Annotated in this window: 53 protein-coding genes (2 of these 53 running past the window's edge); 19 read left to right on the forward strand and 34 right to left on the reverse strand. The window is 52.2% G+C overall.

Annotated elements, in window-relative coordinates; translation table 11 throughout:
- Positions 1-122 carry the 5' portion of a type B 50S ribosomal protein L36 gene (ykgO, locus tag ACSF8X_RS14755; protein ID WP_047877565.1) on the reverse strand. It extends 22 nt beyond the left edge of the window, so 122 of the gene's 144 nt are visible here — the first part of the coding sequence; the start codon lies at positions 120-122; its stop codon lies beyond the left edge, outside the window.
- Positions 123-133: 11 nt separating this feature from the next.
- The gene (locus tag ACSF8X_RS14760) at positions 134-391 is read right to left on the reverse strand and encodes a type B 50S ribosomal protein L31 (protein WP_500850305.1); all 258 of its coding nucleotides are present in this window, start codon (positions 389-391) and stop codon (positions 134-136) included.
- A 130-nt stretch (positions 392-521) separates the two neighbouring features.
- Here ACSF8X_RS14760 and tsaA point away from each other — a divergent pair, with 130 nt between their 5' ends.
- From tsaA to ACSF8X_RS14790, 6 genes are all read left to right on the forward strand, one after another.
- Positions 522-1,211: a tRNA (N6-threonylcarbamoyladenosine(37)-N6)-methyltransferase TrmO gene (gene tsaA / locus ACSF8X_RS14765; protein ID WP_500850306.1), complete on the forward strand. Its 690-nt coding sequence runs from the start codon at positions 522-524 to the stop codon at positions 1,209-1,211.
- 140 nt (positions 1,212-1,351) lie between these two features.
- A complete protein-coding gene (locus tag ACSF8X_RS14770) occupies positions 1,352-3,067 on the forward strand; it encodes a proline--tRNA ligase (protein WP_047877563.1) in 1,716 nt (571 codons plus the stop codon).
- A gap of 118 nt (positions 3,068-3,185) precedes the next feature.
- A complete protein-coding gene (locus tag ACSF8X_RS14775) occupies positions 3,186-4,310 on the forward strand; it encodes a patatin-like phospholipase family protein (RefSeq protein ID WP_047877562.1) in 1,125 nt (374 codons plus the stop codon).
- Between the two features lie 195 nt (positions 4,311-4,505).
- A complete protein-coding gene (locus ACSF8X_RS14780) occupies positions 4,506-5,363 on the forward strand; it encodes a GGDEF domain-containing protein (protein ID WP_047877561.1) in 858 nt (285 codons plus the stop codon).
- Positions 5,364-5,508: 145 nt separating this feature from the next.
- A complete protein-coding gene (locus ACSF8X_RS14785; protein WP_047877560.1) occupies positions 5,509-5,715 on the forward strand; it encodes a YaeP family protein in 207 nt (68 codons plus the stop codon).
- Entirely contained in the window at positions 5,715-5,903 is a 189-nt protein-coding gene (locus tag ACSF8X_RS14790; RefSeq protein ID WP_500850307.1) for a DUF4250 domain-containing protein, read from the forward strand. The genes ACSF8X_RS14785 and ACSF8X_RS14790 overlap by 1 nt, the downstream gene beginning before the upstream one ends.
- 68 nt (positions 5,904-5,971) lie before the next feature.
- On the opposite strand, the gene ACSF8X_RS14795 is transcribed toward ACSF8X_RS14790, so the two are convergent.
- From ACSF8X_RS14795 to rpsB, 20 genes are all read right to left on the reverse strand, one after another.
- Positions 5,972-7,183, reverse strand: a complete 1,212-nt coding sequence (locus tag ACSF8X_RS14795; protein WP_500850308.1) for an aromatic amino acid transporter — start codon at positions 7,181-7,183, stop codon at positions 5,972-5,974.
- Positions 7,184-7,383: 200 nt separating this feature from the next.
- Positions 7,384-7,692, reverse strand: coding sequence for a c-type cytochrome (locus ACSF8X_RS14800; RefSeq protein ID WP_500850310.1), 309 nt, complete (start codon positions 7,690-7,692; stop codon positions 7,384-7,386).
- Positions 7,693-7,763: 71 nt separating this feature from the next.
- The gene (tilS, locus tag ACSF8X_RS14805; RefSeq protein WP_500850311.1) at positions 7,764-9,104 is read right to left on the reverse strand and encodes a tRNA lysidine(34) synthetase TilS; all 1,341 of its coding nucleotides are present in this window, start codon (positions 9,102-9,104) and stop codon (positions 7,764-7,766) included.
- Positions 9,105-9,237: 133 nt separating this feature from the next.
- On the reverse strand, positions 9,238-10,197 hold the full coding sequence (gene accA / locus ACSF8X_RS14810; protein ID WP_047877556.1) for an acetyl-CoA carboxylase carboxyl transferase subunit alpha: 960 nt from the start codon (positions 10,195-10,197) through the stop codon (positions 9,238-9,240).
- A 53-nt stretch (positions 10,198-10,250) separates the two neighbouring features.
- The gene (dnaE, locus tag ACSF8X_RS14815; RefSeq protein ID WP_500850312.1) at positions 10,251-13,730 is read right to left on the reverse strand and encodes a DNA polymerase III subunit alpha; all 3,480 of its coding nucleotides are present in this window, start codon (positions 13,728-13,730) and stop codon (positions 10,251-10,253) included.
- Between the two features lie 131 nt (positions 13,731-13,861).
- A complete protein-coding gene (gene rnhB / locus ACSF8X_RS14820) occupies positions 13,862-14,467 on the reverse strand; it encodes a ribonuclease HII (protein WP_047877554.1) in 606 nt (201 codons plus the stop codon).
- Position 14,468: 1 nt separating this feature from the next.
- Positions 14,469-15,608 (reverse strand): lipid-A-disaccharide synthase, encoded by a 1,140-nt coding sequence (lpxB, locus tag ACSF8X_RS14825; RefSeq protein WP_500850313.1) that lies wholly within the window; start codon positions 15,606-15,608, stop codon positions 14,469-14,471.
- A 1-nt stretch (position 15,609) separates the two neighbouring features.
- The gene (gene lpxA, locus ACSF8X_RS14830; RefSeq protein ID WP_047877552.1) at positions 15,610-16,398 is read right to left on the reverse strand and encodes an acyl-ACP--UDP-N-acetylglucosamine O-acyltransferase; all 789 of its coding nucleotides are present in this window, start codon (positions 16,396-16,398) and stop codon (positions 15,610-15,612) included.
- The gene (gene fabZ / locus ACSF8X_RS14835; protein ID WP_047875842.1) at positions 16,398-16,850 is read right to left on the reverse strand and encodes a 3-hydroxyacyl-ACP dehydratase FabZ; all 453 of its coding nucleotides are present in this window, start codon (positions 16,848-16,850) and stop codon (positions 16,398-16,400) included. Before fabZ ends, lpxA begins: the two co-directional genes overlap by 1 nt.
- 109 nt (positions 16,851-16,959) lie before the next feature.
- Positions 16,960-17,979: a UDP-3-O-(3-hydroxymyristoyl)glucosamine N-acyltransferase gene (lpxD, locus tag ACSF8X_RS14840; RefSeq protein ID WP_047877551.1), complete on the reverse strand. Its 1,020-nt coding sequence runs from the start codon at positions 17,977-17,979 to the stop codon at positions 16,960-16,962.
- 256 nt (positions 17,980-18,235) lie between these two features.
- Positions 18,236-18,745 carry an OmpH family outer membrane protein gene (locus tag ACSF8X_RS14845; RefSeq protein ID WP_047877550.1) on the reverse strand — a complete coding sequence of 170 codons (510 nt, stop codon included), beginning with the start codon at positions 18,743-18,745 and terminating at the stop codon, positions 18,236-18,238.
- Positions 18,746-18,764: 19 nt separating this feature from the next.
- A complete protein-coding gene (gene bamA, locus ACSF8X_RS14850) occupies positions 18,765-21,167 on the reverse strand; it encodes an outer membrane protein assembly factor BamA (RefSeq protein WP_047877549.1) in 2,403 nt (800 codons plus the stop codon).
- Between the two features lie 35 nt (positions 21,168-21,202).
- Entirely contained in the window at positions 21,203-22,558 is a 1,356-nt protein-coding gene (gene rseP, locus ACSF8X_RS14855) for a sigma E protease regulator RseP (RefSeq protein WP_500850314.1), read from the reverse strand.
- Positions 22,555-23,751 carry a 1-deoxy-D-xylulose-5-phosphate reductoisomerase gene (gene ispC / locus ACSF8X_RS14860; protein ID WP_500850315.1) on the reverse strand — a complete coding sequence of 399 codons (1,197 nt, stop codon included), beginning with the start codon at positions 23,749-23,751 and terminating at the stop codon, positions 22,555-22,557. Before ispC ends, rseP begins: the two co-directional genes overlap by 4 nt.
- A 95-nt stretch (positions 23,752-23,846) precedes the next feature.
- Positions 23,847-24,695, reverse strand: coding sequence for a phosphatidate cytidylyltransferase (locus ACSF8X_RS14865; protein ID WP_500850316.1), 849 nt, complete (start codon positions 24,693-24,695; stop codon positions 23,847-23,849).
- Between the two features lie 132 nt (positions 24,696-24,827).
- On the reverse strand, positions 24,828-25,595 hold the full coding sequence (gene uppS, locus ACSF8X_RS14870) for an undecaprenyl pyrophosphate synthase (RefSeq protein WP_500850317.1): 768 nt from the start codon (positions 25,593-25,595) through the stop codon (positions 24,828-24,830).
- A 77-nt stretch (positions 25,596-25,672) separates the two neighbouring features.
- The gene (gene frr, locus ACSF8X_RS14875; RefSeq protein WP_047877544.1) at positions 25,673-26,230 is read right to left on the reverse strand and encodes a ribosome recycling factor; all 558 of its coding nucleotides are present in this window, start codon (positions 26,228-26,230) and stop codon (positions 25,673-25,675) included.
- A gap of 82 nt (positions 26,231-26,312) precedes the next feature.
- On the reverse strand, positions 26,313-27,041 hold the full coding sequence (gene pyrH / locus ACSF8X_RS14880) for a UMP kinase (RefSeq protein WP_047877543.1): 729 nt from the start codon (positions 27,039-27,041) through the stop codon (positions 26,313-26,315).
- 94 nt (positions 27,042-27,135) lie between these two features.
- Positions 27,136-27,981 carry a translation elongation factor Ts gene (tsf, locus tag ACSF8X_RS14885; protein ID WP_047877542.1) on the reverse strand — a complete coding sequence of 282 codons (846 nt, stop codon included), beginning with the start codon at positions 27,979-27,981 and terminating at the stop codon, positions 27,136-27,138.
- 115 nt (positions 27,982-28,096) lie between these two features.
- Entirely contained in the window at positions 28,097-28,825 is a 729-nt protein-coding gene (gene rpsB, locus ACSF8X_RS14890; RefSeq protein ID WP_047877541.1) for a 30S ribosomal protein S2, read from the reverse strand.
- A gap of 315 nt (positions 28,826-29,140) precedes the next feature.
- Between rpsB and map the strand changes: the two genes are divergently transcribed.
- Together map and glnD are read left to right on the forward strand one after the other, a co-directional pair.
- Positions 29,141-30,016 carry a type I methionyl aminopeptidase gene (map, locus tag ACSF8X_RS14895; protein ID WP_500850318.1) on the forward strand — a complete coding sequence of 292 codons (876 nt, stop codon included), beginning with the start codon at positions 29,141-29,143 and terminating at the stop codon, positions 30,014-30,016.
- 142 nt (positions 30,017-30,158) lie between these two features.
- Positions 30,159-32,780: a bifunctional uridylyltransferase/uridylyl-removing protein GlnD gene (gene glnD, locus ACSF8X_RS14900; protein WP_500850319.1), complete on the forward strand. Its 2,622-nt coding sequence runs from the start codon at positions 30,159-30,161 to the stop codon at positions 32,778-32,780.
- 134 nt (positions 32,781-32,914) lie between these two features.
- Here the strand turns inward: glnD and ACSF8X_RS14905 are convergent, their stop codons facing one another.
- The 3 genes from ACSF8X_RS14905 to ACSF8X_RS14915 all read right to left on the reverse strand — a co-directional run bounded on the left by ACSF8X_RS14905 (position 32,915) and on the right by ACSF8X_RS14915 (position 34,560).
- Positions 32,915-33,376 (reverse strand): flavodoxin, encoded by a 462-nt coding sequence (locus ACSF8X_RS14905; RefSeq protein WP_047877538.1) that lies wholly within the window; start codon positions 33,374-33,376, stop codon positions 32,915-32,917.
- Between the two features lie 116 nt (positions 33,377-33,492).
- The gene (truC, locus tag ACSF8X_RS14910; protein ID WP_500850320.1) at positions 33,493-34,236 is read right to left on the reverse strand and encodes a tRNA pseudouridine(65) synthase TruC; all 744 of its coding nucleotides are present in this window, start codon (positions 34,234-34,236) and stop codon (positions 33,493-33,495) included.
- A gap of 6 nt (positions 34,237-34,242) precedes the next feature.
- Positions 34,243-34,560 (reverse strand): YqcC family protein, encoded by a 318-nt coding sequence (locus ACSF8X_RS14915; protein WP_500850321.1) that lies wholly within the window; start codon positions 34,558-34,560, stop codon positions 34,243-34,245.
- A 202-nt stretch (positions 34,561-34,762) separates the two neighbouring features.
- On the opposite strand from ACSF8X_RS14915, the gene ACSF8X_RS14920 reads away from it, so the two are divergent.
- The 4 genes from ACSF8X_RS14920 (at position 34,763) to ACSF8X_RS14935 (ending at position 39,437) form a co-directional block, all read left to right on the forward strand.
- On the forward strand, positions 34,763-35,806 hold the full coding sequence (locus tag ACSF8X_RS14920; RefSeq protein ID WP_047877535.1) for a DUF3549 family protein: 1,044 nt from the start codon (positions 34,763-34,765) through the stop codon (positions 35,804-35,806).
- Between the two features lie 35 nt (positions 35,807-35,841).
- On the forward strand, positions 35,842-36,171 hold the full coding sequence (locus ACSF8X_RS14925; protein WP_047877534.1) for a DUF3301 domain-containing protein: 330 nt from the start codon (positions 35,842-35,844) through the stop codon (positions 36,169-36,171).
- A 2,664-nt stretch (positions 36,172-38,835) separates the two neighbouring features.
- Positions 38,836-39,066, forward strand: a complete 231-nt coding sequence (locus tag ACSF8X_RS14930) for a DUF2789 domain-containing protein (protein WP_047881070.1) — start codon at positions 38,836-38,838, stop codon at positions 39,064-39,066.
- Between the two features lie 95 nt (positions 39,067-39,161).
- A complete protein-coding gene (locus tag ACSF8X_RS14935) occupies positions 39,162-39,437 on the forward strand; it encodes a hypothetical protein (RefSeq protein ID WP_500850322.1) in 276 nt (91 codons plus the stop codon).
- A 48-nt stretch (positions 39,438-39,485) separates the two neighbouring features.
- Here the strand turns inward: ACSF8X_RS14935 and ACSF8X_RS14940 are convergent, their stop codons facing one another.
- Positions 39,486-40,262 (reverse strand): Zn-ribbon-containing protein, encoded by a 777-nt coding sequence (locus tag ACSF8X_RS14940; RefSeq protein WP_047881068.1) that lies wholly within the window; start codon positions 40,260-40,262, stop codon positions 39,486-39,488.
- Between the two features lie 3 nt (positions 40,263-40,265).
- Positions 40,266-40,832 carry a SecY-interacting protein gene (syd, locus tag ACSF8X_RS14945; protein ID WP_500850323.1) on the reverse strand — a complete coding sequence of 189 codons (567 nt, stop codon included), beginning with the start codon at positions 40,830-40,832 and terminating at the stop codon, positions 40,266-40,268.
- A 63-nt stretch (positions 40,833-40,895) separates the two neighbouring features.
- On the opposite strand from syd, the gene queF reads away from it, so the two are divergent.
- From queF to xni, 5 genes are all read left to right on the forward strand, one after another.
- Complete coding sequence (queF, locus tag ACSF8X_RS14950; RefSeq protein ID WP_047881066.1) at positions 40,896-41,741, forward strand: NADPH-dependent 7-cyano-7-deazaguanine reductase QueF; 846 nt, start codon at positions 40,896-40,898, stop codon at positions 41,739-41,741.
- Positions 41,742-41,843: 102 nt separating this feature from the next.
- Positions 41,844-44,120 (forward strand): GGDEF domain-containing protein, encoded by a 2,277-nt coding sequence (locus ACSF8X_RS14955; RefSeq protein WP_500850324.1) that lies wholly within the window; start codon positions 41,844-41,846, stop codon positions 44,118-44,120.
- 133 nt (positions 44,121-44,253) lie between these two features.
- Entirely contained in the window at positions 44,254-45,810 is a 1,557-nt protein-coding gene (locus ACSF8X_RS14960; RefSeq protein ID WP_047881065.1) for a GGDEF domain-containing protein, read from the forward strand.
- A gap of 254 nt (positions 45,811-46,064) precedes the next feature.
- On the forward strand, positions 46,065-47,441 hold the full coding sequence (gene ppnN / locus ACSF8X_RS14965) for a nucleotide 5'-monophosphate nucleosidase PpnN (RefSeq protein WP_500850325.1): 1,377 nt from the start codon (positions 46,065-46,067) through the stop codon (positions 47,439-47,441).
- 126 nt (positions 47,442-47,567) lie between these two features.
- Entirely contained in the window at positions 47,568-48,347 is a 780-nt protein-coding gene (gene xni / locus ACSF8X_RS14970; protein WP_500850326.1) for a flap endonuclease Xni, read from the forward strand.
- A gap of 126 nt (positions 48,348-48,473) precedes the next feature.
- Here xni and ACSF8X_RS14975 read toward each other — a convergent pair whose 3' ends face one another.
- The 5 genes from ACSF8X_RS14975 to ACSF8X_RS14995 all read right to left on the reverse strand — a co-directional run bounded on the left by ACSF8X_RS14975 (position 48,474) and on the right by ACSF8X_RS14995 (position 54,463).
- Complete coding sequence (locus tag ACSF8X_RS14975; RefSeq protein WP_500850327.1) at positions 48,474-50,885, reverse strand: hypothetical protein; 2,412 nt, start codon at positions 50,883-50,885, stop codon at positions 48,474-48,476.
- A gap of 445 nt (positions 50,886-51,330) precedes the next feature.
- Positions 51,331-52,413, reverse strand: a complete 1,083-nt coding sequence (gene rlmM, locus ACSF8X_RS14980) for a 23S rRNA (cytidine(2498)-2'-O)-methyltransferase RlmM (protein WP_500850328.1) — start codon at positions 52,411-52,413, stop codon at positions 51,331-51,333.
- Between the two features lie 9 nt (positions 52,414-52,422).
- A complete protein-coding gene (locus ACSF8X_RS14985; protein ID WP_500850329.1) occupies positions 52,423-52,836 on the reverse strand; it encodes a DUF423 domain-containing protein in 414 nt (137 codons plus the stop codon).
- Positions 52,829-53,497 carry an alpha/beta family hydrolase gene (locus ACSF8X_RS14990; RefSeq protein WP_500850330.1) on the reverse strand — a complete coding sequence of 223 codons (669 nt, stop codon included), beginning with the start codon at positions 53,495-53,497 and terminating at the stop codon, positions 52,829-52,831. The genes ACSF8X_RS14985 and ACSF8X_RS14990 overlap by 8 nt, the downstream gene beginning before the upstream one ends.
- Positions 53,498-53,527: 30 nt before the next feature.
- On the reverse strand, positions 53,528-54,463 hold the full coding sequence (locus ACSF8X_RS14995) for a transcriptional regulator GcvA (protein WP_047881058.1): 936 nt from the start codon (positions 54,461-54,463) through the stop codon (positions 53,528-53,530).
- 376 nt (positions 54,464-54,839) lie between these two features.
- Here ACSF8X_RS14995 and csdA point away from each other — a divergent pair, with 376 nt between their 5' ends.
- Positions 54,840-56,060 (forward strand): cysteine desulfurase CsdA, encoded by a 1,221-nt coding sequence (gene csdA / locus ACSF8X_RS15000; RefSeq protein WP_500850331.1) that lies wholly within the window; start codon positions 54,840-54,842, stop codon positions 56,058-56,060.
- Positions 56,061-56,068: 8 nt separating this feature from the next.
- The gene (gene csdE / locus ACSF8X_RS15005) at positions 56,069-56,497 is read left to right on the forward strand and encodes a cysteine desulfurase sulfur acceptor subunit CsdE (protein ID WP_047881056.1); all 429 of its coding nucleotides are present in this window, start codon (positions 56,069-56,071) and stop codon (positions 56,495-56,497) included.
- Positions 56,498-56,564: 67 nt separating this feature from the next.
- Here the strand turns inward: csdE and tcdA are convergent, their stop codons facing one another.
- A complete protein-coding gene (tcdA, locus tag ACSF8X_RS15010) occupies positions 56,565-57,374 on the reverse strand; it encodes a tRNA cyclic N6-threonylcarbamoyladenosine(37) synthase TcdA (protein WP_047881072.1) in 810 nt (269 codons plus the stop codon).
- Between the two features lie 87 nt (positions 57,375-57,461).
- Positions 57,462-57,671, reverse strand: the final stretch of a protein-coding gene (gene mltA / locus ACSF8X_RS15015) for a murein transglycosylase A (protein ID WP_084722466.1). Its footprint extends 867 nt past the window's final position; 210 of the gene's 1,077 nt are visible here — the last part of the coding sequence; its start codon lies off the right edge, out of view; the stop codon is at positions 57,462-57,464.

Here is a 57,671-nt window from a genome sequence, read left to right on the forward strand (position 1 = left end):
CCCTGTACGGCCTTGAAGCGCGGATTCGATTTGCAAATGACGTATAGGCGACCACGGCGTTTGACAATCTGGCAGTCGCGGTGCCTCATTTTTGCACTTTTCAATGAACTCAATACCTGCATCTTTTCCTTCCTTATTTTGATTGGCCGAACTGGCCGAAACGACGGGTGAAATTAGCCATCCGGCCTTCGCTTCTGACTATCCTCTGCTTACCGGTATAAAACGGATGGGAGGCCGACGAGACATCCAAGGTGAAATAGGGGTATTCCTTGCCGTCCTCCCAGACAATGGTCCGATCGGTAGACAAGGTCGACCCCACCACGAAGTATTGGTCGGCACTGGTATCATGAAACACCACCTTGCGATATGGCGGGTGAATACCGGGTTTCATACTACTCTCCTTCTGGCGATTAACTCACAAATTGTTATGTTATAACATATTATTTGGTAGTTATTCTCAACAAAGATCAAGTACTATTTTTATGGTATGGTCTGCGCAACACTGTTTTGGGCCTGATGCAATGCAATACCAGATTGAGCCAATCGGGGTGATACGCTCCCCCTACAAAGAAAAATTTGCCGTTCCTCGCCAGCCGGGGCTCGTGCCGAGCGCACGCTCGGAAATCATCCTGCAGGGAGAGGCCAATGCCCTAGAGGCCGTCAGGGGCATTGAGCAATTCAGTCACCTTTGGCTGTTATTTCTTTTTGACCAGAACCTCGAGGCAGGATGGCGCCCAACCGTGCGGCCACCACGGCTGGGCGGCAACGAGCGTATCGGTGTCTTTGCCAGCAGGGCGACGTTCCGCCCCAACGGCATCGGGATGTCAGCGGTAGAATTGATCGGCGTCCGCCAGCAAGGCAGTGATGTCATCATCGAGCTAGGTGGGGTGGATCTGGTTGACGGGACACCAATCATCGATATCAAGCCCTATATCCCTTATTCCGACAGCCTGCCACAGGCCGTGGGCGGTTTCGCCAGCGAGCAGCCAGCCACGCTGGCAGTGCATTTCAGCGAACTGGCCGAAAAACAGCTCAACGGCAAGGAGCTTGCTCGCCAGCGGGCTGTCATCGAAGAAGTGCTGGCCCAAGATCCCCGTCCGGCCTATAAAAAAGGCAAGGTCGACACCAAGGAATATGCCGTCCACCTGTTCGACTATAATGTTCGCTTCAGGGTCGATGATGACGGGATCACCGTCCTTGCCCTGCACTAAGTCGCACAAAATATCTGCCACCTCCAGCTTGTTCCCTTTGGAGAAAGGGGATTTGACTGGTAAACTACGCAGTTACTGCCTAGGTGGCGGCGGGTTAATCCCATTTCCCTTATTTCTCTATCAACCAACGGATACCATCAATGCGTACCAGTAATTATCTTCTTTCTACTCTGAAGGAGACTCCAAACGACGCAGAAGTAGTGAGCCACCAGCTCATGCTACGTGCAGGTATGATCCGTAAGCTGGCTTCAGGTCTTTACACCTGGCTGCCTACTGGTCTACGTGTATTGCGTAAAGTCGAAAACATCGTTCGTCAAGAGATCGACAATGCAGGCGCAATCGAAACTCTGATGCCCGTTGTACAGCCGTTTGAACTATGGGAAGAGACTGGTCGCTCTGAAAAGATGGGCCCGGAACTGCTTCGCTTTACTGACCGCCATGTTCGTCCGTTTGTACTTAGCCCAACAGCAGAAGAAGTTATCACTGCATTGGTGCGCAACGAAGTAAGCTCGTACAAGCAGCTACCTATCAACCTGTACCAGATCCAGACTAAATTCCGTGATGAGCGCCGCCCACGTTTCGGCGTAATGCGCGCACGCGAATTCTGCATGATGGATGCATACAGCTTTGACATCGACAAAGCAGGTCTAGAGAAATCTTACCAAGCGATGCACGATGCCTACTGTAAAGCGTTCGATCGCATGGGCCTTGAATACCGTCCTGTACTGGCTGATTCAGGCGCTATCGGTGGTAACGGCTCTCAGGAGTTCCACGTACTGGCTGAAAGCGGCGAAGACCTAATCGCATTCTCTACAGAATCTGATTACGCAGCGAACATCGAAAAAGCGGAAGCGGTAGCTCCTGCTGTTGAGCGTGCAGCGCCAACCCAAGAGATGACGCTGGTTGATACGCCAAACGCGAAGACTATCGCGGAATTGGTTGAGCAGCACGGCCTGCCAATCGAAAAAACTGTCAAAACACTATTCGTTAAAGCCTCTGATGAAATCGACGCACCTATCGTTGCGCTAATCATCCGTGGTGACCACGAGCTGAACGAAATCAAAGCTGAGAACCTAGCAGAAGTTGCTTCTCCACTAGAGATGGCAACCGAAGAAGAGATGCGCGAACTAATCGGTGCAGGCGCAGGCTCTCTAGGCCCAGTAGGCCTTGAACTACCGTTCATCGTTGACCGTACTGTCGCGGTAATGAGCGACTTCGGCGCTGGCGCGAACATCGACGGCAAACACTACTTCGGTATCAACTGGGGTCGTGACGTTGAACTAGGCCAAGTTGCTGACCTGCGTAACGTTGTAGAAGGCGACCCAAGCCCATGCGGCCAAGGTACCCTGATGCTTAAGCGCGGTATCGAAGTAGGCCACATCTTCCAGCTAGGTACGACCTACTCTGAGAAGATGAACTGCGGCGTTCTGGACTCAAACGGTAAGAATGTGATCCTAGAAATGGGCTGCTACGGTATCGGTGTATCACGTGTTGTTGCATCTGCTATCGAACAGAACCACGACAAATACGGTATCATCTGGCCAGACGCACTTGCACCATTCCAGGTTGCAATCGTACCGATGAACATGCACAAGTCTGAGCGTGTTCAGGAAGCGGCAGAGAAGCTATACGCGGAACTGACTGCAATGGGTATCGACGTCCTATTTGATGACCGTAAAGAGCGCCCAGGTGTGATGTTCTCTGATATGGAATTGATCGGTATCCCTCACACTATCGTGATTGGCGACCGCAGCATGGACGAAGGTAACTTCGAGTACAAGAACCGCCGTTCTGGTGAGAAGACCGCCGTTGCCATGGCTGACATCGTTGAGCATATCAAAGCACAACTTGCTTAATTAGCTAACGAACTGATTGTAAAAAGCCTCCTTCGTGGAGGCTTTTTTTATGGTGCTTTTTTCATATATAGTTAAGTTAAAAGAAGACTATATGCAAAGCATAACGCGGGAAAGGCGAATGAGGACGACCTCGCCAAAAATCAGTTTACTGTTAACCGGTGGTGGTGCACGCGCGGCTTATCAAGTGGGCGTGCTCAAGGCCATCGCCGAATGGTACCCTCGGGTTCATCATAGCCCTTTCACTATTTACAGCGGTACCTCTGCAGGAGCCATCAATGCCATGGCATTGGCCTGCTATGCCTCAAGTTTTCGCCTCGGCGTCAAAAAACTAGAATGGATTTGGTCGCGGCTCCATAGCCGGCGTATCTTTGCCACCAGCCCTACCGGCATGCTGGGTTTTCTTGGCCATCAATGGTTCGCCAGGTTGCAAGCCCACCACCATGCCCGCCCACCATTTGGCCTGCTCAACAACCGTCCTCTGCGCCACCTGCTCAATCAAGTCAACAACTACAACCGAATCGAAAAACAGATTTCCGCCGGCAACCTCCACGGAATCGCGATCACCGCCTCCAGTTATAAAAGTGGCGATTCGGTCAGTTTCTTCCAAGGTCAAAACAGCATCGAACCTTGGGACAGGGCACGCTCAAAAGGCCGCCGCACTTTGTTAAATACGGATCACCTACTTGCCTCGGCAGCCATCCCTATCGTATTCCCGGCAACGAGGATCGGCCAAGCCTACTATGGCGATGGGTCTATCCACCAATTAGCCCCCCTACGGCCATCATTGAAAATGGGGGCCGACAAAATCCTGATTATCGATCTCATCAACCAAAAGCTCGAACAACCCGATCACACCCGGGCTCCCGGCCTTGCCGCGCTCGGCGGGCACTTAATGGATACCATTTTCAGCGACACCCTTGCCGCCGATCTGGAAAACCTGTCGCGAACCAACACCCTGCTGGGAAACTTCAGCCCAAGCGAACAAAAGCAACATAAAATGCGGATTATCGACCATATCCTCCTTTGTCCCAGCAAATCATTTGAGCCCCTGGCAAGAGCCCATTATGGCCAGCTTCCCCCCATGACCCGCACCCTGATGCGCCTTATCGGGATCAGCCCGAAGGACGATGCCGCCATTACCAGTTACCTACTATTCGAACCCGGCTATATTCAGGCCCTGATCGACATGGGCTATGAAGACACTCTGGAACATGAAGCCATTTTACGCCACTTTCTGAACTAAAAGAGAAGCCCGCAAGGCACTGCCGAGGGGATATCATCTCCTGCCTGATAAACACCAATGAGATCCCCCCTCTCCCTCTAACTCCTTAATTTTGAGGTAATTTGTCATATATATTTGAAACAAATACAGTCAGGCTATTGAAAAAGCGTAATAATTCCCTATAGTTATCTTCCTTTATGATTTTTTGATACGGGTATGGGTCCACTTCACTGGAATTCAATCACTGCAGGCTCCAGCACCAAACCAAGGGCCAAACCTCTTGGAGCTGATCAGCGCCTGTTAATCCTACAAAAGCTTCAGGGCAAGCTTGATTTGCCGATCCTGTTCGAAATATTTGCCCGAGAAATCGAAAAGCAAATTGATATCACCCGCTTGATTTGGGAATTTGATGGTACATCAACCCAAATCCGTGGCGGTGACGCCAGCGAACACCGCCAAACATTCCTATTGCGATTCAACGGCAATGAATTAGGCAAGCTGCAATACCACACACCTTATGCGCTCGATCAAGACGAAATAAGCCTGCTGCATACCTATCATCGCCTGTTTGCCGGACCACTCACCAATGGTATCGAATACCGCAAAGTGAAAAACATGGCACTGCAAGATTGTCTGTCAGGCCTCGGAAACCGAAGCTGTTTTGAACAGGACCTGACCCACGCTATCGCAGTCAGCGAGCGCAAAACTGTCGGCCTGGTGCTGGTCATGTTCGACCTCGATAACTTCAAACAAGTCAACGACCGCTACGGCCACCCAGACGGTGACCGGGTCATCCGCCAATTCGGCAATCTGCTAAAGCAGACAATCCGTGCATCCGATCGCTGCTACCGTATTGGCGGTGATGAGTTTGCCGCCCTGCTCCAACCTGCCACCAGCGATTCAGCCATGCAGGTCTTTTCCCGAATCCTGCAACTAACACAACAGGACACAATTCTACAAACCTTGAAGATTGGTTGCTCCTGCGGGTTTGCCGAATACCAAAAAGGCGATACCGCCAGTGCCTTACTTGAGCGTGCCGACCGTCACCTCTATCAAGATAAGCGCACGCGCTAACAGGCCGCTGGTTCAAACACGGCTGACTCTGGTATAGTTTTGCCTATCGCCCTAGCACTGTGACAGTGGGTTTTCGCAAGCCTTTCCCAATCAATAATATCCCGATTGTGCAGGCAGGCGAAAACCATGCAAATAAGGAAAGACCATGAAAGTTTATGATTGCTGCGAGCTGGTCAGAATGACCTATGCCCAAATCGGTGGTGGCGAGCTTGGCTATATTCCCAATGCGATTCACTGTGCGGTAAACGCGCTAAACGCCATCGCAGCTGATGAAAATCTGCCGAAAGACACCCGTGAGCGTGCCGCTTTCGCAGCAGCCAATTTGCTAATGAGTGACCACGAGGACGCCTAATGAACTTGAGTAATTTCGAGAACATGGATCCGATCATGCTGATGAGCATCGTCAACATGAAGATCCGCGATGAATTCGGTGATCTGGATGCGTTGGTAAAATACTACGACATCGACAAAGACGCTCTTGTTGCCAAGTTGGCCACGGCGGGCTTTGACTACCTGCCGGATGCCAAGCAGTTCCGCTGAGCCTCTTGCCCGTACTGGGCACAAAAAAACGGAAGCCGCAGCTTCCGTTTTTTATTCCCTGCGGCTGGTTAGCCCCTAAAGACGGGTAGCACATTGACCATTGCCAACAGGTGGAACGCTGCGGTCAGAACCCCGAATGCAATCACCACATTGATGGTCAGACTCCCTCCCGGTACCACAAAACCCTCTTGTGCCGGTACACGCTGACGCAGTGCTTTTGCCAACATCGCCGGGATAATACATGCCCAGATGGTGGCGGCTGCACCCGCCAAGCCAATGGCGGTAACAAAACCAAATGGGGCAATCAGGGAGAACACTAAAGGTGGCAGGAAAGTCACCGCCCACGTTTTTAGTCGACCGCTACGGGTATCCTCGAAACCGAAGAAATCAGCCAAGTAGTCAAATACACCCAAGCCCACACCGATGAATGAAGATACGACGGCAGCAATCGAGAAGATATTCAACGCCTGCTTGATGCTGGTCGAATCAATACCGTTGGTCAGTGCCGACAACAGCGCATCGATACCCCCTCCCGCTGTCACCACGGGGCCAAAAGCCTCACGCGGCAAGTTGCCGAAAATACAGATCACCCATACCAGATAGAATGTCAGTGCAATCGCAGTACCAGCAAGGATCGCCTTCTTCGCACGGTGCTCATCCTGGTAATAGTCGCGCATCGTACTCACTGAATGGTGGTAGCCGAATGAGGTCAGTGCCACTGGCAACAAGGCCAGCGCATACGCGGAGTACGAGCTCTCTGTCTCGCTGACTGAGAACAGCGTAGGTACGCTGATTTGCGACGCCAAACCTGAGATCCCAAGGGCAAAACTGATCATCATAAACAAAATGAGCACAATGGAAATACGGTCTACCGCGCGGGTTGAGTGCAACACGAATGCCGAACACAATGCCACAAACAGGACGGAAGCCAGTTCACTACTCACCCCCAGCATACCACTGAAAATATCGCCCGATGTTGAGATGTAGGCATAAAGTAGAATACCGCCCACGAAATATAACGACAAGTTATTGATAAAATTTACTTTTTTACTCAGCACGTCTTTCGCAACCGTGTTGAAAGACGACTTGAAGTCATAATGCTTCAACGCTTCTAGCAGCAACCAACCAGACAGGGTCATCATGATCATGGTGACGGAAATAGCAATCACGCTCCATAGCGTCCACGCCCCCGCACCTGCGCTGGGCAATCCCAACATCCCGGCCCCGACGCAAACACTGGCGATAATACATGCTCCCCCAAGCGTGGATGGTTTACTCATAACGACTCCTAGACAACGTTTATGTATCAGCGTGCTAGTACAATAATATGCTCTGCAAAATTAAGCAACCACAGGGAATGACTTTGCTCAAAATATCACCATGCAGTGTGATGTTTTCTTACATGGTGATAGTTCAACAAAAAAAACGCCGGTTGATATTCCCTTAAGGTATCAACCGGCGCTGTGTCGAAGGAGTGAGATTATTTCATTTGAGCAAAATATGCCGCTACGTTAGCGATATCTTCGTCGTTAAGCATCGCAGCCTGAGGCTGCATCACCATCGCCATGGCACCACTGCGTTCCTTGTTTTTATAGGCTTTCATCGCGTTAACCAAATATTGCTCATTCTGGCCTTTCAGGTTCGGATACCCAGGGATCACAGCAATACCATCTGCACCATGACAAGCCGCACAAACGGCAGCCTTGGCTTTGCCCACAGCAGGATCACCAGCCAAAGCTGGTACGGAAATCACGGCAGCTAACATTGAGATGACTATGGCTTTCTTCATACATTCCTCGTTATTATTTTTCCAGTTCCGTGTTGTAATAATAAGTGACAATATTATTGTGACTTCTTTTGCTATTGATTGCATTTTTTTGATGGCAGATACCAAACGAGTTCGCATTCACCATCTACGCAATCCCGATTGACACCCAATCCGGCAACAGCCACTAACTGGTCGCCATAAAAGACCAAGGGCATCCGCCGCCGATTCCAACTCGGTACACCAGCTTCTTGAAATAGCTTTTTGAGTTTACGACGGCCAGCCCGGCCGGCCGGCCACATGTCCAACCCTGCTGGTTCGAACCGGATCGTCACTTTTTCATCAGATCTAGGGCGACGGATCCGGGCCGACCAACGTGCTTGGGGATTAACAATCTCCCCGATGCTCGTCCACGCCAATTCCCCTAACCCCGAAGGCAGATCGCACCTTTCTCCCCTGGGCCATTCAAGTACGCATCCGGCCAGTGACGGCCATTGCTCAACCAAGTACAAGGCATTTTGGAATCGACGGACGGAGAGCGATGCCCAGCATAACTGCGGATTGGCGTCTTCCCTCGCCGTCACAACGCTGTGCCAAATTTGTTCGAGTTGAGCCTGTGATGGCATTTGAGCCCCGAGCACGGAGAGCCACTGCCTGATGAGTGCTTTCCCCTGCCGCTCGCTGCCAAGCTCCGCAATCTCCAGCCCGCGATCAGGCCTCATGGCTAGGGCTAAGCGATCAGCCAATAATTCCTGAAGCAATGCTTCCTGCTCACCGCACAGCTGGGCACTGCGCGCCACCGCCTTGCGTATCCCCGGCCAGCGCTCCGTCAACAATGGCGTAATACGGTGGCGCAAAAAATTACGGTCGTAGCGCTCGTCACGATTGCTCTCATCCTCAACCCAAGACAGGCCATATGTACAACCGTAAGATTCAATCACCGAGCGGGGGATACCCAATAGTGGACGACAGTGTGTCCCCTTAGCGAATGGGGTGTAAGCCGGCATTGCCGATAAGCCCGCCGGACCACTGCCGCGTTTCATCGCCAAGATGAACGTCTCTAGCTGATCATCGGCATGCTGGGCGGTCAGCAAAACCTCACCGGTACAGATATGCTTTGCCAGCGCCTGATAACGAGCATCGCGGGCCGACTGCTCAATACTCACCCCTGCACCGACGGCAACCTGTACATGCTCGACCACACAGGGTATCCCCGCCTCCTCCGACCATGTCCGGCATTGCTCGGCCCAGTGGTCGGCATTCGAACTCAGGCCATGATGGACATAAACAGCAACACAGCTCCCGCTATTTTGCAGCAAGAAGCGCCTCATCAGATCCAACAAAACCCGAGAATCCAATCCCCCGCTCAGGGCCAATACATAACGCTGGCCGATGGGAAACCGGGCCAACGCTTCATTCAAAACGTCCAATAACATCTTGCCAATCCGCTTTTTCAAGTCCGGCCAGTATATCAGAAGAGCCCGTACCATCGCGTAGCAAGGTACAAGGCAAAAAAAACGGGCCAGCATCTAGTGCTGACCCGTCATATTACAATTAACCGCTCGGTACTTAGCAGTAACCGTAGCTCATCAGACGCTCGTAGCGGCGATCAAGCAACGTCTCGGTGTCCAATGCGTCAAGCTCAGCCAATGTGGCCAACAACTGCTGCTTTAGTGACTGGGCCATCGCTTCCACATTACGGTGCGCGCCGCCAAGCGGCTCTTCAATAATATTGTCGATCAGCTCCAGCTCCTTCAAGCGGCCAGCGGTCATCCCCATCGCTTCTGCGGCTTGCGGCGCCTTGTCTGAGTCACGCCACAAAATAGACGCACACCCTTCCGGAGAGATCACCGAATAAGTTGAGTACTGCAGCATATTGACACAGTCACCGACACCAATCGCCAGCGCACCGCCAGAACCGCCTTCGCCGACCACGTTACAGATCACCGGCACTTTCAGGCCTGCCATCACCTTGAGGTTGGTCGCAATCGCTTCTGACTGACCACGCTCCTCGGCACCGACACCCGGATACGCACCCGCAGTATCGATAAAGGTAATGATTGGCATCTTGAACCGCTCGGCCATCTTCATCAGACGAAGTGCCTTGCGGTAGCCTTCTGGTTTTGGCATACCGAAGTTACGCAATACCTTCTCTTTGGTCTCGCGGCCCTTCTGGTGGCCAATCACCATCACCGGGCGGCCGTCCAAACGGGCAATACCGCCAACCAATGCTTTATCGTCGGCAAACGCACGGTCACCCGCCAGCTCATCGAACTCGCTGAAGATATGCTCAACATAATCCAGCGTATAAGGGCGCTGTGGATGGCGCGCCAACTGGGCCACTTGCCATGCGCCAAGATCACCGAAGACTTTCTTGGTCAGCTCAAGGCTTTTCTTTTCCAGTGACTCAATTTCTTTGTCCAAATCCACCGATGCCGATGCATCGCGCTGCGACACGTCACGCAGTGCTTCGATTTTGGCTTCCAGCTCTGCAATCGGCTGTTCAAACTCAAGGAAGTTCAGGCTCATACCACTTCAATCCTTTCCCATATCCGTCACCTAACGGCGCATAACGGGTTATATTAATTAAACTCAAGCTCAACTTGCTTCTCACCCAGCAACATTTTCAGATCTGCTATCAATTGATCTGCCGGGGTAACGCGCCATTCTGTTCCCAACGTCAGTTTGGCGCGCGCATTTGAGCGCTGATAGTAAATATTGACCGGCACAGTACCAGCCCGGTGCGGTTCCAGCGCTTGGCTGAAACGCTCAAAAAACTTTTCATCAATTTGCCGTTCAGTGAGCGAGATCGCAACCCCTCTTAGGTGCTTTTCACGCGCATCTGAGATATCAAGCACTTCACGGGCTGACATTTTAAGGCCGCCATTGAAATCATCAAAGCTGACCTGTCCCGAAACCACTAATATACGGTCTTTTTCAATCAGCTCAAGGTATCGGTCAAGCGCCTCGGAATAAAGCATGACCTCCATCCGACCGCTGCGGTCATCCAGAGTCAGCAGACCAATCCGGGTTCCGCGCTTGGTGGTCATGACCCGTGCGGCGATCACCAGCCCGGCCACGCTCACCACTTTGTCACGCCCCGTCGGATGGGCATCCTTCAGTCGCCAAGTCGTGTAATGCTTCAGCTCTGACAGATAGGCATTGACCGGGTGCCCAGTCAAATACAGCCCCAAAGTATCTCGTTCACCCTCTAGCCAGACACTCTCCGGCCACTCAGGGATGTTGGCATAGGCATGCTCAACCTCTTCCGGTGCCTCGGTCAACACCCCGAACATATCCGTCTGGCCAAATGCCTCGGCCTGATGGTGTTGACTGGCAGCCTTGATGGCATCGTCTAACGAGGCCATCAGGGTAGCACGGTTCGGACCCAGGCGATCCATGGCACCAGATTTGATCAGCCGTTCAAGCACTCGCTTGTTGACCTTCTTAGTATCAATCCGGGCACAGAAGTCGAACAGATCCTTGAAGTGACCACCTTTTTCACGGGCGGCAATAATATTTTCAATCGGGCCCTCGCCCACCCCCTTGATCGCCCCGATACCGTAGACGATAGCCCCGTTGTCATCAACGTTGAAACGGTAAAGGCCCTTGTTAACATCCGGCGGCAGCAATGTGAGCTTCATCCGCAGACACTCGTCAACAAGGCCGACGATCTTGTCGGTGTTGTCCATATCAGCGGTCATTACCGCAGCCATGAATTCTGCCGGGTAATGCGCCTTGAGCCACAAGGTCTGGTATGACACCAGCGCGTAGGCTGCCGAGTGGGATTTGTTGAAGCCGTAACCTGCGAATTTCTCCACCAAGTCGAAGATCTTCATCGCCAACTCACCGTCGACGCCGTTCTTGATCGCCCCCTCCTCAAAGGTGGCCCGTTGCTTGGCCATCTCTTCCGGCTTTTTCTTACCCATCGCACGACGAAGCATATCGGCCCCGCCTAGCGTATAGCCAGAAAGCACCTGAGCGATCTGCATGACCTGTTCCTGATACAGGATGATACCGTAAGTCGGGTCAAGAATTTCCTTCAGTGACTCATGCTGCCACGTCGCATCCGGGTAAGAGATCTCCTCCCGCCCGTGCTTACGGTCGATAAAGTTATCTACCATCCCCGATTGGAGCGGACCCGGACGGAACAGGGCCACCAGGGCGATCATATCTTCGAAGCAGTCAGGCTGCAGGCGCTTGATCAGATCCTTCATCCCGCGAGATTCCAGCTGGAATACCGCTGTTGTTTCCGAACGCTGCAACATATTGAACGACTTGCTATCGGCCATCGGGATCGCGGCAATATTGACCGGCTCTTCACCCTGCGCCTCCAGGCGCGGGTTAATCATCCCCAGCGCCCAGTCGATAATTGTCAGGGTTCGCAGACCCAAGAAGTCAAACTTAACCAGACCGGCGGTTTCCACGTCGTTCTTGTCAAACTGGGTTACCGGGTTGCCCCCTTCCGCATCGCAGTAAAGCGGAGCAAAGTCGGTGATCGTGGTCGGCGAGATCACCACGCCCCCGGCGTGCTTACCGGCGTTACGCGTCACACCCTCGAGAATGCGGCACATATCAATCAGATCTTTGACTTCCTCGTCGGCGTCATAAATCTGCGGAAGCTGCGGCTCGGCATCAAACGCCTTGGCCAAGGTCATGCCCGGCTCGGCCGGAACTAGCTTGGATATACGGTCAACAAAGCCGTACGGGTGACCAAGTACCCGGCCCACATCTCGGATAACTGCCTTGGCCGCCATGGTACCGAAGGTGATGATCTGAGATACCGCATCCCGGCCGTACATCTCGGCCACGTGGTCGATAACCTGATCGCGCTTATCCATACAAAAGTCGATATCGAAATCGGGCATGGAAACACGTTCCGGGTTAAGGAAACGTTCGAACAGGAGGTCAAATTCCAACGGGTCAAGGTCGGTGATGTCCAGTGCATAGGCCACTAGCGAACCGGCACCCGAGCCACGGCCGGGACCTACCGGTACCCCGTTATCCTTCGACCACTGGATAAACTCCATTACGATCAAGAAGTAACCAGGGAAGCCCATCTGGTTGATCACCTTGAGCTCGATCTCCAGACGTTCATCATACTCAGGGCGGCGCTTAGCACGCTCCTCTTCATCGGGGAACAAGAATGCCAAACGGCGTTCAAGACCTTCTTTGGACTTCTCAACCAAGAAGTCCTCGATGGTCATATCACCCGTTGGGAAGTTCGGTAGGAAATACTCGCCAAGTCGAACCGTAACGTTGCATCGCTTGGCAATTTCAACACTGTTTTCAATCGCTTCTGGAATGTCGGCGAACAGCTCGCACATCTCTTCTTCGCTGCGCAAGTACTGCTGATCGCTATACAGTTTCGGCCGGTTTGGATCGGCAAGGGTATAACCATCATGGATGGCCACCCGGATCTCGTGGGCATCGAACTGATCGGCCTTGATAAATCGTACATCGTTGGTCGCCACAACAGGCAGGCCCGCCTCCTCGGCGAGTTCCACCGCAAAATGAAGGTAAGCCTCTTCATCCGGACGGCCGGTACGTACCAGTTCTAGGTAATAGGCATCAGGGAAATGCGTCTGGTAAAACGCCACGCATTTGTCGGTTAGTTGCTTGTTACCCTTGAGCAACGCCTTGCCGACATCACCACTCTTGCCACCGGAGAGCAGAATAAGCCCTTGCTTATGGCCAATGAGCCATTCCTTATCAATCACCGGTAGATGCTGGACGTGGCCACGCTGGTAGGCCTCAGAAATCAACAGGGTCAGGTTCTTGTAACCCTCGTTGTCAGCAGCAAGGATGGTCAAGTCACAAAGCTCATCGCCCATATCGTCAGACAAGACTTTGAAATCAGCGCCGATAATCGGCTTCATGCCGGCACCATGCGCCGAAAAATAAAATTTCACCAAACCGCAGAGGTTGGTGAAATCGGTCAGGGCCATGGCAGGCATGCCCATCTCCGCTACTTTTTTTACCAGCGGCGGGACTTTAGACAGGCCGTCGACCATAGAGAAGTCACTGTGGACACGGAGGTGGATAAAACGAGGTTCTGCCATGACTTACCAGAGTTGCGTTGGTGACAAACAAGATGGCGATTATAGCCTAAAGCGCCATCTTCTTCAGCGGCTTTCCCCCCGTGGGGACGGGCAAAAAACCGCCAGTCGGTATAATGAAGTGTAGCGCGGGATTACTCGATACCGAGAATACGTTTAACCGGCTTGAAACTCTTGCGGTGCTGATCGATCACGCCGTGCTCGGCCAGTGCCTCAAAATGCGCCTTGGTCGGGTAGCCCTTGTGCTTGGCAAAACCGTACTGCGGATACTGGGCATCGAGCTCCTCCATCTCGCGGTCACGGGTCACCTTGGCCAAAATCGAAGCAGCACTGATCTCTGCCACCCGCAAATCACCCTTGACGACGGCCTGCGCCGCCATCGGCAAATCGGGGACCTTGTTGCCATCAACCAGAACGAAGTCCGGTGTCACCGATAACCCCGCCACGGCTCGCTGCATGGCAACCATTGTTGCCTGAAGGATATTCAGTTCATCAATCTCCTCCGGCTCACAGCGTCCCAGCGACCAAGACAATGCTTTCTCTTTGATTTCATCAAACAGCACGTTGCGCTTCTTCTCGGTCAGTTTCTTGGAGTCCGTCAACCCTTCAATCGGATTGTCCGGATCAAGAATCACCGCCGCTGTCACTACCGCACCCACTAGCGGGCCACGACCCACTTCATCAACCCCAGCAATAGCACTGGCGAGAGGGTACTCAAAAGGTTCGAATTCTTTAGCCATCTTACTTATCTATCAATTTAAGTACTGCATCAGCTGCCTTGCGGTCAGCATCACAGCGAATCAACTGGTGCAGGCGGGTAAACTCCGCCATCAGCTCGCTATTATCGGCCTCGAGGAAACGGTTAACCTCCGTTGCCAGCTTCTCCGGCGTGCAGTCATCCTGCAGCAGCTCCGGTACGAGTTCGCGGTCAGCCAGAATATTGGCCAGCGAGACATACTTGGTCTTGAGCATCCGCTTAGCCAGCCAAGCTGTCAAAGGCTTGACCTTGTAGCCAACAACCATCGGCCGCTTAACCAGCATACACTCAAGGGCAACCGTGCCTGATGCCAACAACACTGCATCCGATGCGATCATGACATTGCGGGCAGTATCATCCACCAATACAAAGTCGAGTTCGGGCGCTGTCTGCTGCCACGCTTGCTCAAACTGGGCGCGGCGCTTTTGGTTTACCAAGGCCACCACAAAACCCAAATCCGGGTGTTGCTGCTTCAGCAAGCGGCAGGTCTCAATGAATGGCGGTGCCAACAGCTCCATCTCGCCACCCCGACTGCCCGGCAGCACGGCCAGCCAGCGTTTGCTGCTGTCTAAACCCAGCAGTTGCTGCGCGGCGCGCTGATCGGTTTCCAGCGGGATCGCATCTGCCATGGTATGGCCGATGAACTCACACGGAACGTTGAATTTGTCGTAGAAGGCTTTTTCAAACGGCAGGAAGGCCAAGACCAGATTGGTCGCCGCTTCAATTTTGAAGATGCGTTTCTGACGCCATGCCCACACTGACGGGCTGACGTAGTGCACAGTTTTGATCCCGGCATCTTTCAAATCACGCTCCAGGCGCAAGTTGAAGTCCGGCGCATCGATTCCGACAAACACATCCGGCGGGTTATCGGTGAAATACTTGACCAGCTCGGCTTTCACCTTGAACAGGCGAGGCAAACGGCCGAGGACTTCGACAATCCCCATCACCGCCAACTCTTCCATGTCAAACAAGGTTTCACAGCCTTCGGCCTGCATCCGCGGGCCGGCAATACCGACAAACTCCGCATCCGGATACTGCGCACGTACGGCTTGCATAAAACCGGCACCTAAAATATCGCCGGAGATTTCCCCGGCGACAATTCCTATTCGAAGTGGCTTCGTCATATCAGCGAATAATACCGCGTTCTGAATTATTGATAGCGTCGAGGAAAAGCCCTACCGACGGCCATTCTTCTGCCATTTCAGCCAACACCGGCTTCACTTCGGCCAGTGTCTTACCTGAACGGTAAAGCTCCTTGTATGCACGGCGCAGTGCGTGCAGTTCCGGCTTCTCGAAGCCATTACGCTGCAGACCAACAAGGTTTAGGCCAAATGGCGAGGCATGGTTACCCTGCGCCAATACGTACGGCGGCACGTCCTGAACGACGGCCGAACAACCACCGATGTAGCTGTACGCACCCACGGTACAGAACGGGTGGATCGCCGACAGCGCCATCACGCCCGCGTAATCGCCCACAGTGACATGGCCACCCAAAATCGAGTTATTACCAATATGGGTATGGTTACCAATCACCACGTCGTGCGCCACGTGCGCGTTCACACACAGCAAGTTGTCGTTACCGACAATGGTCACGCCTTTGTCTTGTACCGTACCACGGTGGATCTGAACACTTTCACGGATCACATTGCGATCACCGATTTCTAGGCGGGTCGGCTCACCGTTGTATTTCTTGTCCTGACACTCTTCACCGATGATGGCGTACGGGAAAACACGGTTCTCGTTACCCATGGTCGTTGGACCTTTGATCACAACGTGGGACATGATCTCGTTGCCTTCGCCGATCACGACATCTTTCGCGATGTAAGTAAACGGACCAACCGTGGTGTTAGCACCGATCACCACACCTTCTTCAATCACCGCTGATGGGTGAATTTGCGCAGTTTCGTGGATCATCAGAATTCTCGTCTTGCACATTTCAGCTCAGCAGAACACACCACTTGGTCGTCCACTTTGGCCACACCGTTGAACATCGCAATGCCACGGCGCTCTTTCAGAAATTCCACTTCGATGATCATCTGATCGCCCGGGCCTACCGGCTTGCGGAATTTCGCGTTATCGATACTTGCAAAGTAGTAAAGCTCATTTTCCGCTGGTGCACCAAATGTTTTGAAAGCCAACAGGCCGGTCGCCTGCGCCATCGCTTCTAGGATCATCACACCAGGAAATACTGGCATTTTAGGAAAATGGCCAGTGAACTGCGGTTCGTTGACCGACACGTTTTTAATCGCCGTCAGGGTCTTGCCCTCTTCGTAATGCGTTACGCGATCAATCATCAGGAACGGGTAACGGTGAGGAAGAAGCTCTTGAATCTCGGTGATATTCAGCGTTTTATTTTCGCTAGTCAAAACTGAATTCCTGTCTTGTCAAAGATTAAAATTATTGTTCAGCTGGAAGGCAACGCGACCCGCTCCGGGCCGGCCGCGGCAAGTGGATACTGACGAATAGTCCGCGCTATCAATCAGCCAGTTTCTTCTCAACAGCTTTAAGACGTTTGTTCATCTCGTCAATTTTCATGACGCGCGCAGCGGTCTTGCGCCACTCTTTGTTTGGCTGAAGCGGGATACCGGAAGAGAACATACCCTTCTCTTCGATGCTACGCATTACCATACCCATGCCGGTGATGGTCACGCCATCGGCAATTTCAATATGACCGTTGAGCACCGATGCACCACCAATAATACAGTATTTGCCAATTTTGGTGCTGCCAGCAACAATAGTACCACCCGCCATCGCCGTACCATATCCGATCTGCACGTTGTGGGCGATCTGCATCTGGTTGTCGATAATCACGTTGTCTTCAATGATAGTATCTTCCAACGCGCCACGGTCAATGGTGGTACAGGCACCGATTTCAACACGGTTGCCGATACGGACGCTGCCCAGTTGAGGGATCTTGACCCACTCACCTTTGTCATTGGCATAGCCAAAACCATCAGCACCAATAACCGTACTAGACTGCACCAGGCAGTCACTACCCAGTTCAACACGGTGGTAAATAGTTACGTTCGCCCACAGTTTGGTTCGGGCACCGATAACCGCATCTTTGCCGATGAAACAGCCAGCGCCGATCTGGGCATGGTCACCGATACGGGCCCCTGACTCGATCACCGCATTATGGCCAACTGACACGCCTTCACCGATAACGGCATCCTCGGCGATATAAGCCGATGGCGCAATGTCGACAGCAGCAGCAGGTGTCGTATCTAGCAGTTGGGCAACCTTGGCAAAACCTAGGTACGGATCGTTCATGATCAACACGTTGCCAGCAAAGCTATCTGCATCATCGGCTTTTAGCATCACCGCCGATGCCGCGCAATCTACCAACTGCTTGCGGTATTTACTGTTTGAAAGGAAAGTAATTTGACCTTCGCCAGCCTGTCCCATCGCAGCAACCGATTCGATCACCACGTCTCCATTTCCACGCAGCTCTGCATCCAGTTTTACCGCGATTTCAGCAAGAGTAATTCCAGCCATTCGTAACCTTTATATTATCTATTCTTTATTGGCGTAGTTATACCAACCGGTAATTCTATCCTGCCAGTTCGCAAACCCAGAATATCATTCCGCTTGGTAAGACCCGTTGAACCCACCTTTCCCTACCAGCATATCAAAACTGGCGGCCAAACCAGGTAGGTATAAAAACAAAACAAGTCGAAAGATGGAGTTTACCAAAGTCCCCCCCATACTTTCGACTTTAAGCGCTTCTTTCTCGGCAGTTTTGGCAAAAGCCTTACTTAACGGCCGAGATCACCTTAGATGACAGATCATCTTTCGGGTTGGCATAAAGCACGGCATTAGCATCAACCACTAGGTCATAACCTTCGCGCTTGGCAACATCCTGAATCGCAGTACGGATTTTCTTAACCAATTTCTGCTCTTCTTCTGCACCACGGCGGCGCTGATCTTCCTGAAGGGCTTTTGCTTTCAGTTTGTAATCAGCATCCAGTGATGCCAACTCACGCTGGATTTTGGTGCGCTCGCTGGCGCTCATCAGCTCGCCATCACGCTTCATCTTCTCGACTTTACTCTTCATGCGGCCTTCGATGCCACGCAGCTCGTCGATACGGTCCTTGAACTCTTTACGCAGTTTTTCAGCGACATTATAACGCTGAGCCAGCTGACCCATGGCCTGACCTGTTGCGACATAGCCCACTTTCTGGGCAGCTTCAGCAGCATTGGCATACATTGATGACGATAGAATAACAAGGCTCAGGCCTGCTGCTTTCATCCACTGTTTCAAAAGGTATCTCCTCAAATAATTAGAATGTTCGACCGATGGTGAATGTGAAGAACTCTTCATCGTCACCCTCGTATTTCTTGATTGGCTTGGCAACCGAGAATACAAGCGGCCCCATCGGCGACATCCACTGCAACGCAGCACCATAAGACGCACGAATCAATGACGGATCAGAATAGTCCTGAATGTATCTCGCATCGGTATCATACAAGTCATATTCTGTATCCCACACGCTACCGGCATCCACAAACACACTCGTACGGATCTGGTTACGTACTTCGTCCGATGCCAACGGCGTCGGAACAATCAGCTCGACACTGGCCAATGCCACGGCGTTACCACCGGCTGCATCATCAGTACCGATCAAGTTCGGGTTGTTACCGCCTGAATAATCAAGGTAAATCGCTTTCGGACCTACCGTGTTAGAACGGAAGCCTCGCAGCGTCGAGAAACCACCCGCATAGTAGTTTTCATAAAACGGTAGCAACTGATCACTGCCGTTATCCGTGGTTCCATAACCATTACCGTAGCCCAGGCGGCCGCGAAGCAACAAGCTGAAATCATGATCCTTAGTCAGCGGGTAGTACTGGCGCACATCGTACTGAGCCTTGAAGAACTGGGCGTCCGAACCCGGTACCGTCATACGGAACGAGGCCCGTTGATGGCTACCCGCCGTAGGGAAATAGCCGCGGTTCAAGTTGTTGCGCGTCCATGATACCGACCAGTTGAAATCATCCAGCTCGATCACGTTATCACCGATGTTGAAGCCGTGGATCCGCTTGAATTTCTCGATCTGGTAGTATTCTTGGGTATTGGAGATCTTGTTGTGATCGTAACCGACACCGAACTCGAAGAAGTTTAGCTCATCGAACGGGAAACCCCAGGTCAGACTTGCGCCATAGCTCTGGTTGGTATAGTCCGAGATATTAGCGTCAGACGCTTCAAACTCGTTATAGTAAACCTTGCCGCCCAGACTGATGCCATCAAGGGTGAAGTAAGGGTCACGGTATTCCAGACTGACGTTCTTCTGGTAGTCGTTCATCATGGCGTTAATGCCAAAACGGTTACCTGTACCAAGGAAGTTATCCTGCTGAATACCGGCCTGGAAACTGATCCCCGACTCGGTACCATAACCGATACCAAAGTTGATATTACCGGCATTGGCTTCTTTGACCGTGTACTTAATATCAACCTCGTCGTCGCTGCCCGGCACCCTGACCGTCTGAACATCCACCGTTTCAAAGAAACCAGTTCTGCTCAAGCGCTCCTTGCCCCGCTCAACCATGCGCGAGTTAAGCCAGCTACCTTCCATCTGACGCATCTCACGGCGCAGTACTTCGTCCTTGGTTGAGGTATTGCCCGAAAAGCTGATATTACGAACATAGATACGCTTGCCCGGCTCGACATTAACAATCAGCGATACCTGCTGGCTGTCATCGTCATAATCGGGAATCGTATTAACCTGTGGGTAAGCGTAGCCCAGCTCACCGAGCTTGCGCTTGAGCGCCTCTTCCAATGCCGTCACCTTGGCGCCATTGTAGATATCGCCGCCCTCGATCGTTACCAACTGTTCGAGTTCATCGCGCTTACCGAGCAACTCGCCGCGAATCTGGACATCCTTGATGCTGTATTGATCGCCTTCGTCGATATCAAGGGTAATGTAGACCCCTTTCTTGTCCGGTGAAATAGCCACTTGGGTGGCATCGAGACGGTATTTCAAATAGCCATTATTGAGGTACAAAGAGCGTAGGGTTTCGAGATCCCCAGCCAATACCTGCTTCTGGTATTTTTTGTCGGCGAAGAAATTCCACCACGGCACATCAGCCTGCAGGTTGAATTTATCGCGTAGATCTTCATCGCTGAATACCTCATTGCCGACAAAGTTAATTTGCTGAATTTGCGCCGAGACCCCTTCGGTAAACACGAATTTAAGGTCGGCACGGTTTCGCGGCAACGGTGTAACAACCGCCTGAACCGACGCATTGTATTTACCGACACTGTAATAGAAGTCTTCCAGTCCCTTCTCTATCTTGCTCAGGGTCGTACGGTCCAGCGACTCACCAACCTGGATACGGGAAGCATCGAGGTTTTCCTTGAGCTGCTCTTCCTTGATCGCCTTGTTGCCAGAGAAAGTAATGCTGGCAATGGTCGGACGCTCCTGCACTTTGATCAGCAGGACGTCACCATCTCGGAACACTTTGATATCTTCAAAGTTGCCGGACGCAAACAAAGATTGGATCAGTTCTGATACATCCTTTTGCTCAATGGTATCGCCAACCCGAACAGGCATCTGCAGCAACGCCGCACCTAGAGTGACACGTTGCAGACCTTCAAAGCGGATATCATCTACTACAAATTGTTCCGCACTCTGCGCAACACTGCTGCCTAGCAGCATTGATGCAACCAACAGTTTCTTCATCGCCATTACTGTTCTGATTATTCCTTGCTAAAACGCTCTTATTAAAGGCGGGTAAAATCATTAAATAGCGCAACCGCCATTAGTACCACCAAAATGGCGGACCCCACTCTGTAACCTATATCCTGAACACGTTCAGAAACAGGACGACGCGTTACCGCTTCGATAGCGAAGAACATCAAATGTCCCCCGTCCAACACGGGTAACGGTAATAAATTCACAATCCCCAGATTAACACTGATCAATGCCAGGAACCCAAGGAAGTACACTACACCATAATCAGCCGTCATTCCCGCCCCCTTGGCAATGGAAATCGGACCGCTCAGGTTTTTCATCGCAACATCACCGGTAACCAGTTTGGCTACCATATCAAATGTCACCATCACTAACTGCCAGGTTTTTTCTGCGGCTTTACCCACAGCTTCCACCGGGCCGTACTGCAAATTAATCCGGTAAGACTCAGGCCAAGGTTCGACTTTAGGCGCAAATCCGGCATAACCAATAAGCTCACCGTCTTTGCCTGCTTTGGCTTTTGGCTGCAACAACACCGTTACCGGTTTGCCATCGCGACGAACTTCGATATTCATCTCTTTGCCTGGGTGGGCACGGATGGCTTCAACCACCTGCATCCAATCACTCACAGGCTGACCGTTAATTGCGGTAATCTCGTCATTTAACCGTAAACCTGCCGCAATTGCTGCACCATCATCCACAAGTTGTGAAATGGTCAAAGTAATTTTTGGTGAATACGGCGTGATCCCCAAGGTTGTTAGTATCCGCTCACTTTCTGGATCAAACGACCAATTCGTTAAATCCAGCGTCTTTTGAACCTCATAGTCACCATCTGGACCACTGACTGTCAGCGTCATTTGCTTGTCGCCGATATGCGAAATCATCGCCATATTGGCGGTTTCCCAGTCTGCGGTTTTGATTCCCGAAATAGACTTTAGTTCCATCCCATCGCGAATTCCCGCTTGGGCCGCGATCGATTGCGGCGCGACCTCACCAATGACCGGCTTCACAGCAGGCACACCGATCAAATAAACAACCCAGTAAGCAAAGATAGCAAACAGAAAATTAGCCAACGGCCCCGCAGCAACAATAGCACTGCGCTGCCAGAGTTTTTTGTTATTGAATGCCTGATGCCGGCGCTCGGGAGCAACTTCCTCAACCCGCTCGTCGAGCATCTTCACGTACCCCCCCAGCGGGATCATCGCGAGGGTATATTCGGTACCATCCTTGCCGACCTTGCGCCACAGTGACTTGCCAAAACCAATTGAAAAACGCTCGACAAACACGCCACAACGGCGAGCTACCCAAAAGTGTCCAAATTCATGTACTGCAATCAGGACCCCTAGGGCAATCAAAAACGCGCCGAGGTTCCATAAAAATCCTGTCATAACGCTACCTTACGTATTGCTTCATGTGCCAGTGCCCGAGCCATTCTATCTAGCTCAATCACGCTTTCCAAGTCTGTCGGCTCCGCCCAATCTGCCCGCTCCAGCACTTGCTGGTTAATGGCGGCAATATCGGTAAAGCCAATTTGGTTGGCCAAAAACGCAGCCACAGCAACTTCATTACCGGCATTAAGCGCGGTTGTCGAGGCCTGACCAGCATAACAAGCATCCATCGCCAGTTTAAGGCACGGATAACGGGAAAAGTCCGGTTTAAGGAACGTAAACTCGGCCACCTGGCTAAAGTCTAAAGGTGCAACCCCTGCATCTACCCTTTCAGGATAGGCCATCGCACAGGCAATCGGGGTACGCATGTCCGGCAGGCCCATTTGGGCAATCACCGAACCATCTTTATACTGAACCATCGAATGGATCACCGACTGCGGGTGGATAATCACATCCATTTGATCGCGGCTTGCATTGAACAGCCAGCGGGCCTCGATGTACTCCAGCCCCTTGTTCATCATGGTGGCTGAATCAACAGAGATTTTCGGCCCCATCGACCAGTTCGGATGGGCAATAGCCATCGCTGGCGTCACAGCTGCCAGTTCACTGATCTCCGTATAGCGGAACGGGCCGCCCGAACCGGTCAGCAAAATCTTGCTCACTCCGGCACCCGCCAAATCGCAATGCCCCATATTGCGCTGGATATCAGCTGGCAGGCTTTGGAATATCGCATTGTGCTCACTGTCGACAGGAAGCAATTCGGCACCGTATTCACGGCACGCATCAACAAACATCTGGCCCGACATGACCAAGGCTTCTTTGTTTGCCAACAGAATACGCTTGCCCGCTTTCACCGCGGCCATCGTAGGCAACAAGCCGGCCGCACCGACCACCGCTGCCATCACGGTATCAACCTCATCGAGCGCCGCCACTTGGCACAGCCCCGACTCACCAGCCAGTACCTCTGTTTTGATATTGTGCTGCTTGAGCATCACTGCCAAAGCCGAAGCCGCCTTGTCACACGCCATCGCAGCATACTTCGGACGCCACTGCTGGCATAGTTCGAACATTTTCTGGCTGTTACTACCTGCAGCCAAAGCCACCACGTCGAACAAATCAGGGTTTTGGCTGATCACAGCAAGAGTGCTGCTACCAATAGATCCCGTCGCACCAAGAATCGTTAACTTACGCATAATATCACTAACAACAGTTACTAAATTGAATAGGCCGTTGAGCCAAGGAAGCCCGTAGAGTAAGTCTCTACTTACCGCTACGGGCTGATTCTATCTTATACTAACCACAGATAGAGCAGGGCGAAAATAGGAAGGGCAGCCGTCAAGCTGTCGATACGGTCAAGAATGCCACCATGACCGGGAAGAATGCTGCCACTATCTTTGATGCCAGCAACACGCTTAAACATACTCTCAACTAAATCACCCATTACCGACGCGATAACGGTGATCACCGCGATAGTAAGCAAGCTACCCGCTGAGCTAAATGGGATCGCCATAAGCGATGCCAGCCCCCAAGTTACCACGACAGCCAAAGCTGCACCGCCGACCAAGCCTTCGATAGTCTTGTTCGGGCTCACTGAGGGTGCCATCTTATGTTTGCCAAAATTCTTTCCGGCAAAGTAGGCACCTGTATCTGCCGCCCACACAAGGAAACAGACCAACAAAACCAGTTGGGCACCGTAATACGGCAAATCAGGGTAATTGACGGCGCGTAGCATCAGCACGCTCCAGAAAAAAGGCAACAGCGTCAGCAAGCCAAAAAGATGTTTGAAAAAAGAGTAATTAGACCACAATCTGACACTTGAGGGATAAGTGACGGTTAGCAGAGCTGCAACCAGCCACCAGAGGCCACCTGCCAGCAGGATGCCCTTATGGGTAGAAGCCAGAGCAGAAAGAGCCTGCGGGTCTGTAGGGATAACCAATAGCGATCCCAACAACGCAATCACAGGCACAGCCATTGCCAACTTGCGTGATTTCGTTTCGACAAACTGGGTCCACTCCCAAAAGCCCAGCAAGGTTATTGCTGCCATCGCGGCAATAAACGCAGGGAATGGCAAAAAGAAAATGCCTGCAATAACCAAAGGAGCGAGGATTAGAGCGGTAATGATACGTTGCTTTAGCAAACTACGTCCTCTCAATTCTTATCATTAATTCGGCCACATTGCCTGTGGCTCTATGGTTACCCCTGTAACCAGAAAAGGCATCCGCAGCCCAATGGCTCATAGCAGGATGCCCTAATCAAATATGTATCACTCTTATTGAGGATCCATTAACGCTTGGATTTGCTCACCGGTACAGCCAAAACGGCGTTCACGATTGACAAACCAAGCCACCGCGTCCGCCAAGCTGGTTTCATCGAAATCAGGCCAGTGGCACGGGGTAAAATACAATTCTGCATAGGCGGTTTGCCATAGCATAAAATTACTTATCCGGCATTCACCGCTGGTGCGGATCAATAGATCCACATCCGGCAATCCGGCTGTAGACAGCCCTTGCGAGAGCATATCTTCGTTAATATCCGATGCCGTCAAGCCGCCGTCAGCCACTTGCTGGACAAGACGCTTAGCCGCTTGCAGGATATCCCACTGACCACCGTAATTCGCGGCGACATTGAGTGTCATACCAGTATTGTCAGCCGTCAGTGCTTCGGCATCGGCAATTTTCCGCTGAAGGCGCTCGCTAAAACGCGCGGTATCACCTATGACTCGCAGACGGATATTGTTCTTGTGCAGGCGTTTGACTTCGCGTCCCAGCACGGTAATGAACAACTCCATCAACAGTGAGACTTCGTCTTCCGGTCGGCGCCAGTTTTCACTGCTAAATGCAAATAGCGTCACGACCTGAATACCCAGTCGCTTGGCGGCTGAGACGGTTTTACGTACGGCTTCAACGCCCGCTTTGTGGCCAAATACGCGAGGCTTCCCTTTGGCCTTGGCCCAGCGACCGTTCCCATCCATGATGACAGCAACATGCTTTGGCAAGCTATCGGCACAAAGTGCAGGTTCGATGTTGTGCTCTGCCATACATCTCCCTCAAAAAAAAGCGCTGTGCTGCCCGCACAGCGCTCTAGACAGTTTCAAGCTAAAAGAAGACCGAAGTCTTATACTTCCATCAGCTCTTTTTCTTTTGCTTCCAAGATCGCGTCGATGTCCTTAACGGCAGCATCGGTCAGCTTCTGGATGTCATCCTGTGCACGGCGATCATCATCTTCAGAAATTTCTTTGTCTTTCAGCAAGCCTTTAACGTCAGCGTTAGCATCGCGGCGGATGTTACGTACAGCAACACGGCCCTGCTCTGCTTCAGCACGTACGATCTTAACAAGATCACGACGACGCTCTTCGGTCAGTGCTGGCAACGGAACACGGATAACCGTACCTGCAGACATTGGGTTCAGGCCTAGATCTGACATCATGATTGCTTTTTCAACTTTCTGAGTCAGTTCTTTGTCGAATACAGTGATTGCCAGTGTACGCGAATCTTCAGCGATTACGTTAGCAACCTGACGTAGCGGTGTGTTTGAACCGTAGTACTCAACTTGGAGACCGTCTAGCAGGCTTGGGTGAGCACGGCCAGTACGAACTTTAGATAGCTGGCTTTTTAGCGCTTCAACGCTTTTGCCCATACGCTCTTTAGCGTCTTGTTTAATTGCATCAATCACGATTTAAACCCTTAATGATTCGGATAACGAGGAGGAGCCGGTATGCTCCCCCGCAAGCAGGGCCTAAGCCCTGCCATAAAACTTATTGGTTGCTGATCAGCGTACCTTCCTGCTCACCCATCACCACGCGGCGAAGTGCACCAGGCTTGTTCATGTTGAACACGCGGATTGGCATACCGTGGTCACGGGCCAAAGTAAAGGCAGCAAGATCCATCACTTTAAGTTCTTTCTCAAGAACGTCCTGATAACCAAGCTTATCATAAAGCACTGCATCTGGGTTTTTAACTGGATCTTCTGTGAACACGCCATCAACTTTTGTCGCTTTCAGCACGACATCGGCCTCGATTTCGATACCGCGTAGACACGCTGCCGAGTCGGTTGTGAAGAACGGGTTACCAGTACCGGCAGAGAAAATTACCACGCGACCCTGACGCAACTGGCTGATTGCATCTGCCCAGTTGTAGTTGTCACACACACCGTTTAGAGGAATTGCTGACATCACTCGAGCGTTCACATAGGCACGATGTAGAGCGTCACGCATCGCCAGGCCGTTCATTACGGTTGCCAGCATGCCCATGTGGTCGCCCACAACTCGGTTCATACCTGCTTCTGCAAGGCCGGCACCGCGGAACAGGTTGCCGCCGCCAATCACCAGGCCAACTTGCACACCTAGCTCGATCAGTTCCTTGATTTCCTGAGCCATACGGTCAAGAACTTGTGCATCAATACCAAAACCTTCTTCACCTTGCAGCGCTTCGCCACTCAGCTTAAGCAGAATTCGTTGATAAGTCGGTTTAGGATTAGTGGTCATTAGAGATACCTTCCAGGCTTACAAATTAAGATATGGAGTTGTAAAAAGACCGCAGCCAAGGCCACGGTCTTCTTTTTAAGCAATTCGCGAAAGATTAACCTTTCTGCGCAAGTGCTACTTCTTCAGCAAAGCTCAGGCCTTCTTGTTTCTCGATACCTTCACCTACTTCTAGGCGAACGAAAGTAGAAACAGTTGCGCCAGCTTCTTTTAGAACTTCGCCAACAGTTTTCTTAGGTTCCATGATGAATGGCTGGCCAGTTAGAGAAACTTCGCCAGTGAACTTCTTCATGCGGCCTTCAACCATCTTCTCAGCGATTTCTTGAGGCTTGCCTTCGTTCATCGCGATCTCAACCTGAACTTCGCGCTCTTTAGCAACGACTTCAGCTGGAACGTCAGATGGGTTCACGTATTCTGGCTTAGAAGCCGCTACGTGCATAGCGATGTGCTTAAGAGTTTCGTCGTCGCCGTTACCAGCAACAACTACAGCGATACGTGCGCCGTGAGAGTAAGCAGATACTTTCTCACCAGAGATGTATTCTGCACGACGGATAGAGATGTTCTCACCGATCTTAGCAACAAGAGCAACACGCTGCTCTTCGAATTGAGCTTGAAGCTCTTCAACTGAAGCTTGGCTAGCTAGTGCTGCGTCAGCAACTTCGTTAGCGAATGCTAGGAAGTTACCGTCTTTAGCAACGAAGTCAGTCTGGCAGTTTACTTCAACAAGTGCTGCTTTACCGTCAGCATCTTTGATGATGATAGTACCTTCAGCTGCTACGTTACCTGCTTTTTTAGCAGCCTTAGCAGCACCGCTCTTACGCATGTTTTCGATTGCTAGCTCGATATCAGCATTAGCTTCTACTAGGGCTTTCTTACAATCCATCATACCTGCGCCAGTACGCTCACGCAGTTCTTTAACTAGGGCAGCTGTAACTGTTGCCATTGTTATATCCTCAGTTTTGAATACTTGGTGTAAAAATCAGGGGCCATGATCGGCCCCTGGTAACCATTCTTAGTTTACACAAGGTAACTTAAGATGCTCAAAGGAGCTTTGGCTATTACTCAGCTTCTACGAAACCGTCTTGCTCAGCTTGAGCAACGATATCTTGGTTGCGAGCTTCAGTTACAGTTTGAGCTACTGCGCCAGTGTAAAGCTGTACTGCGCGGATTGCGTCATCGTTACCTGGGATAACGAAATCAACGCCGTCTGGGTTAGAGTTAGTATCTACTACTGCAAATACTGGGATACCCAGGTTGTTAGCTTCTTTAATTGCGATGTGCTCGTGATCAGCATCGATTACGAATAGAGCGTCTGGTAGGCCGCCCATGTTCTTGATACCGCCAAGTGACTTCTCAAGCTTCTCCATTTCACGAGTACGCATTAGCGCTTCTTTCTTGGTTAGCTTGTCGAAAGTACCGTCTGTAGACTGAACTTCAAGGTCTTTTAGACGCTTGATTGACTGACGAACAGTTTTCCAGTTAGTCAGCATACCACCCAACCAACGGTTGTTTACGTAGAACTGGTCACAGTTAACTGCAGCTTCTTTGATTGATTCGCTGGCTGCACGCTTAGTACCAACGAAAAGAACCTTGCCCTTGCGAGCAGCAATCTTGTTGATTTCTGCTAGAGCGTCGTTGAACATTGGTACAGTTTTCTCAAGGTTGATGATATGAACCTTGTTACGAGCACCAAAGATGAACGGCTTCATCTTAGGGTTCCAGTAACGAGTTTGGTGACCGAAGTGTACACCAGCCTTAAGCATGTCGCGCATTGATACAGTTGCCATTGAATATTCCTCTATGGGGTTAGGCGTCCACATATCCCATCTTACCGACCCAGAATAACGCCAAGCGTTACAGCCTCGCGAAAAGCTGCTGGGCACCCCGGAAGATGTGCCGATATGTGTGAGTGATTAAATAAGGTTTTCGTAATGTGAATAACTGAATCGAAACCCAATTACCCAATTACGGCGCGCTTTATACCATATTTTAGCAACCAAAATCCAGCCTAAATCTATCCACTGGCAATGTTCCGGTTTCCATCCACCGCCCTCGCTGATACCATATGAGGGATAGAAAACAGTCAACGTAGAGAAGATTGAATGAGCATTAAGATCAAAACGGCTGAAGAAATTGAGAAAATGCGCGTAGCAGGCAGCCTAGCCGCCGACGTTCTGGAGATGATCGAACCTCATATCAAAGAGGGTGTGACCACCGACGAGCTGAACCAAATCTGCCACGATTACGCATTGGAACGAGGCGCCTACTCGGCCCCGCTCGATTACCACGGCTTCCCGAAATCTATCTGTACGTCGATCAACCACATCGTATGCCACGGCATTCCAGCCAGTCAGGACGAAATGGGCAGCAACGGCCAAATGAAGCCAGCTGTACTTAAGAACGGTGACATCATCAACGTCGACATCACTGTAATCGTGCCAAACGATCCTGACGCCGATCTGAGCGTACGTCCTGAAGGCTACCACGGCGACACCTCGAAGATGTTCTTCGTTGGCGATGTCACTCCGGCTGACAAGCGCCTGTGCCGCGTAACACAAGATGCCCTGTATGAAGGTATGCGCCAAGTCAAGCCAGGCGCAACAGTGGGCGATATCGGCACCGCAATCGAAAAATTCATCAAAGCCAACAACAAGAAAAACCCACTGCAGAAATACTCCATCGTGAAAGATTTCTGTGGCCACGGTATTGGCTTTGAGTTCCACGAAGAGCCTCAGGTTGTCCACTACCGCAACAGTGACCGCACCAAGCTAAAAGCAGGCATGTGCTTCACCATCGAGCCGATGATCAACGCCGGCCGCTTCGGCTGTAGCGTCGATGTTGCCGATGACTGGACTGTCTACACAGCGGACGGCAAGAAATCAGCCCAGTACGAGCACACGATTGTCGTGACTGATACCGGCTGTGAGGTTCTGACCCTACGCAAAGACGACACCATTCCTCGCATGATGCACAACTAAGCCTCATTCGTTGCTCAAACCGGCCTCCACGGCCGGTTTTTTATTGCCTCTCTTTTTATCGCTGCAACACAAACCCAATTAGGCTGTTTCAAACCGAGCGTGTTAGGGTTATATCAATATCCATCAATGCGCACGGACAGCAATGACACTAATCCCGCTCCTCTTAGCAACTGATTCGGCAGAGAGCCGCACCGATACCCTGCGTGAGGCCCTCGAAAACTTCACAGCCCAACAGAAAGCGCAATTTATCGCTCATATTCCGGTCACTACACTCGTCGAAGCCCGCGCAGGCTTTATTGACCGACTACTTACCGAACTATGGGGAGTGTTCGGCCTTGATGGCCACCCAACGCTGTCACTTGTTGCCGTCGGCGGCTACGGACGAGGTGAGCTACACCCATTATCAGATGTTGATATCCTGCTACTCAGCCAAGAGCCTCTTGACGAAGCCACCGGCAACCTCGCCAGTGCATTCCTCACCCAGTTGTGGGATCTCAAGCTTGATATCGGCCATAGCGTTCGCACCATTGACGAATGCATCGCCATCGGTCGCGAGGATCTCACCGTCGCCACCAACTTGCAGGAATCACGCTGGCTATGCGGCAATAGCGACACCTTCCTAGAGCTTGAAGAACGGGTCAACGACGGTAGCTTCTGGCCCAGCGATAGCTTCTATCAAGCAAAACTGAACGAGCAGAAAACCCGCCATGCCCGATACCACGATACCACCTACAACCTGGAACCCGACATCAAATCCAGTCCTGGCGGGCTGCGGGATATCCACACCCTGAGCTGGGTGGCCCGACGCCATTTCGGAGCCACGAGCCTATTGGAAATGAGTCGATTCGGCTTTCTGACCGATGCCGAGTACCGCGAACTGGTCGAGTGCCAAGACAGTCTGTGGCGGATCCGCTTTGCCCTTCATAGTGAACTACGCCGCTACGATAACCGCCTGACCTTCGGCCACCAAGCCTCGGTAGCCGAACTGCTCGGCTACCGCGGAGAAGGCAACCGCCCGGTCGAAATGATGATGAAAGATTTTTACCGAACCCTACGCCGGGTTGCCGAACTCAACAAAATGCTACTGCAACTGTTCGACCAGGCGATCCTCAATAAAGGTGCGGAGCCTGATGCAATCCTGCTTGACGCGGACTTCCAACTGCGCGGCCAACTGATAGAGGCAACCAAACCCGCCCTGTTTCAAGCCCGGCCCGAGACCATTCTCGATATGTTCCTCCATATTGCCCGTAACTCGGAGATCGAGGGCATTGCCGCGCCGACCCTGCGCCAGCTGCGCACTGCCCGTCGCCGCCTCAATCGCTTCTTGATTGACATCCCGGCCGCGCGGGAGAAATTCATGGAGCTGGTGCGCCAACCCAACTGCCTACAGCGCGCCTTCCGCCTGATGCACCGTCACGGTGTGCTCTCTACCTACCTGCCGCAGTGGAGTCAAATCGTCGGTCAGATGCAGTTCGACCTGTTCCACGTCTACACCGTTGACGAACACACGGTCCGGCTGCTCAAGAATCTCAACAAGTTTGCCAACCCAGAAAATAGACAGCGCCATCCGATCTGCTGCGAAATCTACCCTCGGATTGCCAAAAAAGAAATCCTGCTGCTGGCCGCTATTTTCCACGATATTGCCAAGGGCCGTGGCGGTGACCACTCGGAGCTCGGCGGGATCGATGCTTATGAATTCTGCCTGCTGCACGGCCTGTCCAAGCCCGAAGCCAACTTAGTCAAATGGCTGGTCAACCAGCACCTATTGATGTCGGTAACCGCCCAACGCCGCGATATCTACGATCCCGAGGTGATAACAGCCTTTGCCAAGGAGGTCCGTGACGAAGAGCGCCTCGACCACCTTATCTGCCTGACGGTCGCTGATATCTGCGCCACCAACCAAGAACTGTGGAACAGCTGGAAGCGTACCTTGCTGGCCGAGTTGTACTATTCGACCCAGAAAGCGCTGCGCCGAGGGCTGGAAAACCCGCCTGATATGCGCGAGCGGATCCGCCACAACCAGCAAATGGCCTCGGCCCTGCTCCGCAGCGAGGGGTTCCCCCAACGCGACATCGACGTCCTCTGGCAACGGTTCAAGGCTGACTACTTCCTACGACACACCCATAAGCAAATCGCCTGGCATGCCGAGGCTATCCTCAACCATCAGGATCATGACAAGCCATTGATTCTGGTCAGCGAAAAAGCCTCTCGCGGCGGTACCGAGGTTTTTGTCTACTGCCAGGACAAAGCCAAGCTGTTCGCCATCGTGGTGACGGAGCTAGACAAGAAAAACCTCAACGTCCATGATGCCCAGATCATGACCAGCAAGGACGGCTATGCTCTCGATACCTTTATGGTTCTGGATCAAAATGGCCTGACACTAAGCGAATCTCGCCAAAATACCGTACGCCGGGCTTTGGTCAGCGCGCTGACCCACATGAAATCCGAGCGCAAGCGCAAACGCCCGCCGCACAAACTTCAGCATTTCAATGTCCCGACCCAGGTCCATTTCCTACCGACAAAAACAGGGAACAAAACCATGATGGAGCTGGTCGCCCTTGATATGCCGGGGCTGCTGGCCCTGATCGGTTCGGAATTTGCCCGCCAAAAAATCAGCCTGATGGCCGCCAAGATCACCACGATCGGCGAACGGGCCGAGGACTTTTTCATCGTCACCAATGCCGATGGCGAACAGCTAAGTGAACAAGAACAGCAGCAGCTAAAAGATGCCCTGATAGCAAGGCTTGCCAAGCAGCCGTCATGATTTCAGGTAGGTTGCAGAACCGGAAATAATGCAGGAAGGTAAAAAGAAAGTATCAGTAAACAAATACGATAAAATGCGCGCGGCATGCCCGCGCGACGAATATGGGATGCTGAGGATGAAAACGCATGCCGGGTTTAGGCCGCCTCGGCCTGAACCAGCCACTCCTGTAGCCACGGCATAACGACCTCCAGTGGATCAAAATGGATGCAAGCATCCACATCGAGACGGGGGGCCAACGGCTTGGCCTGTAGCTCGGTAAGCAAGGTATCGAACTGACGGCCAGCACCACAATAGCGGTCCTCACCGTAACTCGAATCCCCCATTGCCACCACGCCATAACCCAGATCGGGCAGCAACGGGAAATGATCCCTGAGCATCTGGAACAACGGCAGCAGGTTTTCGGGGATCTCGCCCTGTCCGGTGGTCGAGGAAATCACCAGCACCCTGTCGCTGCGATAGCCAAGGAACTCATCGAGCGTCGCTACCGTAAACATTTCGGCCTCGTGGCCCTGAGCGGTCAAGAATTCCGTCACCGCATCAGCGACGTCTTCGGCACCGCCGAAAACCGAACCGACAAACACCCCTATCCTTGCCATTTCCGCTCTCCCTTGTCATTTCACCACCGCGCAAATGTGACTACGCGCCTTTTCAATCAGTGTGGTACACATCATGGGGAATAGCCAAGTCCAGCGAAACAGATCGCGACAGAAGCCTACTCGCCGTCGGCAGCCATCAGCGATAGCGGCCAATCGAAAGCATCCATGACCCGACACCAAGAGGCGTCGACACCCGCGCGGATATCAAGCATCTCGCCAGTAACAGGGTGGCTGAGCTGCAGCCGAGATGCATGAAGCATCAAACGGTGGCAGTCATAGTGATCTCGAAAACTGCGATTATGGCGACCATCACCGTGGTTTACATCACCGATAATATGATGGCTAAGGTGGTGCATATGGCGGCGAAGCTGATGCTTGCGGCCTGTTTCCGGCTGCATCTCTACCAAGCAGTAACGGCTAGTAGGATAGCGACCAATCGCAATATCGGTCTGAATGGTGGCCAATGGCGCGTAGGCCGTTACCGCAGGCTGCGCCTCTTTGTCCTGATCTGCGTGCTTGTCGGCAATTTTGTCGAGCTCTTCTTTGAGCGGGTAATCCAACACCGCCGCTTCTCGGATCCAACCACGCACGACAGCATGGTAGGTCTTCTTGATTTCACGGCCGGCAAACTTCGGCATCATTTGCGACGCCATTTCGCTCGACAAGGCAAACAACAACACTCCCGAAGTTGGCCGATCCAGTCGGTGAAGCGGAAAGACATGCTGACCAATTTGGTCGCGGAGGGTCTGCATCACAAACCGGGTCTCGTGGCGATCCAGCCAACTGCGGTGCACCAACATGCCAGCCGGTTTGTTAACTGCCACCAGATACTCATCTTGGTATAAAATCTCGAGCTCCATTGCGCCCTACTCTCCAAATAATCGGTCAATATTACGTGTCACGGCCACGATAGCCTGATGCCCGTCGATCCCCTGCAGCGCCTCTTCGACATAAGGGGAAATTGCCATTGCCGAAGGCAACGGAAGCCGATTCTCCACCAGCATCCCCATCCGAGGAATAAATATCCACTGTAACCACTGGCTACAGCTCAGGGTATCAATGGCAAACGGCTCGGTGCTGCTCAGCGCCTCTAATGATGGTGGAGACGACTCCCACAACCCGAGCGAAGACAAGGCTGCAGCCAGCTCCGTCAGATCGCGCTGGCATTGCTGGTAAGTATCCATATCCACTCCTGTTACGGCATTTAGCCACCAGAACAAGGCCACCAGGTGGCCATACAGTGCGGAGCCCAAAAACCGGGCCTCGCAAAGGGGGCGAAGAATAGCATTTTGTCGACCTCCGCCCAACACAACCTTGGGAATTTGTCCCTGTCCAAATCCTCTCTCTGATATACTCGAACCTCGATTTGGAACTTTGAGTATACCCATGGATAAATTTCACACCCTCACCGAGCTACTAGACAATGCCGGCTGCCAGTACAAGATTTTCGATCTAGGTCGCCGGGTCTGTGAAATCAACACCGAGCAGTTCAAGGCGGTCGAAGACAACCGTCAGCCTTATCCATGGCCCTTGCAACAACACGCCCACCTTGCAATCTCATTCTGGCAGGCCGGCAGCCCGCCGTGGATCTGGTTCCTTCGCCTGCCGCTCGATGAACGCGGCCTATTAAAACAAGCTGCCGTTGGCGACTTCATCAAATACGTCATCGAAGCGATGGGGGCATCTCTCAGTCAGACCCCAACCGAAGAAGAACAGGAGAAACTGGCTGCCAACCCTTATACATTCAAGCCGACCGATGACAAAATGGCGATTTTCCACGCCCAGATCCGTTGTCAAATCGCACTGCCAGCCAGCCAATACTATGAACATGCCCAGCATTACATGAGTGGTGCTATCGGCTGGAATAACTGGCAAGGCGTCGGCCTGCAAGGGCTTGCGGATATCTGTGCCCGTCTGGATCAGGAAAACAATACAACGCTGATCAGGAAAGCGATCAGCAATATGCCGCTGTCACCGTTGTATGCGCTGCTCGGCTGCCTTGAGCACTGCCAACTGCCCAACTCATTAGCCAAGCGCCTAGCGGAACGCCTTGCTGCCGAGATCGCCGTCACAGAGCCCGATCTCTTTTTGATCAGTGCCCTGATCCGCAGTCTTGCCGGCACCGAACCCGCACTACTGAGCCAGGCATTGCACCAGATCCTAAGCCAACCGGCCCTGTGCCACCGTGAAATTCTCATTGCCATTGCCGGCCGCTGCTGGAACGGGCTCAATGACAGCAAGATCGCCGAAGATTTCCTGCTACGATTGGCCGAATGTGGCGACCAGGCCCTGTTCAACCAGCTATTTGCTGATCTCGTCATGCTACCGGCATTGCGTGGCATGATGTTGCAATTACTGCACGGGCAAGCCAACCCGGCACTGGTTGCCGCTATCGCAAAGCTACAGCAGCATGCCCGGGGCCAGCAGTAATTCCCGGCCTTTAATGACAAGGAACGCCACCCTATATGGATAACCTACTAGGTATTATGCTACTGGCCTTGGTCAGCTACCTGTTCTGGCAGCAACGGCGTCAGGCCGAGCTAGCCCAACAATGCATCCACCAACGCTGCGAGCAGCTCGGGCTACAACTGCTGAGCATTGCCCGCGGCAACCATCGAGTCAAAGATCCCAAAGGCCGTTGGTATTGGCATACCGTTTATTGGTTTGAATTTTCCGCCGATGGCGTCGATGCCTATCAGGGTTATATGATCATGAAGGGATTTCGCGCTGCGGGGTTTCATATTCCGCCACACCGAATGCCGGAGAGCCGAGAGCCTGACTACTGGCAAGGGTAATACGAAAAAAGCCATGGCAATGCCATGGCTTAAAAAAGAGCGGGCGCAACTTGCGTTGCGCCCTTAGGTCTTACTTGCAGCAATCCCGCTACTATGGTGCTCCCTGCATCATTCCTTTGAGTGGCTGTAATCCGTCAGCCCAATCCTTTATGCTTCGTCCTGAAGTTGTCCTTCGGCAATCCTCGCCCGTCAGTCCTTCCTGTACTGACTCTCAGCATCCTTCCTGGAGGGGTCCTTGACTTCATCCTGAAGTGGTCCATTTTGTCATCCTGACCGGTAAACTTCCTGCTTACCGCTAGCCGTTCCTCGGCTGTCCCTTCACAGTCCATGTTCGATATACCATCCTGGTACACCGGTCTCATCCTGAGACTCCCCGAATCCTTGGGGCTTTCCTGTTCCGTTCCGTCAGTTCCTTCCGACACGTATAGATTACGTTTTTTTTCGCCCGAATGTAGGTATTACCGACATTATCGTCCTTGAGTAACCGATTACATTCATGGCGATAAAACAATAAAACATATAAAAACAACAACTTGATATTAAATGTTACGTATTATTCCATTATATGAACATGTTATTTCCCACGTTCTTGTAAGAGATCTCGCACAAACCCGCAAGATAAAGTCCATCAAAAATAGATTGGCACAACTCAAAAAACACAATAGAGCGGCAAGATAGGCAATAAACCTAAGCGGTCATACCCAATAACAAGAGGGGGATAATCCCAAGCACAATCAGTGCATGATCTCAGTGAATGAACAGAAGTCGCACAAGAATACTTGGTAACTAAAGAGGAGGTGGCGTTTTCAATAAATTGTTATTCTACAATCAAAATTCTAACGCCGTTATCGAACATTTGAGCAAGCGAGAATGATGCATTATTTACTACGGTTGGTATTAAACGCAGCGACAAGGCTAACAGTACTACATAAAAGAACGGGCGCAACATCCGTTGCGCCCTTAGGTCTTACATGTAGCCATCCCGCTACGATAATGCTCCCTGCATCATCCTTGTTGTTCACATCCTTGGCGGTAATCCCTAAGCTCCATCCTCGAGCTGTCCTTCGGTGTTTCCCTGACCTGTCGCTCTATCCTAAAGCGACTCTCTCAATCCATCCTGGCGGTGTCCCTTTCCCTCATCCTGAAGGCGTTCCTGATAACTCGTCCTGAGAGGTCCTTGTCCTATCCTAGAACACTTCCCTAAACCGTATCCTTACGATTGTCCTAGCCCCATCCTGAAGCTGTCCTTCGGTGTTTCCCTGACCCGTCGCTCTATCCTAAAGCGGCTCTCTCAATCCATCCTGGCGGTGTCCCTTTCCCTCATCCTGAAGGCATTCCTGATAACTCATCCTGAGAGGTCCTTGTCCCATCCTAGAACATTTCCCTAAACGTCATCCTGACGTATATCCCTGCCCCATCCTGAAGCTGTCCTATGGCATCCTTCCTGATCGCCATCATGGCAATCACCAGCATCCCTACCGCTTTCCAACCGTCCTAGTGAAACAGGCATCCTCGCCTGCATCTCCTCATCCTTAAGGCCGCGCATCCTACGCTTTCCGTTCCCTGTCGCGCATCCCGTCGACAGAGACAATAATACTCGCAAGCCCCCGGCAAACAATTACCAGATCTTCCTTCTTCGGACTGAAAGAATATGCCACCAGCGAAAAATAAAAGTAAATGCTTGATTATTATAAAATAAAAAGAAAAGGGATAGAGATTTTAGGCTGATGAGATCATAGAGCTCTCACGTTGTTGTAAGAGATCTCTTACAGAAGGACAGGCACAACACTGCAACCCATTGCATTAGAGAATATGACTATTCTATTTTGCAATAGCAGAAATATATTCCAAATATAACTCTGTTAGCTATATTTTATAAATTAAACAGTGAGATGAGTCAAATAGATGAGGTAGCACAAGGAAGGTGGCCGGCATCGCCTTGGCAATGATGCCAAAAAAAGAACGGGCGCAACTTGCGTTGCGCCCTTAGGTCTTACTTGCAGCAATCCCGCTACTATGGTGCTCCCTGCATCATTCCTTTGAGTGGCTGTAATCCGTCAGCCCAATCCTTTATGCTTCGTCCTGAAGTTGTCCTTCGGCAATCCTCGCCCGTCAGTCCTTCCTGTACTGACTCTCAGCATCCTTCCTGGAGGGGTCCTTGACTTCATCCTGAAGTGGTCCATTTTGTCATCCTGACCGGCAAACTTCCTGCTTACCGCTAGCCGTTCCTCGGCTGTCCCTTCACAGTCCATGTTCGATATACCATCCTAGTACACCGGTCTCATCCTGAGACTCCCCGAATCCTTGGGGCTTTCCTGTTCCGTTCCGTCAGTTCCTTCCGACACGTATAGAATACGTTTTTCACCCCTATTAAACAGCCTTATTGAGCATTTGGCATTTTGCGCAAGTTTTCACAATTTAAAATAAAGTGAAACAAAATTCATTTAATCAAGAAGTTAAGCAAACACTGGCCGTCATATGCCTATCTTATAATTCATAATCTCCCACGCTCTTGTAAGAGATCTCGCACAAAGTTACGAGAAAAAAGACAATACACCACCAACTGAAAAGCGGCTACGCTAACTATAAGGCAACGAAATTGCTGGCTCCTTGCCAGTTTTGAGGAACAAAACCGTCATCACCACGCAGGCCAAGGAGCAAACGATGGAAACGTTCAATCACAACCTATCATCACTCTTCAGCCAACTCGGTATGAACAGCTCCAAGGAATTTATTGAAACTTTCTTAGCCGAACATCAGCTAGCCCAGCACGAAAAGCTATCGGAAGCGCATTTTTGGCAGCCGGCACAAAAACGGTTTATCAAGGAGTCGCAAGAGCAAGATGCCGATTGGTGCGAGGTGATTGACCAACTTGATGCATTACTTCGCAAATAACCATTATTACAGCCCCCACAGAAAGAGAGCCGAGGGATAGGCATTCCGTAGCGTTTGAGCAACAATAGGGCAAACCCAAATAAGAAGGATACAGGATGCCATCACCTATCAGCCAGGCATTGTCAAATGCCATCGAATCATTGATTGCCGAAGGCAAAGAGCCATCAGTGGCCCTGATCAAAGCACGGTTGCCTGAGCCCCTACCGATGCCCGTTATCATTAAGGCCCTGCAGAGCTGGAAAAGCAGTGCACGGGTACCCAAAATTGAAAAATCCGTCCCCCAACTCTCGGCCGAAGAACGGATCAGCAAACTTGAACAACTGGTCGCCGATTTAACCGGCCGTCTCGAAAAACTCGAACAGGCTCGATAACCCCCAATCTAGCAGATGAGGCATCGGCCAATATCACCACCTTACGGCTTACTGGAAATCCCACGATAAATTGGAAACAACCCGGCAGCTATCGCATTTGAAGTGGAAAATACCATGAAGGGGAGAGTCCAAGCGCCACTCCCCGCCGCACTTAGGGCATGGCCGGTTGAGCTCACTCTCCAAACTTTCCCCGCCAACCCGGTACTGGTAGTAATAAGTAGGTATCTTCGAGATATACTCAATTCGGCCTCGAAGATCCCAACCTCTGCGGAACAGGTCACTGTCTGCATCGCGGATTTCATGCAGCGCGGCATGCTCAGCCTGACAGCCACCCGCCATCTGGATCTCATCACACGCCTGCCATTCGGTCTGCCATTTGACCACCGCCTTGTGATCGCCGTTAAACGTCGACTCGGCAAGCCGATACAGCGGGATCGGCATCAAGGTATCGCCACAACGCAATGGCGAGCAAGTATGAACATAGGTGGTGTACAGTACCTGCCAGCTCGGCGAGAAATCCTCAGCCGCCGCTTCTGAATTCAAATCACGCCCCAGCATTTTGACCTTCGGGTTAAGCAGGCTGGCCTGGCTCAACTGTTTCAGGCAAGCTGATACCTGCGGGCTATGGAAGTCCGGATGCAAGCTGTCCTGCTCAGGGCACACCGCCCTGACCTTGAACACCCCGTCATCCATCACGATAGGAAACTCGCGGCCAAGCACTTGACCGTTGTAACGCAGAGCATCAATCAGACCATTGATCGCCGCGTCCACCGCAGATACCGTCGTGTTGTCGAAACACTCGAATTGCAACTCAACAACGTACATCGATCACCCAGCCTTAACCACAGGTTCAAGTTTGGCCAAGAAACTCTCCAGATCAGCCGCCAATACCTCGCGCTGCTCCTTGCCCAATGTCTCCAGAATAACTTGGCCAGACAGGTTGCATACCGATACCACCTCGCTCTCCGATGCCAATGCGGCAATAAAGACCGTCGGTTTGAGCTTGAGCCGGCGCTGGGTTACCAGATGGCCCAGAATATTCTCCTGTAGCCGCTCCACGTCCCCATCATTAAACGCTTGAAGCAATTCCAGCTCAATGTAGCCGTCAGGCGTCGCAAAGCGGCCGGCCATATCCCCGGCAAACTGGGAAGAATAGAACGCAACGATATCTTCATGCAGGCGCAACTCGATGCCTTTTTCGACGGCAGAAAGATCCCCGACAGGCTGTCGAACAACGGGCTGCCAGCTCACCTCATCACCATCATCTCCCTCCACGCACGGTGAAGCCAACCCGACTAATTCAGCAGAACGAGGAAAACCTTGACCGGCATCACACCATGCCTGCAAATAGCGGGAAGAAAACTCAAATAACGCCACCGCAACGGGATGATTCATTCGCAACCTCTCAAAAGATTAAGTAAACTTTGGCTATTCTAATCCAAGTGTGTCCAGGACAGTATGAGCAAATATAAAGACGCAAAAGAATTAGCCGGTTTAACCCTAGGGAAAACGACCGAGTATAAAGATCAGTATGACCCATCGCTACTTCAGCCGGTACCCCGGAGCCTGAATCGTGATGACCTGGCTCTAGGCGACAGCCTGCCATTTACCGGCTATGACATCTGGACCCTCTACGAACTGTCCTGGCTCAACGGCAAGGGGCTACCGCAGGTCGCTATTGGCGAAGTTCGTCTTCCGGCTAACAGCCCGAATCTGATTGAATCAAAATCCTTCAAGCTCTACCTCAACAGCTTCAACCAAACCCGATTCGACAACTGGCAGCAAGTTGCCGACCAACTTCAAAAAGATCTCAGCCAGTGCGCGGGAGCTGACGTAGACGTCACTATCCAACCACTGTCAGATTTTACCAACGAAGAAGTTGTTGCGTTCAGCGGTACCTGCATCGATGAGCAGGATATCGAAATCAGCGACTATGCCTTCAACCCAGATCACCTGGAAGGTGCGGCCGATGGCGAGATCGTGACGGAAGAACTAAACAGTAACTTGCTCAAGTCCAACTGCCTGATCACCAGTCAGCCCGACTGGGGTAGCGTGCGTATTTCCTATACCGGAAAGCAGATCAACCGCGAAAAGCTATTGCGCTACATTGTTTCGTTCCGCAACCACAACGAGTTTCACGAGCAATGCGTAGAACGAATCTTCACCGATATCATGAAGTACTGCCAGCCTGAACTGCTGACTGTCTACGCCCGTTATACTCGCCGTGGCGGACTGGATATCAACCCATACCGCACCAATATGGGCAAAACACCGAGCAACAACAGCCGTATGGCTCGACAATAAGCCGTAATTCGGCAATAAGTCCGGCAAATTCGCATAGTTTGCTGGACTTGCCCCTCCAAGCCATTAATATTGATCGCCATGTTTATCGGGGTCTTTTGTCGTATGTCTTCATTCCGTCGGCTAGCCTGCGTAGCCTTGTTCCTTACCACTGCCTGTAGCGCACAGGCCAAAATATTTGCCACACCGCTATTGGCCGAAGCCGATGAGCTGCTTTCTACCAGCCCTGAACAGTCTCTTGATATTACCGAACGCTACCTTGACCAGCGCCGCCTGAGTGCCCCCAAGGAAACCTCGCGGGTCCACATCACCGACGAGACCGACCATTCGATCCGCACCCCGCTAAGCACAGTTAATGCACTGCAAATCAAGGCCAAGGCCGAATCTCAACTCGGCCAGACCAAGAAATCACTGGCGACAATCAAACTCGCCGAACAACTGGCCACCAAGGAAAACCTGCTGTTTAGCCAATTGGAGAGCCGTCTTGTCCATGCGGCAATTTATTGGGATAACCTCAAAAATAGTGCCCATGCTCTCGAACTACTCGACAAAGTCGAACAGCAAATTTCAGCAGGCAAAAACCTGATGATGGCAAGCCAGATCCAGCGGCTGCAATACCAAACCCTCATGCAGCGGGCGGTGATCAAATCCAGTATCGGCGAAGAGAGCAGTGCCGAGAAGCTGTTCATTCGCGCCAAGCGCTATCTGGTCAACCTTGACGATACCAAAGAACTGATCCACTACCAGCGGGTGCTGGGCGAGCATTATCTCAAGCATGGTCATTTCGACATGGCGCTCGACCGACTATTGAGCAGTTACTGGATGGCTGTCGACAATGACGACAAAGCCCAGACTGCCATTGCCAATTTCGCCCTCGCCTCACTGTTCGAGCAGCGCAAGGTATTCGACAAAGCGCTCGAGCACGCTACTCAGGCCGGCGAGTTCTTCGAACGTTACCGCCGGACCCTGCCTCTGGCCCAGACCTTAGCGCTGATCGCCGATATCTACGAACAGCAAGGCCGCTATAATTTGGCGCTGGTTCACTACTTCAATGCTCTGGACCAGGAAAACCAGCTCCAGCATAAATTTCGCTCAGCTCAGTTACGGCTAAGTATCGCCCGGGTCTACCTCCAGCTCTATAATTACCCGAAAGCGGAGCAGTATCTCCAGCACACCCGCCTACTTGCCAATCAAAGCGGAAACGAAGCGATTCTGGCCGAAGCCAGCTTGCTCCAAGGCCAGCTCGAGCTTGCCGAGGGCAACCTAGACAAAGCCGTACCGATCCTCCAATCAGGGCTGATGACCGCCAGCCGAATCGGGGATCTCGACCTGCAACTCGACGGCGAACACTTGCTATCCCTCGCATTCGAGCAACAAAAAGACTACTACAACGCCCTCCTTAGTCAGCGGCGCTACGAGCAATTGTTCAGCAGCAAAGAGCAAGCACAGGTTAGGAGCAACGTCGAGGTATTCAAGCAACAACAACGGATGCTGGAACGTTCTCTTCACCTAGAGGAGCTCGAACGCGAACAGTTCGAGAGCGAAAAAGCACTGTACAAACAGAAAAATGTCACCATCTTCCTGTTCTGTGTTCTTACCGTTGGCGGTATGGTTCTGCTTAGCCGCAACCGTACTGCCAAGCAGCTGCAGGCTCGCCTCCACCGACTGAGAACCGATTTCTACACCCACCCACGCAGTGGGCTGCGCAACTTGCGGATGCTGACCGCCAAACTGCCGTCATCGCTGCAACAGAGCAGTGCCAACTTCGAGCAGTGGCACCTTGGCGAAATCATCAATGAACCATTGAGCGACCGCTTGCGCTTCGCCCTGTTTGAAGTCCCGTTCCTCAAGCATATTTACCTGACCCACGGTTACCAGCAAGGACTCGACCTCGAGCGGGCTTTTGGCGAGTACCTCAACCAACAAGTCTGCGAGCCCGCACGGCTCTACCATTTCTCCGATGCCATGTTCCTCTACATCGAGCCGAACTCGCGGCTCGACTCGGCCCCAGAGGAACTGGCGCACTCTCTCCAACAGCTCATAGATCGCTTCGTCGGCCAGCGTAAAATTGATAACCGAGTCCGGATCGGCATGGCTGAATACCCATTCCTGCCCCGCGCCTATACCGCGATCAACGACCATGAATTGCTCGACATCCTATTGATGGCCACCAATACCGCCCGAGATCTCAGCAAACAGGAAAGTGGCAGCCAGTGGGTGCATCTCAGCGCGATCGATGCAGCGCCAGCCGCCAGCTTTGCCAGCGACAACTTCCGCCGCGCCTGCACCCAAGCCATCGATAATGGCCTGATCAAAGTGCAGAGCTCGTCAGCAAAGGAAATTAACTGGAGCAACGATCACGCTTCTGACACAAATGCCTAGGTAGACTAAATTTATAGAGCAAAATAACAATAAACATGCATTACGATTGGGTTTTTGCTAGCATGTTTATTCAAATTACAAAATAACAACCTGATTTCGAAAGAGTTTGCCCCTTTGGGACATTGATGTACACGTGACAGATATCAACGCAGTGGCTTCGGAGCTCAGTCAACTAAAACTCCGACTGGACCAAGCCCAACTGAGCTACCGGGACGAAACACTCAAATCCCGCCGAGAGCTCATTATTCTGAAAAGGCTGATCAGCCGTCTGGCCGTTGCTTGCCGGGGTATAGATAGCGAGCTGGACGACCGGCTGGATTCTTTACGCCTGGAACTTGAGCAACACAAAGATATCAGCAAGCTGCTACCGCGTATCGCGGTAATCGAGCGGCTGGTTTCGCGCATGGCTAACTTTGCCGAGCAGGAAAACGCCTTCCTGAGCCAACAGATCCATCACAGTGGCGAGGTGCTGCGCCGTGTGCACGGGTTGCCGCCCCAGCTCAAGCGCGATTTGCGCAACCTGCTGTCGCAACCCAATACCACCTTGTCGCAAACCCACCAGCAAGCCGTCAGGCTTATCGCACTCTACGATCGAGCCCTCAAGCTAGCGGCCCACTTCGGGCCAAGTAACGGTCCGTCTGAGGCGGCTCACGATCTACAGCTCAAACTGGCCAGCGAATTACAACACCTGATCACCGAGCTTGACTTCGACGGCGATGCAGGCAGCAAACTGCTGACAATTCGCAACCAGCTGTTAGTTGGCGTTCAGCCGACCGAGCTGACCGAGCTATCCCTTGATGTCCTTCGTCTCGTTCTCGAAGGAACCCGTCAGGAACGCCGCAGCTCACAGCAATTTCTCGACAAGGTCAGCGGTGATATCAGTACGCTGCACAAAACAACCCAGCAAAGCGCCGAACAGAGCAACATGATCTACGAGCACCGCTGCGAAATGACCCGCGAGCTGGCCGAATTGGCAAACTCTATCCGACAGGGCCTGGCTGAAAACCAGAACCTTGATGGCTGGCGCAGTGAACTCACCACCCTGACCAAAGAGCTCGTTATTTTGTCTGAGCGTAATAAAGCATTGGAAAAAAGAGAAAAAGCCCTGCTTGAACAGCTCAGCTACAATGGCACCAAGCTTACCAATCTTTACGACCAGACACAGGACTACCGCCAGCGACTCACTGACCAAGAACACAGGATGTTCCTCGACAACCTGACCCGAGTCTATAACCGCGCCGCCATCAACGAGCGCCTCGAACATGAGTACCGCCGCTGGCTACGCTACCAGCACCCATTGTGCGTCGCGTTGGTCGATATTGATGGATTCAAATCCATCAACGAAAAATTTGGCCATGTCGCCGGGGACAAAATTCTCAAAATCATCGCCAAGACCCTGCGCCAGCAAATCGCCGATACCGACGTCGTTGCCCGCTTCAGCGACGATGCCTTTATGTTGGTCATGCCCGATGTCAATGAAGACGAGCGTAACAAGCGACTAGGAGTGATACGCGAATCCATCAGCCAGTTACCGTTCAGGTTCCGTGACAAGAACGTTACGATCACGGCCTCTATCGGTGCCACCCTATTCGATGCCAACGACACCCCATCCGATATCATCGAACGTACTGAAAAGGCACTGCTCAGTGCCCGCAGCGCAGGCAACAGCCGCCTTATCTGGATCTCCTAACCGACCGTACCGGGCTGCGATTCTGCGAGCCCGGAACTGGAAAAAATCACCAATTCTGTGTATGGTTGTATTTATATCAGCCACTTATCGCTCACATCTCAACCAAACCATCCACCATCGAGCTCTGGCTGATCGCACAGAAACAGAATGTACCCAATACCTACCTTCTGCTTTCTTCCGGCAGGGCCCGCCTTTCTTCCTACGCTGAATAGACTTGTGGCTACTGCCGCCTTGTCATGACCAGGGAGGTAACCATGATCACACATATCAGTCCTGTCGGGGCTATGGATCTGCTGTCTCAACATGAGGTCGATCTACTCAAGGCCACCGCCAGCAGCGAAATCTATCGGCTATACCGCAACTGCTCGCTCGCCGTGCTCAATTCGGGCAGCCACACCGATAACTCCAAAGAACTGCTAGAACAGCACAAAAGCTTCGATGTCAACGTAATGCGCCGCGAGCGCGGGATCAAACTTGAGCTGATGAACCCGCCAGAGCATGCCTTTGTCGATGGGAAAATTATCCGTGGGATCCAAGAACACATGTTCGCGGTGCTGCGTGATATCGTCTACGTCAATATGCACGTCCAACAACGCAAAGACATCAACCTGACTAGTTCCCCCCACATCACCAACTTTGTGTTCAGCGTATTGCGCAATGCCAAAACCGTTCGCTCAGGTGAAGATCCAAACATCGTGGTCTGCTGGGGCGGGCACTCCATCAACCCTGTCGAATACCAGTACACCCGCGAGGTCGGCAACGAACTCGGGCTGCGCGAGCTCAACGTCTGTACCGGCTGTGGCCCGGGAGCAATGGAAGGGCCAATGAAGGGGGCGGCCATCGGCCACGCCAAGCAACGTTACCGCAACAACCGTTTTATCGGCCTAACCGAACCCTCTATTATCGCGGCCGAGCCCCCCAACCCGATCGTCAACGAGCTGGTGATCCTGCCTGATATCGAAAAGCGCCTCGAGGCATTTGTCCGCCTCGGCCACGGGATCATCATCTTCCCGGGCGGGGCCGGTACGGCCGAGGAGCTTCTGTATATTCTCGGGATCCTAATGGAACCAGCCAATGCCGAACAACCTATGCCACTGGTGCTCACCGGGCCGAAGGAAAGCGAACCGTATTTCCGTACCCTCGACAGCTTCATCCGCGATACCCTTGGCGAAGCCGCCACCCGCCACTACCAGATCATCATCGATGATCCGGCAAAAGTCGCCCGGGTGATGAAATCGGCGATGCCAATGGTCAAGGAGCACCGCCTCGCTACGGGCGACGCCTACAGCTTCAGCTGGTCACTCAACATTCCGCCGGAGTTCCAACTGCCGTTCGAACCCACCCATGAATCGATGGCCAGCCTTGACCTGCACATGAAACAACGCCCAGAGCATTTGGCCGCCAACCTGCGCCGTGCGTTCTCAGGCATCGTCGCGGGCAACGTGAAGGAAGAAGGCATCCGCGAAATAGAACGCAGGGGGCGTTTCCAAATCAACGGCGATAGTGCATTGATGAAACGGATGGACAAGCTGCTCAAGCAATTTGTCGACCAGCAGCGAATGAAATTACCAGGCTCAACGTACGAGCCCTGCTACGAAATCATCACAAATCATCAGACCAACGGAAAATAAGCGCGACTGATATCGGCGGTGTTACTTCCCGCTAAGTATGCGTACAATAAAGGGCCGCATCTCAGGTGATATGAAACGCTTGATATGCATGCCCTTTATTTTTTTACTCGCTATACGGTTAACGCTATGTCTTCAATCCACCTTGTCATTATTGATGCCCTCAACCTGATCCGCCGGGTCCATGCGGCACAGCACAACGATGCCGATATAGCCAACACCGCCAAAGTCTGCTGCCAAGCCCTACACAAGATCATCAACCTCAGCCAACCGACCCACATTGTGGCGGTGTTCGATCACCACGGTGATGATCGCGGCTGGCGAGCCGAACTGCTGCCAAACTATAAAGAAGGCCGCAAACCGATGCCGGATGCGCTGCACGCGGGGATGGAGATTATTCAAGATGCCTTTATGGACATGGGCATTGATTCCCTGCTGTCCGACGGCGATGAAGCGGATGATTTAGTGGCGACACTGGCCCTCAAAGTCGCTTCACGCTGCGAGCAGGTCACCATTATTTCGACCGATAAAGGCTACTGCCAATTGCTACAGCCGACTTTGCGTATTCGTGATTACTTCCAAGAGCGCTGGCTCGACAGCCCGTTCATTGAAAAAGAATTTGGGGTAAAACCCGAACAACTGACCGATTACTGGGGACTGGCTGGGATCAGCTCCAGCAAGATCCCGGGGGTGCCGGGTATCGGTCCGAAAGCGGCCACCGAACTGCTGAGCCTCTATCCTTCTTTGGAAGCGATTCTGGCCGCCGACGATCTGCCAGCTAAATGGCAAAAGAAAATCGAGGCACACCGTAACAGCGCTATTGCCTGCAAACAGGTCGCCAGCCTAAAAACCGACCTGACACTGGGCTTCAACCTGCAAGACATTCGCTATCAGCCCACAGAAGCCTGATCGACACATACTGGAAAGAGCACGGAGATACCGCGTCTCCCGTAACGAAAAAAGCCACTCCGAAGAGTGGCTTTATTGTGCGAGGGAACAACTCGCTATGCTTTGTTTAGTGCGGTGATGACGCGCTTACTGGTGGTAAGGCAGATCACCGGCATCAGTCAGCTCTGTCATCACATCCATGATCAGCTTAGCCAGATGCTGCTCTTTCCACGTACACGGTGTTGGCGTACAGTCAAAGAAGTAGTTACGTGAGATCTGCTCAGCCATATAATGGGCAAAACGGTTTAGATCACCACGGTCAATACGATCCAACTCTTCATCTGACAGGCCAAACATGGTGCCACGACGGCCAACGATGCCATACGGATTCTGGAAATCTTCCGCTTTACGGAAGTTCGTGAAGCCGTTTTCACCCAATGTCACGGACAAAAAGTTGGTATAAGCGCGTTCGGTGTTAAACACAACATTGCCAACCTGCATGTCATGGCCATACGTTGCTTTGTAGTTCATCAGCTTCTGCTTGAAGGCATCGCTCGACATGATGTAAGCCATGTTCGTCAGCAGTTCCATGTGACGCTTCGCGCTGTTGGCATCCCACTCCACTTCTTGTGTATCGAAGATGGTACGGTCAGTGAACTCGATGTCCCAGTTTGCCGTGATCGCTGCTAGCTTGTCCAACAACGGATGCTCCGTGGTGGTACTAAAGCGTGATGTGAAGATGTTTTGTGTCCCTTCGTGGCCGTAGGCGCCGCTTACGCCTTTCATCGTTTTCAGCATGCCGCTGTAGTCGTATACGCCGCTGCCATCTACCGTGTTAAAACGCTTGTCGGCATTCAGTGCAGTGATTGGTAGCACAATACGCGTATGAGCAGGCAGGCGATCAAGCTGGCCCAAACGTGCCCAGTTGTACTGGTTTTGCGCCGTGATATCCAACGCCACATTGGCCATGTCCACTTCCGTGAAGTTGGTGATTTCCACTGTATCACGGTCTAGCAGACGTACGTTCAGCATAGAGCGGGTGTTCGCCACCAGAGAAAGTACGCTGGCACATTCACCGTCTTGCAGCACAGAGGTCACGGTCGCTTCTGCAGGCAGTGCCGAGAAGGTCAATGCCGCTTCAGGTACAGACACGTTTGGCGTGAACGTCACCGCATTGATGGTATGTACATGGGTCGTCACAGAGTCAGTCAAGGTCACGAAGCCGTGATCTGTCAGTAGCAAATCTTTCGCGCTCAGGTGCTGACCGTCCACTTGGTACACCGCTTGTGCCGCTTCTTTGAAACGGTAACCGTCAGCGATGAATTTATCGATGTCATACATCGCCACGCGCTGGCTTTGTTTTGCGATCAGCTGGTTGCCTTTCACATCAATCGTGGCAAAGCCTACCGATGCTTCCACCATGGCTTTTTGAGTTTGACCTTCAGACAGCGAAGCCAAATCATAAACCGCATAACCGGTGCTTGATGCAGCCAGCAGTTTGTTACCCAGCAGCTCTAGGCTGTGCGCACCGTTATTTGCCAAATAAGCAAACGGCTTCACGTCTTTAATTTCGTGTTTTTCAGCCGTCACATTGTGGTAAACCGCAATGCCTTTCTTGCCGCTCACCAATACGTATTGGTCCGATACCGCAATTTTCGCCGCACCCTCTAGGTTAATACCCAGAGAATATTGGTATTCTTTCGTTTCAATATCGAAAATATCAATACGGTTGTGTGCCGTTACTGCCGATACATATAATTGTTTGCCGTGACGACGGATATCGTTAATCGTGGTGTACGGACGACCTTTGCTGATCGCGGTAATTTTATCGGTTTGCCCTGTCTTCTGATCGTAAAAACCAATTACCGGGTTGGCGATTTTTCCATACTCAGAACGTGGTGAGTGTGCGGCAATCAGCTGGTTCTTGTAATCTTCCAAAGCAATGAAGTTGGCATATTGTGCATGCACCGCAAAGTGGTGAGGGTTCACACGCTCGGCTTCATAGACTGGGCGCTCACCCATTGAATTGTCGAAACACGTTTCTAGTTCACGCACTAGGCCGTAATCTTTATTGATGTATTCACCCGGAATATGATCTGCCATCGGGTAATACTCAAGCAAACAGCCGTTGCCATAATCGTAGTTACCGAATTTCTTATTCACGATAGTGATACCGCCTTGGTACCAGCTCAACTCCCACTCATCACCCAAGAAGCTGAACAGGTTGCGCATCGCACTTTCGTCCGACCAATGGCGCATCGGTGCCGATACCGTATTATCCGTCGTCACCGGATAGACAATGCCATTGATAGACAAGTACTTACCGTTGCTGAAAGCCGGTACGTGTGACGCAGGGAAATCTACTTGGTCAATGGTGTACAGGTAATCCGGTGATACTGCGAACTGGTTCAACTCAGCCAAACGCGCTTCAATCTTACGCGCGGTATCATTCATGATCTCAATGTATTCAGGCTGGCTCTGGCTAGCATTGGCCATGCCTGATGCCATGATTGACACCGCCAACAGCGAAAGCTTGCTCACTTTATTTTTAATTTTCATTGCGATTGGATTCCTTTTAACCCCCCGCTTATTTCAATATAACAAGCGGCCCTATCGATATAGTCGGATATAACTTCAAATAATATATTCACGCATGCCATGCAGATGCGCCTCAGCAGGAAAAAAGGCAATAAATACCCACCCACGCTACATATAGCGCAGGATATTCAAGCTCTTAACTATTGAGTGAGAGCATATTAATGCATGTTATTTGAGAATCAAAAAAGAGAGGGGCAAGGTAATGTGATGCTTATTCACAAATTAAAACCACAATAACTCCACCGAAACATAACTGGAAGCGAGTGCACATTATTACCGTGGCACAGACAATGGCGCATAACTTTGCAAGGCTAATGACCACCTACTGAAGTAGGTGATTTAGGGCTGAAAATAAAAAAGGCCGCCTTGGCGACCTTTCTATATTCATATAATGGTGCAGTCACACTTAGTGTGGCGAGCGGTTATCCAAGCGCTGGATATGAACCGTAATTTCCTCACGGTCATGGTAGAGGTGCTTGGCCTGCAACTTGAACTTCACCCCGTTCTGGATCAGGTACAGTTTCAGGTTCTCGATATCCTGCAGCACTTCGTCATAGCGGCCTTTCATCGGCAGCTTGAGGTTGAAAATCGCCTCTTTGGCCCATGCCTTGATCAGCCAGTCACCCATCAGGTGAGCAACGCGGGCTGGCTTTTCAACCATGTCGCACACAATCCAAGTGACATTCTTGCGCGGCGGCTCGAATTTGAAGCCGTCTACCTCGTGGTGTTTCACCTGACCGGTATCCATCAGGCTCTGTGCCATCTGGCCGTTGTCAATCGCGTGGACGAACATCGAACGCTTCACCAACTGGTAAGTCCAACCACCCGGGCAAGCGCCCAGATCAACGCCCCACATGCCCGACGCCAAACGCTCATCCCACTCTTCGCGCGGGATAAAGACATGGAAAGCCTCCTCCAGCTTGAGCGTCGAACGGCTCGGCGCGTCAGCAGGGAACTTCAGGCGCGGGATCCCCATGAAAAACTGGGAATTGTTGTGGCTATAGGAGTAACCGACATAACAGCAACCCGGTGCAATAAAACACAAATGCAAAACCGGCTTTTTCGGGTTGTCTTTATTATAAAGAATCCCTTTGCCACGCATCGCCTGGCGCAATGGCACTGTGAACTTACGGCAGAACTTCAACAGCTCTTTGGCTTCGTTGGTATCCGGCGTTTCCACGCGCAGATCACCACAACGAGGAAAATCAACCACCGCATCCAAGATCGGCGAAATACGATCATCCGATGGCAAGTTTTCCAGCAACGGGGTCACCGCCATCATCTGGCGGGCAAAGATCAGCTCTGAATAAGGCTGCTTCTGGATAAAAGTATCCGCATCACCCTGCTGGTAGAATTCAAACAGCACATAACCAGTGTTGCTCTTGACGCGCGGAAAGCCAAACAACTCCAATGCGTTGGCTTTGTCTTGAACTTCTCCGGCACATTCCTTCTCGAAACCGGGACGACAGTAAAATAGAACGTGATTCACTTTCTATCCTCAAGATGATCGCCAGGCAGCTATTGCTAATACCACCCAGCCAATAATAAAACAGACGCCCCCCATCGGGGTAATAGGACCAAACCACTTGATCCCGGTCAGCGCCAAGGCATACAGGCTGCCGCTGAAGAACACAATCCCGACGGCAAAAAATAAGGCTGCGTATAATACCTGTTTTGATCCAAGAATGCGTGACAATATTACGCAAGCCAGCATCGCCAAGCTATGCCAGGCCTGATACTGGACCCCTGTTTCGAAAACCCCGAGCAAATAAGGAGAGAGGCTTCCCTTGAGGCCATGAGCAGCAAACGCCCCCAGCCCGACAGTCACCGCCCCGCTCAAGGCGGCAAACACCAACAAAATACGCCCGGTTAAGCGACTAGCCGGCGACAATACCGTCTGTGAACTAGCCATCGCAACACTCCTTGATAAAAGATGCCAGCCGCTCGGCGGCAGCCTCGATATTTCCGGCCTCGGTATACCCCGATGCCTTGCGCGGCTTAAAGCCGTGATCCCCGTCAGGCAGGAAAGCCACCTCGACGGCAGAGGAAAAATGCCAGCCTTCCACTTCAGGCCGGGTGCCGAACGTATCACGCTCCCCCTGCAGGATCAGGGTAGGCACGCACGCCTGTTGCAGATGATCGCCACGGAAGTTCTCCGGCTTGCCGGGCGGATGGAACGGGAACCCCAGGCAGGCGACCCCGGCAATCTGCTCGCGGCAGTTCACCACATCGGGCGCCGCATCAGCCTCATCGCTGGCCATCAGGCTTGCCATTCGCCCGCCCATCGACTTGCCGCCAATCACCAGACGTCCTTCTCCGGCGAAAGCAGCAATATGGCGCTGAAAGTCGAGCAGCAATTTCGGCTGGCGGTCAGGCGGGCGCTTCTTGCCATCCTCCCGGCGCTTGACCATATAAGGAAAATCAAACCGGACCACCCGGATTCCGCGGGCCGCAAGATGGCCGGCCACTGCCGCCATAAAGGCATGCTCCATACCCGCCCCCGCCCCGTGGGCAAACAAAAATGTCGCGCAGTAGTCTCCATTTTCCGGCAAATCAATCAGATATTCAGACATCAGCTCTCCCCCTCATACTTACCGCCCGCATTAGACCATCGGGGCCGCATCCTGCCCTTCCACATCAGGCATGTCTTCCTGCTCTCTGGCCGCTTTGGCCAGCACCCAATCACGGAAAATCTGGATCCGCCCGGTATCAGCCTGACGCTCTTGGCAGACAATATAAAAGGCATTCTTGCTCATCAGCACTTCGTCGAACGGGCACACCAAGCGACCGGCCTCAAGCTCAGGCTGGGCCAGTACGTTGTTACCCAATGCAATACCCTGACCGTGCGCAGCCGCCTGCAGCACCATCGTCGAATGACTGAAAATCGGCCCCTGATTGACATTAGTGCCTTCAATACCGTGGTGGCGAACATAGTTCTTCCACTCCTTGCGGGAGGTATCGTGAAGCAGGGTATGGAACTTGAGATCATCAAGGGTGCGCAGAGGCTTGGTGCCATTGAGCAGCATCGGCGAACAGACCGGCAGCAAGAATTCCTGATAGAGCTTATCGGCACGCAACCCCGGCCAATTACCACGGCCATAATAAATAGCGACATCCACATCTTCGGTCAGCGAGCCCTCGTCCAGATCCACCGCCTTGATCCTGACGTCGATATCAGGGTGCTGCTCGTTGAAATCGGCCAGCCTTGGTACCAGCCACTGAATAGCAAAACTAGGAGGTAAACTAATGGTTAACGCCCCTTTCGCGCCTCGTTCCAAAACCTTGTCGGTCGCATCAGAGATGGCTGAAAAGATGTCTTTGATATCCAAAAAGTAACTTTGCCCCTCCTCGGTAAGCAGCAAAGAACGGTTTCTGCGACGAAACAACTTCAACCCCAAAAACTCCTCAAGAGCTTTGATCTGGTGGCTTACAGCAGCTTGTGTGACAAATAACTCCTCGGCTGCACGGGTGAAGCTGAGGTGTCTGGCGGCCGCTTCAAACACCTTGAGAGAATTAAGCGGAGGGAGACGTCTAGACATACTTTTCCTTCATTAGTTTTTTTTATAGTAAAGATTATAAAATGTCGATTGTTCTAGTGCTACATAAACCCTATGATTTGCCCCGCAACGGTGAGCTGGACCAAGTTTTTCTGCCCTCAGGCAAATGGCCCCACACTTAGTTGCGATGTTGTGTTTGCATATTATCCGGGTTGTGCCGGATAGGTAGTCAATCTACCAATTTTACTTCCTGTATTTTTGACCTGTCTGTCAAAATCATGCTTGGCACTGCGCTTTGTCGCGGTGCTTTTTTTTATCCGCTAAACCACCATACTGATATCTAGCGGGAGAAATACTTGCCCTAGCCGGATTTTCACAGCATGATCTCCCCCCTTGTTCAACAGCAATGTGACCCATCATGACTGCCCACTTTGATATCAATGCGATCCGCCAGCAATTTCCTGCCTTGAACCAACAAAGTAACGGCCAACCGCTGGTTTATCTCGACAGCGCGGCGACCACCCAGAAACCGCATGCAGTCATCGATACCATCCGCCACTACTACTGTAGCCAGAACGCCAATGTCCATCGCGGCAGCCACAGTTTGACGGCATCGGCCACGACCCAGTTCGAGCAGGCACGCGAGGTTGTCCGTGCATTCATCAATGCCAGTGACAGCAAAGAGGTGATCTGGACCCGCGGGGCGACAGAAGCCCTCAATCTTATCGCCCAATCCTATGCCCGCAGCACTTTGCAACCAGGCGATGAGATTCTGGTCAGCGAAATGGAGCACCACGCCAATATCGTGCCGTGGCAAATGGTCGCCGAGCAAACCGGAGCTAAGGTCTTAAAAATCCCGATGCTACCCGACTGCACATTAGATATGACCGCCTTTGCCGAGCTGCTCGGCCCGCGCACCAAGATCGTCGCGGTGGCCCATGTCAGTAACGTCACCGGCACCCGCCACCCCATCGAAGCGATCATCGAGGCAGCCCACCGTGCTGGCGCGATTGCCGTCATCGACGGTGCCCAGGCCGTGGCGCACGAGCCAGTCGATGTTCAGGCGCTCGATGCCGACTTCTACGTTTTCTCCGGCCATAAAATCTTTGCCCCTACTGGTATCGGGGCGCTTTATGGCAAGCGGGCATTGCTTGAAACCATGCCGCCTTGGCATGGCGGTGGCAAAATGGTTGAAAAAGTCTCGTTCGACGGTACGACCTATTCCCAACTGCCGGGCAAGTTCGAAGCCGGTACACCCAATGTCGCGGGCAGCCTCGCCATGGCGGCAGCTATCCGCTGGCTTGAGGAACAAGACCGTACCGCGGCCGAGCAACATATCCATGCCCTGCGCCAACGTGCGATTGACGGCATCAGCGCGATTGATGATCTACACATCCTCGGCCTGCAGCCCGATACCAGCCTTTTCTCTTTTGTCGTCGACGGTGTCCACCATCAGGATATTGCCACCCTGCTCGACCAGCAGGGCGTCGCACTGCGAGCCGGCCACCACTGTGCCCATCCGATGATGGATGCGCTGGGTGTCAGCGGAACCCTGCGGGTATCCATTGCCCTATACAATACCGAGCAAGATATCGATCAATTTATTGCAGCCCTGCACAAAGCCTGCAGCCTGCTCTAGGAGCCACCATGACTTTGCCTAGCCACCCTTTTGGCACAACCATCACCACTGAGCAGATCATTGCCCAAATGCAAGCAGCCAATGGCTGGGAAGACCGCTACCGCACGGTGATCCAGCTCGGCAAGCAACTACCCGCACTACCGGAGCAATACAAGCAAGACCAGCTCAAGGTCAGCGGCTGCGAAAGCCAAGTCTGGCTGGCCCACCAGCAAGAAGGCGAGGTATTCCGCTTCGCTGCCGATTCGGATGCCCGAATCGTCCGCGGCCTGATCACCTTGGTCCTTGCGGCCTATGACGGCAAGAGCGCGGCACAAATCCGCGAGTTCGACATCGACGGCTACTTTGACAGCCTCGGGCTGCTAGCCCACCTCAGCCCATCGCGTGGCAACGGACTCAAGGCCATTGTCGAGCAAATCAAAGTTATCGCCGCAGCCTAAGCGGCAAGCTGATCAAAAAAAAGCGAGAACCATTGGTTCTCGCTTTTTTATCAAAGACATCGACGTATTAACGCAGGTGCTTTTCAATCAGCTTTTGCAAAATACGCGACACAGCGACAAAACCGAAGGTCGCGGTCACCATCGTCGCCGCGCCGAAACCGCTGGCACAATCCATTCGCTTCGGCCCTTCTGCCGACGCCTTGGCATTGCACACGCTGCCGTCGGCCTGCGGGTACTTGAGCTGCTCGGTCGAAAACACGCAATCAATACCGAACTTGCGCTTCGGGTTCTTAGGAAAATTATGGTGACGGCGCAGGGTATCGCGCAGCTTCTTGGCCAACGGGTCCTGAATCGTCTTGGTCAGGTCGGTGATTTGAATTTGGGTCGGATCCATTTGGCCTCCCGCCCCACCGGTGGTGATCACCTTGAGCTTGTTGCTCTTGCAGTACGCCAGCAACGCCGCTTTCGGCTTCATGCTGTCGATCGCATCTAAAATATAGTCATAGCGGCTGTCGATATACTGCGGGATATTTTCCGGGGTAATAAAGTCATCGATCAAATTAACCTGACACTCGGGGTTAATCAGCTTGATCCGCTCAGCCATCACTTCAATTTTGCTCTGGCCGACAGTGCCGCTCATTGCATGGATCTGACGGTTGATGTTGGTCACGCAGACATCATCCATATCAATCAGGGTTAGTTCGCCGATCCCCGAACGGGCCAACGCTTCCGCCGCCCATGAACCCACACCGCCAATCCCGATCACGCACACATGCGCAGCACGCAGAACCTCCACTTCACTGTTGCCGTACAGACGGCGGGTGCCGCCAAAACGCTGGTTGTAGTTGTCTGATGCTGGGGTCTCTAATTCTCGCATGGGCTTTCCGCGCTCTGAGTCAAACATTGAATAAAGAAAGAGTGCGATTTATACGCACTCTTTGGGAAATTGTCCAGTGGTGTCAGGCTAAGGCATTGCAGGTAGGGAGCCGTGCAAACCCAGCTTCCAAACCCGGCCGAAGTGCTTGTAATGGCCCGCATCAATACCAGCCTCGTGCCCCATACCGTGGTAGAGGTCAAGGTGGTTTTTCTTCACTGCACCACCGGTATCCAGCGCCATCAGCAATTTAAGAACATGCTTGCCGTTCCATTTTCCCTCGCGATCCAACTGCGGCAC

Source organism: Photobacterium panuliri (assembly GCF_059920555.1).

What these genes read in the sequence shown, in the direction of transcription:
- truC (WP_500850320.1), bottom strand. Translation starts at nt 34,236, where the DNA reads ATGGAGCTCGAGATTTTATACCAAGATGAGTATCTGGTGGCAGTTAAC.
- tcdA (WP_047881072.1), bottom strand. Translation starts at nt 57,374, where the DNA reads ATGCGAGAATTAGAGACCCCAGCATCAGACAACTACAACCAGCGTTTT.
- bamA (WP_047877549.1), bottom strand. Translation starts at nt 21,167, where the DNA reads ATGGCGATGAAGAAACTGTTGGTTGCATCAATGCTGCTAGGCAGCAGT.
- tsf (WP_047877542.1), bottom strand. Translation starts at nt 27,981, where the DNA reads ATGGCAACAGTTACAGCTGCCCTAGTTAAAGAACTGCGTGAGCGTACT.
- lpxD (WP_047877551.1), bottom strand. Translation starts at nt 17,979, where the DNA reads ATGGCTGGAATTACTCTTGCTGAAATCGCGGTAAAACTGGATGCAGAG.
- pyrH (WP_047877543.1), bottom strand. Translation starts at nt 27,041, where the DNA reads ATGACCACTAATCCTAAACCGACTTATCAACGAATTCTGCTTAAGCTG.
- glnD (WP_500850319.1), top strand. Translation starts at nt 30,159, where the DNA reads ATGACACTAATCCCGCTCCTCTTAGCAACTGATTCGGCAGAGAGCCGC.
- ACSF8X_RS14770 (WP_047877563.1), top strand. Translation starts at nt 1,352, where the DNA reads ATGCGTACCAGTAATTATCTTCTTTCTACTCTGAAGGAGACTCCAAAC.
- tsaA (WP_500850306.1), top strand. Translation starts at nt 522, where the DNA reads ATGCAATACCAGATTGAGCCAATCGGGGTGATACGCTCCCCCTACAAA.
- ACSF8X_RS14800 (WP_500850310.1), bottom strand. Translation starts at nt 7,692, where the DNA reads ATGAAGAAAGCCATAGTCATCTCAATGTTAGCTGCCGTGATTTCCGTA.
- ACSF8X_RS14920 (WP_047877535.1), top strand. Translation starts at nt 34,763, where the DNA reads ATGGATAAATTTCACACCCTCACCGAGCTACTAGACAATGCCGGCTGC.
- ACSF8X_RS14915 (WP_500850321.1), bottom strand. Translation starts at nt 34,560, where the DNA reads ATGGATACTTACCAGCAATGCCAGCGCGATCTGACGGAGCTGGCTGCA.
- ACSF8X_RS14795 (WP_500850308.1), bottom strand. Translation starts at nt 7,183, where the DNA reads ATGAGTAAACCATCCACGCTTGGGGGAGCATGTATTATCGCCAGTGTT.
- ACSF8X_RS14975 (WP_500850327.1), bottom strand. Translation starts at nt 50,885, where the DNA reads ATGAAAATTAAAAATAAAGTGAGCAAGCTTTCGCTGTTGGCGGTGTCA.
- ACSF8X_RS14940 (WP_047881068.1), bottom strand. Translation starts at nt 40,262, where the DNA reads ATGTACGTTGTTGAGTTGCAATTCGAGTGTTTCGACAACACGACGGTA.
- ppnN (WP_500850325.1), top strand. Translation starts at nt 46,065, where the DNA reads ATGATCACACATATCAGTCCTGTCGGGGCTATGGATCTGCTGTCTCAA.
- syd (WP_500850323.1), bottom strand. Translation starts at nt 40,832, where the DNA reads ATGAATCATCCCGTTGCGGTGGCGTTATTTGAGTTTTCTTCCCGCTAT.
- ACSF8X_RS14925 (WP_047877534.1), top strand. Translation starts at nt 35,842, where the DNA reads ATGGATAACCTACTAGGTATTATGCTACTGGCCTTGGTCAGCTACCTG.
- accA (WP_047877556.1), bottom strand. Translation starts at nt 10,197, where the DNA reads ATGAGCCTGAACTTCCTTGAGTTTGAACAGCCGATTGCAGAGCTGGAA.
- tilS (WP_500850311.1), bottom strand. Translation starts at nt 9,104, where the DNA reads ATGTTATTGGACGTTTTGAATGAAGCGTTGGCCCGGTTTCCCATCGGC.
- csdE (WP_047881056.1), top strand. Translation starts at nt 56,069, where the DNA reads ATGACTTTGCCTAGCCACCCTTTTGGCACAACCATCACCACTGAGCAG.
- ACSF8X_RS14990 (WP_500850330.1), bottom strand. Translation starts at nt 53,497, where the DNA reads ATGTCTGAATATCTGATTGATTTGCCGGAAAATGGAGACTACTGCGCG.
- csdA (WP_500850331.1), top strand. Translation starts at nt 54,840, where the DNA reads ATGACTGCCCACTTTGATATCAATGCGATCCGCCAGCAATTTCCTGCC.
- rpsB (WP_047877541.1), bottom strand. Translation starts at nt 28,825, where the DNA reads ATGGCAACTGTATCAATGCGCGACATGCTTAAGGCTGGTGTACACTTC.
- ACSF8X_RS14930 (WP_047881070.1), top strand. Translation starts at nt 38,836, where the DNA reads ATGGAAACGTTCAATCACAACCTATCATCACTCTTCAGCCAACTCGGT.
- ispC (WP_500850315.1), bottom strand. Translation starts at nt 23,751, where the DNA reads ATGCGTAAGTTAACGATTCTTGGTGCGACGGGATCTATTGGTAGCAGC.
- rnhB (WP_047877554.1), bottom strand. Translation starts at nt 14,467, where the DNA reads ATGGCTAAAGAATTCGAACCTTTTGAGTACCCTCTCGCCAGTGCTATT.
- queF (WP_047881066.1), top strand. Translation starts at nt 40,896, where the DNA reads ATGAGCAAATATAAAGACGCAAAAGAATTAGCCGGTTTAACCCTAGGG.
- ACSF8X_RS14775 (WP_047877562.1), top strand. Translation starts at nt 3,186, where the DNA reads ATGAGGACGACCTCGCCAAAAATCAGTTTACTGTTAACCGGTGGTGGT.
- uppS (WP_500850317.1), bottom strand. Translation starts at nt 25,595, where the DNA reads ATGGCAGAGCACAACATCGAACCTGCACTTTGTGCCGATAGCTTGCCA.
- ACSF8X_RS14955 (WP_500850324.1), top strand. Translation starts at nt 41,844, where the DNA reads ATGTCTTCATTCCGTCGGCTAGCCTGCGTAGCCTTGTTCCTTACCACT.
- ACSF8X_RS14905 (WP_047877538.1), bottom strand. Translation starts at nt 33,376, where the DNA reads ATGGCAAGGATAGGGGTGTTTGTCGGTTCGGTTTTCGGCGGTGCCGAA.
- ACSF8X_RS14985 (WP_500850329.1), bottom strand. Translation starts at nt 52,836, where the DNA reads ATGGCTAGTTCACAGACGGTATTGTCGCCGGCTAGTCGCTTAACCGGG.
- lpxA (WP_047877552.1), bottom strand. Translation starts at nt 16,398, where the DNA reads ATGATCCACGAAACTGCGCAAATTCACCCATCAGCGGTGATTGAAGAA.
- rseP (WP_500850314.1), bottom strand. Translation starts at nt 22,558, where the DNA reads ATGACAGGATTTTTATGGAACCTCGGCGCGTTTTTGATTGCCCTAGGG.
- ACSF8X_RS14935 (WP_500850322.1), top strand. Translation starts at nt 39,162, where the DNA reads ATGCCATCACCTATCAGCCAGGCATTGTCAAATGCCATCGAATCATTG.
- map (WP_500850318.1), top strand. Translation starts at nt 29,141, where the DNA reads ATGAGCATTAAGATCAAAACGGCTGAAGAAATTGAGAAAATGCGCGTA.
- lpxB (WP_500850313.1), bottom strand. Translation starts at nt 15,608, where the DNA reads ATGACGAAGCCACTTCGAATAGGAATTGTCGCCGGGGAAATCTCCGGC.
- ACSF8X_RS14780 (WP_047877561.1), top strand. Translation starts at nt 4,506, where the DNA reads ATGGGTCCACTTCACTGGAATTCAATCACTGCAGGCTCCAGCACCAAA.
- ACSF8X_RS14785 (WP_047877560.1), top strand. Translation starts at nt 5,509, where the DNA reads ATGAAAGTTTATGATTGCTGCGAGCTGGTCAGAATGACCTATGCCCAA.
- xni (WP_500850326.1), top strand. Translation starts at nt 47,568, where the DNA reads ATGTCTTCAATCCACCTTGTCATTATTGATGCCCTCAACCTGATCCGC.
- ACSF8X_RS14995 (WP_047881058.1), bottom strand. Translation starts at nt 54,463, where the DNA reads ATGTCTAGACGTCTCCCTCCGCTTAATTCTCTCAAGGTGTTTGAAGCG.
- ACSF8X_RS14760 (WP_500850305.1), bottom strand. Translation starts at nt 391, where the DNA reads ATGAAACCCGGTATTCACCCGCCATATCGCAAGGTGGTGTTTCATGAT.
- dnaE (WP_500850312.1), bottom strand. Translation starts at nt 13,730, where the DNA reads ATGGCAGAACCTCGTTTTATCCACCTCCGTGTCCACAGTGACTTCTCT.
- ACSF8X_RS14790 (WP_500850307.1), top strand. Translation starts at nt 5,715, where the DNA reads ATGAACTTGAGTAATTTCGAGAACATGGATCCGATCATGCTGATGAGC.